The organism is Enterococcus sp. CSURQ0835, from assembly GCF_902706605.1.
Lineage (GTDB): Bacteria > Bacillota > Bacilli > Lactobacillales > Enterococcaceae > Enterococcus_A.
The window spans coordinates 1-51122 of sequence record NZ_CACSLH010000022.1 but is presented as its reverse complement, the minus strand read 5'-3'; the positions used below and the strand labels follow the sequence as shown (position 1 = coordinate 51122).

The following is a 51122-nucleotide window of genomic DNA, read 5'->3' as shown; positions in this document are numbered from 1 at the left end:
CTAATCTGATAGTGATGCGGTCGGTCAACCAGCATTATCTTATCATTTTGGGAGGATTTTTTGATACCACGCTAAAAGCTTTTTGGAACCACCCGCATAGCAGGTGGTTTTCAAATCATACAAAAAAAGCTATCAGCACCAACTAAATGGTGCCAATAGCTTTTTCTAACAATTATTTCGCATTCCAAGCTTTACCTTCGTAGTTCCAACCTTTGTTCATCAAGTTTTGCTTTTCAGCTTCACTCAATGTGTAATGATGGGCGCCTGATTTGGCATTTGGATTGTAAAGACGTTTTAATTCGTTGTCGCCACCAGAACTCCAGCATTTTCCTTCATAGTTCCAACCTTTGGCAACTAACATATCCCGTTCAGCTGGGTTCAATGTGTAATGGTGATCACCAGCATTTGGATTGTACATCCGATATACTTCTGCTCCACTCGTTGGTGCGTTCCAACCGATTCCTTCATAGTCCCAACCTTTGTCGGCTAACATCACGGCTTCAGCATGTTGTTGCGTATAAAAATGCTCTGAACTATTTGGGTTGTACATCCGATACATTGGCACTGTACCAGCTGGTGAAGAAGCAACTGGGATCTCAACGGTTTTCTTCGTAAAGTCTCCCGCATAGTCAGCAGAGATATCGACCCCACCATTAACACCAGGAATCCGTAAGTTTGGTGACCATTGCCATGAACCATATTCTGTATGGTAATTATTCGCTGTAACTGAGTAGTAGTACGCAGCAGCCCAAATATTTTTATAACCCAGTGCAGCAGGATTCAAGTTCCCATTACTTAACCAACCAGTGCTTGAATAGTGACGAACTTTATTGAAGCCAAGTTCATTCAAACGTTGGGCAAAGGCTTGGGAATCCGCTGTATGGTTAGCAACTCCAATGCCAGGTTCTTCCATGTCATTGACCATCACTGTATTGTTGTCTAAGCCAAAACGGCGTGCAGCGGCTGCAAAGTAATCTGCTTCGGCGCGAGCTTGTGCTGCCCCGTTGAACCAGCTGTAGTGATAAGCCGAAACTTTCATCCCAGCTGCTTTGGCGTTATTGATCTGCGTTTGGGCATAAGGATTGACATAACCCGTTGCTTCCGTCAACTTCACGACTACACCTTGGATGCCGTAGTTGCGCATCGTTTGGAAGTTTGCGACGGATAAAGCACCTTGGTGAGAGGAAACATCGACGAAACTTTTCGTCGGTGTATTGGCATTATCGATTGAAATCGCTGGGATCTCCGCTCGCGCTTCCGGTCGCTTTACTAAATCAGAACGGTTTTTTGGTAAATAGAAGCTTCCGTTTTGATCTTCTCCATAATAAGTCGTTTTTTCTTCTGGTTTATTCGAATTTTGATCTTCAGCTGCAGCAACATTTTGCGCAAAGCCCAACACCATCAATGACAATAAGCTGATGCTTAAGAATTTTTTTTTCATGATACAGACTCCTTGAACTTTTTTTGAAGTTTGTTGTGTTTCAACAAGAATATTGTAACCATTTTTTGAAGAAATTGGTACCCCATTTTGTTTTTTTAAACTATTTCAAAAACAGCTTCTTTTGAAACAAAACGTAACAGGATTGAAACTATCTGCTTATTTTTTTAACAAATTTCGTTTTTGGACTCGCCTTAATCCTGTAATTTACTCTCAAACTGAACTTTTTTTGACTCAAGTCGTCATTTTTTAGCTTTTTTGAACAAAAACAGACAAAACGGTACATTTCAAAACGTTTCAATTGTTATAAACTTGAAATAATCATGGAAAAACTTTAACAAAAATAATGTTCCAAAATGAAAATTCTAATTAAAAAAAGTATTATTTCACAAAAAAAGTCGCAACTAACTTCATTTTCTTATCTTATGACTGAGTTCAGTTAATCATAACTTTCAAACTTAATTTATAATTCCAGCAACAAATGTTACTCACATAAGTTATTCTTACGAAACATCAAATTCAAAATATATCGCTAGTCTCTCTAAGAAATAATGTTATTTAAATTAATAAAAAAGTCGCAAAATCATTCACATAAAATTTTCTCGACACCTTTGATAAGTTTTTTTGTCACCGCTTACATTCCTCCTCGGATTTGTAATTCTCTTTTACACCGTCATACACTTTGTTGAACATGACCCTCACTTCCCTTCATTGGTCTACCCTTTGTTACTAACTCTACAGTTCTACGCTATACCCATTTATAAAAAGGTGCAAGTAAAACTGCCCAAAAGTTTGCTATACCGTTTGGGCAGTTTTACTTGCTAATCAGATTAGAAAGTGACAAACACTTAAATAATGACATGATCTTTGAAGTGTTCACAACCTTATGATTTCCCTAAAGTAAAGTAATCAAAAAAAACCGAAGAGCCTAAGCCCTCCGGTTACAAGTCAAACTTATTTTTCAACGGCTGTGCCAGTTACAAGTTCGATCGCTTTTTTCATTTTGATATCATGTTCAAGCATATCTTCAGTTAAAACGCTCTTCACTTTATCTTCTGGCATTTGGTACATCTCAGCTAACTCTTTGATCTCTTTAGTGATATCTTCTTGGTCAGCTGTGATCTTTTCAGCTTTCACGATCGCTTCAACGACTAAGTTCGTTTTCACACGATTTTCTGCTTCGCCTTCGAATTGTTTGTGCAAGTCTTCTTCAGTTGAACCAGTCAATTGATAGTACATATCAGGATTGATTCCTTGACGTTGCATGTTGTTTAAAAATTCATCCATTGAACGGTGAACTTCATCGTGGACCATCACGTGAGGAAGATCAACGATTTCGGCATTTTCAACTGCTTTTTGGATCGCTGCTTCATCATGTGCTTCTTTCGCAGCTTCCGCTTTTTGTTCAGTCAATTCTTTCCGATATTTTTCTTTTAATTCTGCTAATGATTCAACTTCATCATCAACATCTTTCGCAAAGTCATCATCTAATTCAGGTAATTCTTTTGCTTTAACTTCGTGGATCGTTACTTTGAAAGTCGCTTCTTTACCAGCAAGATCTTCTGATTGATAATCTTCTGGGAATGTTACGACAACATCCAAGCTTTCGCCGGCTTTATGGCCAACTAATTGTTCTTCAAAACCTGGGATAAATGAACCTGAACCTAACTCAAGTGAGTAGTTTTCACCTTTTCCGCCTTCAAATGCTTCATCCCCGATGAAACCTTCAAAGTCGATGACAACTGTGTCGCCATTAGCTGCTGCTTCGTCTTCTTTGATCACAAGTTCAGCTTGCGCTTCTTGTTCCCGTTTCAAACGAGCATCGACATCTTCATCTGTTACTTCAGTATCTTGTTTTGGTACTTCTAATTCTTTGTAGTCACCTAATTTTACTTCTGGTTTAACGGTTACTTCAGCTTTGATGACCCAGTCTTTTCCCTTTTCCATGCTATCAACATCGATCTTAGGTTGTGAAACAGGATCGATCCCTGCTTCTTTGACAGCTGCTTCATACGCTTCAGGCAAGACAGCGTTTAACGCATCTTCATATAAGGCTTCTTCACCGTACATGCGGTTGAAGACCGTCCGAGAAACTTTCCCTTTACGGAAGCCAGGTACGCTTAGATTTTTTTTCACTTTATTGAACGCAGTCGTCAATCCTTTTTCGATTGCTGCGCGTTCGATTGAAAATGTTAATACACCGTCATTGGTGCCGGTTTTTTCAAAATTTGCAGTCAAATTTATTCCCTCCGAATACTATTATACTTTCATTTTGCATACTATTAAATCTTACACTACTAGGCAGAAATTGTAAATATAAAGCTTGCTATCCCAGCAAATTCTTGGGAAACAAAAAAACGAGACATACCATCTGTCTCGTTCCTATGATCAAAGATACAATCGTTTTACGACCAATTGTCGCAACGCCGCAACTTGTGGATCACTTGCTTCTGCTGTTATACCAAATTCAGCTAAATAGCTTGCGACCCAAGCAGCCGCTTCACCTGGGACAGGCATCGGATAAAGCGCCGCAAACTCGACTGCGACTTCATCTAATAATGCCGCTAACGTCACCGGGTCTTGATTTTCCAAACGGGTTTTTAACGTCTGTTCGATCGCGATCCGCAATGTTTGCTCCGCAGGTGTCCCCACTTTTTTCGGACTTAAAGACTGCAGTATGCCATCAATCGTCAAAACGTCCACTTCTTCTGACACTTCTAACTTAGCCAATTCTTCAAATAAGAAACTGCGGACCAACGGAAAAACTTCTGGTTCCACTAGTAACTTCTTAGCCACCGTCAGTAGTTCCGATTTTGGTAAGCGGCGAATTTGGCGACTCAATGTCACTTGTTCGGCCGGTTCATGTTTTTTCAGTGCTAAAAGCTCCGTTTTAATCTGCGTTACTTGCTGGCGTTTTTCCAATGCGTAAAAATCCGCTTGATTTTTGATCCGCTCGTGCCAAGTCGCTAACCAGTCCGGTGCGATCGTTTGATTTTTTTGCAGTTGCCAAAGTGTTTGTTCTGCTAGCGTAAATTCTTGATTGACAACGAGCGCTTGCAGCATGAATTCACGTTTGTGAGGGTCTTTAAAGTATTCCGGTAATTTTTCTTTCATATAAGTAACCGCTTTTTGGATTTCTCCCAATTCAAACGCAGTCGTAGCTAACAACCAATTGATCGGGATTTCTTGTTTGATTTGGTAAGCTGCTTCAAATAGTTCTAGCGCTTCTGGTAATTTTTTTTCAGCTAGTGCGGCTTGGCCTTGTTTTAAGTAAGTTTGATAATTTTTAGGAAATTCGATCGGTTCCATGTAGTTCCCCGCTTTCTTGTTGGGCTTTGATTAGATTTAAAGTCACGACACTCGTATCCGCAAAATAATCACCAAGATGTTGTTTGTTGGGAGTGAAGATCGTGATCAAATAGCCTAAAATAAAGGGTGGTGTCTTCAAAATAAAACGACACGCGACTTCGCGGACTAAGACCGTCGCCCAACTCAACTGTTCTTCTGTAAAACAAACAACTCGAATGCCAAAGATCATCTTGCCGATCGTTTGTCCGTGATTGTATTTTGTCAGCAGTGCAAAATACGCTAAATAGATGACTAGCGACAGCAGACCAAACAACGAAAACGTACCTGATCCGCGAGTCAGTCCAGCTAAATTAAAAATCGTACCTAATAAAATCGTCGTAATTGCTGAGATACACAATAGATCGATCACGTAGGCAAAAAGCCGAATCCAAAAACCGGCAAAGAAATAATCAGGATAATACTTCTGACTCGTTTCTGGTAAATCCCGCCAACTAGAGCGAACGGGGGAATTTCCTGGTTGAAAACTCCCAGTCGTTTCTGGACCGACTTGAGGTGTTTTTTGTTCCATCTTATTCACCTCCGTATAAATACATCGCTTTAGGTGCTTGTGGGGTGCCGACACTTTCGATCAATTGCTGCATCACTTTTTCTTGTGACGGTTTCAAACCTTGCAGTTCCGCTAAGTTACTCCCTAGCCAACTGTTGACAAACGCGGTATTGCCGTTGGTATATTCCACGACCCGAGCTCCCGTCAACCCTTGTTCTTTTTTCAAGGCTTTTAACGCTTGATCCGGATAGCCGATTTGATCCACTAAGCCGTTTTCTTTTGCTTGCGCGCCATCATAAATACGACCATCTGCTAATTTGCGCACTTGATCTTCTGACATGTGGCGTCCATTTGCGACTACTTTGACGAAACGTTTATAACTGCTGTCCACAAAAGCTTGTAGAACTTTTTTATCTTCTTCGGTCTGAGGTCGCATCGAAGAACCGATATCTTTTAACGCGCCACTTTTGATCGTCGCGTCACTGATCCCCAATTTTTCTAACAAGCCAGAGTAGTTGACATTTGACATGATGACCCCGATCGAGCCAGTCATCGTCTCGTCACTAGCGAAAATCTTGTCTGCACCAGCAGAGACATAATAGCCGCCACTTGCAGCTTGATTTTCCATTGCGACATAGATCGGTACGCCGCTTTTTTTGATCGCGTTTAACTGCCGCGTGATCTCTGCGGTCTCATAAACTGAACCGCCGGGTGAATTCACTTCTAATAAAACCCCTTTGACGGCTGGATCTTTTTTGATCGCGGCTAACTGTTTCATAAAAGCCGAGTGATTGTAGCTAGCGGTTGAAAAAACACTGCTGGTGCCGTCATCTGCGATCGTCCCATCGATTTGCAGTTTCACGATTTTTTTACCAGCGTTTCCTTTTTCTAGCACTTTTTCTTGCGGCGTGTCCGAACCGTACAGCAATTCATTCAACTGCCCCAGCTCGTTGGCTTTCTTTTCTTCTTTATTCGTTATCCCAGCTGTCACCAGTGAAAATAAAAATAAAGCACACGCTGCGACGACTGCGACCCATCTTCTTTTATTCATCTTTTTCCTCCTTAATCAACACGTGAACTTATTATGCTTACTGTCATTTTATCATACTCAGTTCATTTTGCTTTGACTTAAGCTACGCCGAAACGATTTTTGATTGTTTATCTTTTATTAATATTTTTTAATCATTATAATCAATTTACAATCTCAATTGTTTTCTGCTAAACTTTTAATAGAGGTTGCGAATCACGAGAACCGTTTCACTGGGTCCATCCGCTTTTGATTGAACGGCTTTTTCAGCTAAACGATAGCCGCCAAAGACTTCGCCAGACAGCGGATCAGTGATCTCAAACGGTCGCGCTTGTTCAATACTCAAGGCATCGGGTGCGATTTCTTGGATCGAATCCCAACCGGTATCAAGAAAAATCTTGGTCTCTGCAGTAACTTCTTTGACTGTTTCCAACTGGGCGAGAAAAGCTCTCAACTCTCCCACAGTCAAATTTTGAACATCATTCATTTTTTTCCTCCTTTAAGGTAATCATTTCCCTTACTCAGACTACCGTTTAGTGTAGCATACTTATAAAACGCATGGCTGTTTGAGCGGTATCCTATCTATTTTACCTTAAGTGAAAACGTTATGAAATGGTTCCAATCAAAAAAATTTTATTTTCTGACGAAGATGTTCGAACCCGCTACTATTTGGCTAGACCATTTAAAACCAAAAGACAAATAGTTGACGAAATATTGTTTTTATATTATATTAATCAGTGTTTCCGTTAGAAATACCAAAAAATCAAATTGGTTAGACCATTTTTGATAGCGCCAGGCCTCCTTGCGAGGTGACGAGGAAGAAACTCATCGAAAGATTCGGCGGATGGTTTCAGGGAAGCTGATCTCTACAGGTTATTTTAAAAACTTTTTGCAAAAAAAGAACAAAGAACTGACCCTTCAGCAACGGGAGCTAAACTGACAAATGAAAGTAGGATAATTTTATGTGTGGAATCGTTGGAGTTGTGGGGAATCCCCAAGCAACAGAAATTTTAACAAATGGTTTAGAAAAATTAGAATATCGTGGGTATGATTCAGCTGGGATCTTCGTGGCTGATGCTGATCATGATTACTTAGTCAAATCACAAGGCCGCATCAAAGATTTAGAAAGCAAGATCACACCAGAAGTACAAGGTACGATTGGGATCGGACATACACGTTGGGCGACTCACGGTGAACCAAGTGAAGAAAATGCTCATCCTCATACCTCTCAATCTGGCCGCTTCGTCTTAGTTCACAACGGCGTGATCGAAAATTATGATGACTTGAAACATGAATATTTAGCAAACGACACCTTTTATGGCGAGACGGATTCTGAGATCGCAGTTCATTTGATCGAATACTTTGCCAACCAAGGGCTAGATACGAAAGAAGCATTCCGTAAAGCTTTGACTAAGATCCGCGGCTCATACGCATTTGGCTTGATCGACAAAAATGACCGTGACACGATCTACGTTGCCAAAAACAAAAGTCCTTTATTGATCGGATTAGGCGACGGGTTCAACGTGATCTGCTCAGACGCACTTGCGATGTTACAACAAACGAATATTTTCGTTGAATTAAATGACGGCGAAATGGTGATCGTGACAAAAGATAATGTGGCGATCGAAAATGCTGCTGGCGATTCAATCAAGCGGGAACCTTATGAAGCAAAAATCGACGCTTCTGATATGGAAAAAGGTACCTACCCTTACTACATGCTAAAAGAAATCGATGAACAACCTGCTACGATGCGTCGGATCATCTCTGAATATACCGACGAAACAGGAGCCGTAGCAGTTGATCAAGCTTTATTAGACAGCTTACTAGCTAGTGATCGGATCTATATCGTAGCTTGTGGAACAAGTTACAATGCCGGACTTGCCAGCAAGCAGATCATTGAAGAACTAGCAAACATTCCAGTAGAAGTGCATCTTTCAAGTGAATTTGGGTATAACATGCCGCTCTTATCAGCAAAACCATTTTTCATTTATTTGACTCAAAGTGGTGAAACAGCTGACAGCCGTCAAGTCTTAGTCAAAACAAACGAACTAGGTCATCCAGCGTTGACTGTGACCAATGTTGCCGGTTCGACCTTATCCCGCGAAGCAACTTACACAATGTTGTTACATGCTGGTCCTGAGATCGCAGTCGCTTCAACTAAAGCATATACGGCTCAGATCGCTGCTTTGACAGTTTTATCAAAAGCTGTCGGTGATGCGAAAGACAATGCCGCTGCAAAAGACTTTGATCTAGTCAAAGAATTAGGAATCGCCGCTAACGCGATGGACGTCATGATCTCAGAAAAAGAGCTGTTGAAACAATTAGCTCATGATTATTTCGCAGGTGCGGAACATGCCTTTTACATCGGCCGCGGCACGGACTATTACGTTTCGTTAGAAGTCTCATTGAAATTAAAAGAGATCTCATACATTCACGCAGAAGGTTTTGCGGCTGGTGAATTGAAACACGGAACGATCGCGTTAGTTGAAGAAGGTACACCAGTCATCGGGATCATCAGTGATGATGTGACGGCTCCTCATACTCGGGGGAACTTACGAGAAGTTGAAAGCCGCGGTGCCCATACGATGGTGATCGCCTCAGAAGATTTGAGCAAGCCTGACGATCAAATCGTCGTGCCTGTCGTTCATCACTTCTTACGTCCGCTAGCTGCCGTGATCCCAGGACAATTGTTAGCTTATTACGCAACATTAGAACGCGGCTTAGATGTCGACAAACCACGGAACTTAGCTAAATCAGTAACCGTTGAATAAACTGTTTGAACCAAAATATCCTTTCGCGCTTAGACGCTTGAGGAACTTGCGGCGAGGCTCGCCTTGCCGCTGTTAAAAGGAGGCTGCGGCCTTCTTTTTTTATACCCATGACAACTGCTGAAATGTGGCGTCTCACCTGTTTGACTAACCGTGGCCAAGTTCGTTTCAAGCGTGCCAGCAAAACTTGCCACTCTTGAGCCGTAAAACAGTCCCGAAAATAGAAAAACCAGCGACGGACACTGCGACGTAATTTTGTCGTTTGAAAAATTTGACGGATCAAGTGACGCATCGGTTGCTGAATCTCTTCGGTCGTAATAGAACCACGGACTTGTAAGATGAGCACCATCCGCACAGCTAAATCCGCGTCTTGCGTCTTTTCATAGTGTTGTGTGATTCGTTTTTCAAGAGTCTTTACTTTCAAAGTAAAATATTTTTGGGCTGGCCAAGGCGAAACACTGCGCGTCATCTTCCTCACTCCTTAAAAAATTTGCTGTTACTCCTATTAACGAATTTTTTTTAGTTTCTCCAACCCAAGCGGAAGTCTTCTCAGCAAATTTTAAAAAAGCGGCTGACCAGTCTTAATGGGTCAGCTGCTTTTTTCGCTCTATCCAGTCATTTTTTGAATGAAGCACGCCCGACTAAGTTGCTGTTTTAGTAGCGAAAAATTATTTCTTAGTGGCGACTCGTGGCGATTCTCGTTTTTTAGGAAAGATCAAGCTAACGAAAATAAAGAGCCAAGTAAACGGCATCGCTTTTTGAAATGGCTGGATAAAAGCGGTTGATAATTTTTGGCTCTTCATCACCGTCATTTTTTGTTGAAAGCTCTTAATGTTTGGATTCAAAGTTTCCATTTTGGGCGGTGTCGTCGTTTCACTAGCCAGCGCGGCCTTGGTCTTACTTAAGATTTGTTTTTTCCCGGCGCTAGGCACTTGTAGCGCAGCAACTTCTTTTTGTGTCGTCTGCCACATTTCTTTTTTGGCTACCTCTAAGTTTGAAGACAGTGCACTAACAAAGATGGCAACAGCCAAAACAGTACCGATCTGCCGAAAGACACCAATCACACTTTGCGAAGCTGTCAACAATTCCCCTGAAAAATTTCCAGCACTCAAAACAGTTAAAGGCCCAATGACGATCCCATAGCCTGCCCCGATCAATACTAATGCACTCGCGATTTGCCAATAGCTCGCAAGATTTAAAAAAATGAACCCCGTATAGCCTAGCGCGATGAAAAAAATTCCCGAAGCCAACAAAACTCGAGCACCCGTTTTTTCAAGCAACAAGCCACTGATCGGCGAAAAGAAAAAGACCATCGCGGAAGCTGGCGTGATCATTAAGGCTGCCACAAGTTCAGAATTTTGCTGAACTTTGGTGAAAAAACTAGGCAAAATAACCATTAGTCCGACAAAAAAGATCCCTGCAAGAACCGTCAGCAAGACCGTTCCGCTAAATTGTCGATCCTTGAATAAAGCCAGCGGGATCATCGGTGCATCTGTAACTTTTTCCCGCCACAGAAATAAGCCCAGTGCTAAACCAAAACAACTCACTAAAAGGATTATTCTTAAACTAGTCCAGCCCCAAACACTTCCTTGTACCAAAGCCAAGACAAGTGAAAACAAAGTGACAGCACTTAAAAACATGCCTGGTAAATCCAATGATTTTTTGATCGTTGCTTCTTCTTTTAGCGGAAGTAAAAACAGATTAAACAAAAATGCGATCAAACCAAGGGGTAAATTGATCAAAAAAATCCCCCGCCAGCCAACGAATTGAGTCACGAAACCACCAATCGTTGGACCGAGAGCTGCCGCTAATCCTTGGGTGATCCCCAAGATCAAGATCGCGGTATTTCGTTGCTGCAACCCCACCGTGTTGATCCCGATCGTCATCCCAGCTGGAAAAATAATCGCTGCTCCCACCGCTTGAACCCCGCGACTTAAAATAAGCTGACTGACTGTCTCTGCACAACCAGAAGCGACCGATCCGACCAGAAAAAGTAGTAACCCGACTAGATAAACTTTATTCCGGCCGAAAACATCCGCTACTCGCCCCAAAGGAATCGTCAACGCTGCAAAGAGAATCGTATAAACATTTAAAGCCCATTGTAACGAGTCGAGCTGCGTGTGCAAACCAGTTTGAATGGCTGGTAAAGCGATATTCATGACAGTGGTATCTAACGCACATAAAAAGATTCCCACCGCCATCGTACTTAAAATAAATTTATGCTGTTTACTCAAAGTAATTCCCCCTTTAATGAAATCAGCATAGCGCATGTTATACTCAAGACACAGACTTAGGTTACACAAAGAGGGGAATTTGTAAACGATGGGACCACAAGAAGTCAAACTCCAAAAACTACGGCAGATCTATCAAGCCCTATTACGATTGTTGCAAAAAAAAGAACTGATCGAGATTACGGTCGCTGAGTTATGCCGAACAGCACAAGTTTCACGCACGTATTACTATCGCAATTTTCATTCATTACAAGAAGTGATCTTAAAATATAAAAGTTGGGAAATGAGTGCTTATTTACGCCGCGCACACCATGCGGAGGAAATGAGTTTCAACGAATTAATGACGGTCTATTTTCAATTACAAAAAAAAGAAGCCACTTCCGTTACGATGTTAGCCAATGCCGGCTTGACTGAAACGTTAGTCACGACTTTTGAGACCGTCTATGCTTATTTGATCGAGCAAGGAAAAATCGAAAAAATGCGACTGAAAAATAACTACACGACTATTTTTATGGCCGGTGCAGTCGTCGCAGTAGAATTACGTTGGATTCAAACAGGCATGAAGGAAACACCACAACAAATGGGCCATATTTTAGCTGCTTTATTTCACATCAACAACTGATCAGCGCACAAAAAAGCCCGACCGATTTTTTTGATCGGTCGGGCTTTTTTTGTTCAGATACTTTTTAATCTAACCCGATCTCTTGGCGAACGACTGCCGCGATTTTTTCCACGTAGTATTCGACTTTTTCATCGGTTGGTGCTTCAGCCATGACCCGCAACAAAGGTTCGGTTCCAGACGGGCGGACTAAGATGCGGCCTTCGCCATTCATTTCCGCTTCTGCCTCATCGATCACCGCTTTGATCGCTGGCACATCCATCGCGCCGTATTTATCACTGACCCGAATGTTGACTAATTTTTGTGGGTAGATCGTGACTTCTGCTGCTAGCTCGGATAATTTTTTACCGGTTTGCTTCATGATATTCAATAATTGAATCCCTGTCAGCATCCCGTCACCAGTGGTATTGTAATCTAAGAATAAAACGTGACCTGATTGTTCGCCACCAAGGTTGTAATCATTTTTCCGCATTTCTTCAACGACGTACCGGTCACCGACTTTTGTGATCACATCGTGTAAGCCGATCGCTTCTAGAGCCTTATGGAAGCCGAGATTACTCATGACCGTCGTAACGACCGTATCTTTTTTCAACCGTTTCTTCTCTGCTAAATATTTCGCGCAGATGTACATGATCTGATCGCCGTCCACGATGTTGCCCAACTCATCGACTGCAATCACGCGGTCGCCATCACCATCAAAAGCTAAACCAACTTGCGCGCCTTTTTCCACGACAAATTCAGCTAATTTTTGCGGATGCGTCGACCCAACACCATCATTGATATTTAACCCATTCGGTGAGGTCCCCATCGTATAAAAATCAGTTTCTAAATCGGCGAACAACCGATTGACCGTAGTAGAAGTCGCGCCATTTGCCGCATCGATACAAACAGTCAAACCAGAAAGATCACCAGGGATCGTTTGCGTCAAGAACTGCGCATATTTTAATAAGCCTTCATGGAATTCTTCCACAGTCCCCAACCCTTCAGCTGAAGGACGAGGCAATGTATCTTCGGCATCTAACAACGCTTCGATCTCTTCTTCTTGTTCGTCGACTAATTTGTAGCCGTCACCACCAAAAAATTTGATCCCGTTATCTTCTGCTGGATTATGAGAAGCTGAGATCATCACGCCAGCAGAAGCTTTTTGCAAACGAGTCAAATAAGCAACACCTGGCGTTGAGATCACACCTAACTGAAAGACTTCGATCCCGACTGATAGTAGACCTGCGATCAATGCTGATTCTAACAATTGGCCTGAGATCCGAGTATCACGCCCCACTAAAACTCGTGGACGCTTGTCTGAATTTTCTTCATGCTGACTTAAAACATAGCCGCCGCAACGACCTAACTTAAATGCTAATTCAGGGGTCAATTCTTTATTGGCGATTCCCCGGACGCCGTCTGTACCAAAATATTTTGCCATATCAAAAAATACTCCTTCTTAATTCGTCTGCATCGTCTCAGTCGTAGACATTTCAGTCGCTGAGGTCGATGAACTGTTTTTCGTGCTATGTGTCGGCTTTGATGCTGCCTGACTAGTTGAAGTAATCACCGAGTTAGGATTTTGGGCAGGACGCAGCCCGCTTGCTGACTGACTGGTAGCAGCGACTGTAGAAGCGTCAGCAGAATTACTTGCTGACTGACTACTGGCCGCTGCTCCCGACTTTTTTTCAACGGGATCGATCTGCGCATTCACACTAGCAGGTGTCACTTTATAATTTTTATTCGTTGGGATGGTCACCGTTTTTTTCACCGTCTCCGTGACTTGATGAACGTCGATCGGTACGCCGATACTAGCGATTCCATTCAACGTCTCTTTTGTGCCGCTGATCGTGACTTTGGTCGGATTCAAACTGATCTTATAACTTTCGACTCCTTCTGGTAATGCACCTTGTTGGATCGGATACAAATCAACTTGCTTCGTCGCTTTTTGCATCGCGAAATCCACCGTCACATTTTGCGGTGAGACTTGGACCGGTAATGATTCGCCATTTGCATTTAACGCTTGTACTTGAGATTGGATCGAATCTTCACTAGCTGATAAACGTGTCGGGTCGACTGCTGCGATCACACGATCAATCTGCTTCAACGTTTCTGAACCGGTGGTAACTTCCACGGTCTCAGGTTCAACTGACATCTCACCGATCTGACGATTTTTCTGGCCGGCAGTCGTGCTTAAAACCGGCGTGACTTCAAATTTTTTCGTTGCGCGTTTTTCGATCGTGACCGTTACGGTTTTCGGTTCGATCGTCGCGACGATCGAATTTTGTAGATTTTTAGTCTGGAGTTTCACTTCATGGGTCCCAGTCGATAAGCCGGCTAGATCCGCCACCACCGTAAAGCTGCGCGTATCTGGATCGACTTCTTTATTCAACTGGATGCGGTTGGCACTGGATAATTTTACCGCGACCGTGTTGGTGAAACCGTGGACGAAATACTTCTTTTGATCGTACTGGACCGTCACCGGTACGTTTTGAATCGCTTCTTCATAATTGGTGTCAGATGAGAAAAAATGACTGACCGTTTGGCTGTTGACATTAAAAAACAAGATCAAACTAAAGAGCAATGAGATCAGCAGTGAAGGGATGTTGGCTTTATTCAATCGTTTCATCTTACTTGCCTCCCCTTACGCCATCGATAAAGGCTTGCCATAAACTTTTGCGTCCTTTAACACTACGTTCATCTGGGATCAATTCGCGGCGCATGATCTTCAAATATTCTTCCCGCGTCAAATCGTGCAAGAAATCATTATTCAGTGTCAAACTCACACCGCCTGTTTCTTCTGAGACGACAAACGTCAATGCGTCAGAAACTTCACTGATCCCAACGGCCGCCCGGTGCCGGGTCCCAAACTCTTTTGGGATCAGCATGCTATCTGATAGCGGCAAATAAGCCGATGCGACCGCAAGCTTTCCATTTTTGACGATCACTGCGCCATCGTGTAGCGGCGTGTTGGGAATGAAAATATTGATCAACAGCTCCCCGGTAATATCAGCATCTAGATCGATCCCGGTCTCGATGTATTCATCTAAGCCGGTATGCCGCTGGATCGTGACCAGCGCTCCGATCTTCCGCTTCGACATATACTGGATCGCTTTGTCAAACGCTAAGATCATCTGCTCATCTTCCCGCTCTTCTTTTTTCGTCGGTTTGAAAAACGAACTGCGACCTAAATGTTCCAATCCGCGCCGCACTTCCGGTTGGAAGATCACGATTGCGGCGATCACCCCGTAGGTAATGATCTGATTCATCAGCCACGACAATGTGTGCAGCCCGATCAATTCCGCTAAGATTCGAATCCCGATAAAGACCGCGACTCCTTTGATCAATTGGACCGCTTTAGTACCGCGGACTAATTGGAACAGTTTATAGATCAAAAACCAGACTACGACGATATCTAACACATTGACGATAATATCCCAAGTCGAAAGGTTTTCCGAAAAAAAGCCTAGCCAATATTCTGGATTGAATATTTCACTAAGATGATTTGACATATCTAACCTCTCTTTCTATCCAAAATTCTCTTCAAGTATACCATAGCAAAAGCTGGCTTCACACTAGTAAGTGGCGGGAAAACGAAAAACAAGCGCTCCTTTGTTTGAGGATCGCTTGTTTGATCACTTAGTCTTTTTTACGTTTTGCGGCACGTTCTGCTCTTCTGGCAGCCCGTCTAGCTTCGGCTTCTGGGTCACGCGTTTTTTCTCTTGTGGGTTTAGCCGTCGTTTCAATCGGTGTCCCTTCGATCTTCGCGCGTAATTTTTCTTCTTGGCCAGCTAAACGTGCATAATTGAAAAAGCGCGTCTTCGCATCATTCACTGTTTTTTCGTAAAGTTGTTGCGCGTATTCAGGGTGCGCTGCTTCTAACGAAGAAAAGCGCACTTGATTTTTCATAAAGTCGATCATTTGACTAAAGTCTGGTCGTTTGAAATCAAGTGTCAAAGCTGTCTTGCCTTGCTCTTTCAAAGCCGGATTGAAACGATATAAAGACCAGTAACCGGAACTTACCGCGTCTTTGGCTTCTTGGATACTGCGCCCCATCCCACCGCGTAATCCGTGCGTGATACAAGGCGTATAGGCGATGATGATCGAAGGACCATTGAATTTCTCCGCTTCTTCAAACGCGCGGATCGTCTGCATTTGATTGGCACCAGATGCGATCTGAGCTACATAGACATGCCCATACGTCATCGCCATCATACCGAGATCCTTTTTCGCGACATTTTTCCCGCTAGCCGCAAATTTTGCAATCGCCGAAGCTGGGGTTGCTTTTGACATTTGGCCGCCAGTATTGGAGTAGACCTCGTTGTCCATCACTAAAATATTGACATCAGCACCAGATGCGATCACGTGATCGATTCCACCAAAGCCGATATCATACGCCCAGCCGTCACCGCCAAAGATCCATTGACTTGGTTTGACGAACAGATCGCGCGCTGCGTAAATCTCAGCTAAACGCGGATTAGTAGCTTGTTCAACTGCCAAAGCGGCGCTTAATTTTTCGGCGCGTTGCCGAGTACCATCTGATTCATGGAGATGATCGAGCCAATCGGTCATCAAGGCATTCAACTCTGGTGAAACAGAATTTAAGACTTGACTCATTTTCATCGCTAGTTCATTTCGCCGCGTTTGATTGGCTAACAACATCCCATAACCAAATTCAGCATTGTCTTCAAAAAGTGAATTCGACCAAGCTGGACCTTGCCCGGCTTCATTTGTCGTATAAGGTGAGACTGGCGCGGCCGCACCCCAAATGGAAGAACAACCGGTTGCGTTTGCGATCATCATCCGATCGCCAAACATTTGCGTCAAGACTTTGACATACGGGGTCTCGCCACAGCCGGCACAAGCACTAGAAAATTCCAACAGTGGTTTTTCAAATTGCGTTCCTAAGACTGTATTGGGTTTTTCTGGATTTGCTTTTTGTTTCAACGTCATCGCAAACGCCCAATTCATCGCTTGTTCTTTTTGCGTTTCCGCAGGTTTCATGACCAAGGCTTTTCCTTTGGCCGGGCAAACATCGACACACAACCCGCAGCCCGTACAATCTTCAATCGAGACTTGGATGCGATACTTCAAACCATCTGCTCCACGCATCTCCCGCACGATATAGCCTTCAGGTGCTTCTGCCATTTCTTCATCATCAGCCAAAAATGGCCGAATCGCAGCATGGGGACAAACAAACGCACACTCGTTACACATCGTACATCGATCACTGATCCACTCTGGTACTTCTAAGGCGACACTGCGTTTTTCATAAGCGGTCGTTCCCAGCGGTACCGTGCCGTCTGTCATACCATTGTCCACCAACGTTTTGACAGTTAAGTCGTTGCCTTCCATGGCATTGACTGGCTCGACGATCTCGTTGACATATTGCGAGGTGTGTCGCGATACTTTGGCCGGCACTTCCACTGTCGCCCAATCAGCAGGGATCGTGACATGATGCAACAGCTCCACCGTCCGATCGATCGCCGCGATATTTTTTTGCACGATCTCTAATGATTTGCGCCGATAACTCCTGTCTGCTTCGGCTTTTAAGATCGGTAAGACTTCCGTAAACGGAATGATCTCGGTCAATTTGAAAAAGGCCGTCTCCATCGCCGTATTGATCCGTTGGCCTAGCCCGACTTCCATCGCAAGCTTAGCTGCATTGATCGTGTAAAATTGGATCTTATTTTCTGCCAAGTAACGTTTCATCTTAGCGGGTAACAATTTAGCTAATTGCGCGTCATCCCACGTCGTATTCAGTAAAAAGATCCCGCCTGGCTTCAAGCCTTTCAAAAGATCGTAACTATGGATGTAAGCAGGTGTATGACACGCGATAAAGTCCGCTTGTTCAACTAAATACGTGGAGCGGATCGGCGTATCGCCAAAGCGCAAATGAGAAACCGTCAGCCCGCCAGATTTTTTTGAATCATAATAGAAGTACCCTTGCGCGTATTTATCGGTCTGGTCTCCGATGATCTTGATGGCCGATTTGTTCGCACCTACCGTTCCATCTGAACCAAAGCCCCAAAATTTTGCTTGGTACGTTTGTGGGTTTGTCAAATCCAAAACTTCCCCGCTATCTAATGAAAGATAAGTCACATCGTCAATGATCCCAATTGTAAAGCGTTTCTTCGCTGTCCCCCGCGGTTTTTGTAATTCGTTATACACCGCGACGATCTGATCAGGCGTTACATCTTTTGAACCAATCCCAAAACGACCACCGATGATCATCGGATGCAATTCAGAATCATACAATGCACCTTGCACATCTAATAGCAATGGCTCGCCATCTGCACCGGGTTCTTTCGTCCGATCCAAGACCGCGATACTTTTAACCGTTTGCGGTAATTTCGCCAACAAATTTTCAACTGGAAACGGCCGGTATAAATGAATATTCAAAAAGCCGACTTTCCGACCTTGCTGCCGCAAGTAATCGATCGTTTGCTCGATCGTTTGTGCAACCGAACCCATCGCAACGATCACTTCTTCAGCATCGGGATCACCATAATACGTGACTAGATCATAATCCGTTCCACGCAAATCATTAATGGCAAACATATATTTTTGCACGATTGCCGGCAATTTTTCATAGTAGCTATTGACGGTCTCCCGCTGTTGGAAATGAATATCGGGATTTTGATTGGTCCCACTGATCGTCGGATGATTCGGATTCATCCCGCGTTTGCGAAAAGCGGCTAATTTTTCATGATCCAATAAAGGGGCCAGCTCATCATACTCTAGCACTTCGATTTTTTGAATCTCATGACTCGTTCGAAACCCGTCAAAGAAATTTAAAAACGGTACGCTGGCTTCGACCGCAGCCAAATGCGCTACCGCCGAAAGGTCCATCACTTCTTGGACACTGCTTTCTTGCAACATCGCAAAGCCAGTTTGCCGAGTCGCCATCACATCGCCATGATCACCAAAAATATTCAACGCGTTAGTGGTCACAGCACGACTTGCCACATGGAAAACACCTGGCAACAGTTCGCCGGCGATTTTATACATGTTCGGGATCATTAAAAGTAAACCTTGTGAAGCCGTATAAGTCGTCGTCAACGCGCCCGTTTTCAACGCACCGTGAACGACACCGGCCGCACCGGCTTCTGATTGCATTTCTGTTATGTTAACGGGTTGTCCGAAGAGATTTTTTTTGCCTTGCGTTGCCCATTGATCGACTAATTCAGCCATGGGGGAACTTGGCGTGATCGGATAGATAGCGGCCAGCTCAGTAAATGCATACGAGATGTAAGCCGCAGCAGTGTTACCATCCATTGTTTTTGTTCTTCGCATATTCGCCCTTCTTTCGCTTATTCTGGTAAAGTACCGCCCTCATTATAAACCAATCGAATCTATTTTTAAACTGCTGTTTTTTTTAGCTGTCAACTGTTCAAAAAAACTTAACGGTTTGTTGAAATTTAAAAAATTTCTCATGACTGAAAGATGAGAGTTTCGTCACATCGCTAGGTTTTGTTATGATTTTTTTGTAAAATCAAAGAGAAGGGAGCTTGATTCAAATGGATATTAGTGTCATTAAACCGGAATTCGTCAATGACTTCAATGGTATCAAAGTCGGTTCCGATAAAGCAGACAAAAAAATCATCGAGTTTATCAATTTACGTTGTCCGTATTGCAAAAAATGGTTTGACGAATCATTCGAACTGTTGACAGCTGCGGTCGAAGCAGGAAAAGTTCAACGCATCATCAAATTATTGGACAAAGACAAAGTCAGTTTGCAGCGGGGCAATGTGATGCACGAATACATCGACGCTTCCGCTGATCCGATCCGTCAGATCCAACAAGTTTTTAAAACCCAAGAATCTTGGCAAGACTTAGAATTAGAAGCGGTGGCTAATTATGCGGAAAACACGTTGCAGCTCAAACAACAGCCAACCCAAAATCTGCAAATCGAGATCCGCAACGAAGCCGAACAAGCCAACATCAAATTCGTGCCGACGATTTTAGTCGATGAGCACATCTTTGACGAATCCGTCACAGAAGCCGAATTGAAAAATTATTTAGATTTATAAGACCAGATTTTTATTATGTAAACAAGATAACTCAACCAACGCCCAGCAATGATCTCACTGTTGGGCGTTGGTTTGTTTGGTTTGTTTAAATTTAGTTCCCGCTAATGCGCTGATTGCTGCAAGCTTCCTCGCTCCCGCAATTGTTCCGCAAATTCGTTGATCTTGCGGATGCGATGGTTGATCCCTGATTTTGAAATCGCACCTGACGGAATCATCTCCCCCAACTCTTTCAAACTGACCTCAGGATGTTGCAAACGCAACTCAGCGATCTCTTGTAATTTTTCCGGTAGAGATTGCAAGCCCACCGTCGCTTCAATAAATTGGATATTGCCGATTTGTTTTGACGCCGCATCAATCGTTTTGTTCATATTCGCCGTCTCGCAATTCACCAATCGATTGACCGAGTTTCGCATGTCCCGCACGATCCGCACATCTTCAAATTTCAACATGGAATTCGTCGCACCGATCAACGTCAAAAAGTCCGCGATCTTTTCAGCACCTTTCAAATACGTGATAAAACCATTTCGGCGCTCCAATGTCCGCGCGTTCAACTCAAATTGATTCAACAACGCGCACACATCTTGATTATGTTCTTCATAAATTGATGAGATTTCCAAATGATAGCGACTCGTCTCGGGGTTGTTCACCGAGCCAGATGCTAAAAAAGCACCTCGCAAATAAGCACGAGCCAATGAAGGATCGGCTTTGATAGATTCTGCGATATGACCTTTGAACATCAAGTCATCCATAATATCTAAATCCAACAAGATCGGCTTCGTATCTTGCTTCAAGCGCACGATGTAAACATTATTTTTCTTTAATTTCATCTTCCGCCGCACTAATAACTCACTACGCACCCCGTAATGATCTTTTAAAAGCGTAAAGATCCGCCGAGCGATCGCAGCGTTTTCCGTTTGGACATTTAAGACGAATTGATGGTTGTTCAAACTAAGTGAACCATTCATGCGAATCAGCGCAGCCAGTTCAGCTTGCGCTAATTCCTTTTCCACCGCTAAGCTAGTCAATTCTTTTTTTACTTCCGCAGCAAATGACATCGTAATCCCTCCTAGTCTTTTGCTCCAAACACGATCCGTAACAATTCCGCCACGACTTTATCTCCATCGTGGAAGACGCCGCCATCACGCAATTTCAAAAAGTCAGTCGAGACGACGCGGCAGCCTTCTTTACGCAAACCGTCAAAATCGTGGGTCACTTGGACGAGATACTCATCATAAACGTCGGGGTTCATGTAACCTGCTGGAACTTTTTCGGTATTGACTAAGACCGTGTCGACAAATTTTTCATGGAGATGCTGATGCAAGACTCGGACGTGATCAGCATCACTGAAATGTTCAGTCTCGCCTTTTTGAGTCATGATATTACAAATATAAACGACTTCTGCTTTGGTCGTCTTCACGGCATCCCCGATCTGTTGGATCACTAAATTCGGTAAAATGCTAGTAAAAAGTGAGCCCGGCCCTAATACGACTAGATCCGCATCCAAAATACTTTGAACGACTTTACGCGCTGGTGTGATGGTCAATTCACCGGTACTGCTCGTCACATAGACGCGCTGAATCGATTTCCGTTCTTTGGCGATTCGTGATTCCCCCACCATCGTCGTACCATCTTCAAAACGTGCGTGTAACGTCAGCGGTGTATCAGACGAAGGATAAATGTGACCTTCCACGTGCATCATATGCGATAATAATTGGATCGCTTCATATGTACTGCCCCGCATTTCTGATAGCGCAGCAATGATCAAATTCCCGATCGTATGGTTCGCTAAAAAACTATCTTCTTTTTTAAAACGATATTGAAACAGATCCGAATACAATTTAGGCATATCTGATAATGCAGACAAAACATTTCGCAAGTCTCCTGGTGGTGCCATGTCGATCGACTCGCGGATCTTACCGCTGCTGCCGCCATCATCGGCTACCGTCACGATCGCTGTGATATCCGCACTTTGATCTCGTAAACTACGTAAAATAACCGGCAGCCCTGTTCCGCCGCCGATCACTACGATTTTCGGTTTCCGAATTCGATAGGTCTTCATTTTCACGAGCGATTCACCGTCTCTTTCCGCTTGTCTTTATCACGATGTGTGATGTTGACTTTATAATTTTCTTCTTTCAACAGCTTACCCACTCGTTCAGTCAATGCCACCGAGCGATGCTGACCACCCGTACAACCGATCGCGATCGTAAGCGAGGTTTTACCTTCTTTGATGTAACCAGGCAAAATATTTTTGAGAAGTGCTGTGAAGGTCCGATAAAAATCTTCTGTCTCTTGAAAAGACATGACATAATCATAGACTGGTTTATCTAAACCGGTTTGCGGCCGCAGTTCTGGAATGTAATGCGGATTTGGTAAAAAGCGAACGTCCATGACGATATCCGCATCGATCGGCAAACCATATTTAAAACCAAATGACACCATTTCCACATGAAAGGATACATCGTCTTGTTGTTTGAATTCTTCAATGATTTTTTCCCGTAACTGCCGCGGCGTCAAGTTCGTCGTATCGATCACTAAACTCGCTTCAGCTCGCAAGTCTTCCAAGATCGCCCGCTCTTTTCTGATCCCTTCACTCACCATGCCATCCATCGCAAGCGGATGCGTCCGACGTGTTTCTTTGTAGCGTGAAACTAATTCTTCATCGGAACAATCTAAAAATAAAGTCGTCGTATCAATAAAACCGGTATTATCGATCTCGATCAACATATTACGGATCTCTTCAAAAAAACTCCGCGAACGCAAATCGACAACTAACGCGATTTTTGTTATTTTTCCTGATTCTCGGATCAATTCCCAAAACTTAGGAATCAGCCCTGGTGGCATATTATCCACACAAAAATATCCCATATCTTCAAAACTTTGAATCGCGACTGTCTTACCAGCCCCGCTCATTCCCGTGATGATGACTAAATGTAAACTTTCGACCATTCAGCTTCACTCCTTCCAACCTTTTTATTTTAACATGCCTGGCGTGTCTTTACTACTAAATTATCCTACTTAACAAATTTATAAGCACTTGCCTGACAGTCGATAACTTCAAGCAACAAAAAAAGAAACTGGGAGCTAGCGGGCAGACCAGTTTCTTTTTGTTAGATTCGTTTGATTCCTTAATACGCTCGCAGCGCATACCAAGCAACACCTTCAGCTTGCCACCCTTGTTTAATCAAGTAGTCTCGTTCGGCTTGACTCAACGTGTAATGGTGACTGCCCACTGTCGCATTCGGATTGTACAAGCGATACAGCGGCTTTGCTCCGCCTGAATACCACGAGATGCCTTCATCACGCCAGCCGACTTTTTTCAAATACTGCGCTTCTTCCCAACTAATCGTATAGACATGATCCGAAGTGTTGGGATTACATAACCGATAAACAGCTTTCCCTTTGCGAGGCGCTACCCAGCCAAGACCTTCGTATTGCCATTTTGACCGATCACGCAAACTTGTTGCTTCGTTGACATTTGCCGTATAAAAATGTTCCCCCTGCTTTGGATTATACAGGCGGAAAATATAACGTTCATTGAGGCCTTCACCTGTATTGGCCGGTTGTTGACTAGGATTTGGTCCTTCGTTTAATAGCCGGCGAGCAAAATCTGGTTGATAATACTTCAGTTCGATCACTTTCACCGACTCACCTGGTTGCGGCGCATGGATCATTTTTCCTTCCCCTACGTAGATCCCAACGTGATAACTCGCACCTCGCTCCCCGTAAAAGACAAGATCGCCCAACTGTAGCTCGGAAAGTGCCACTTCTTTTCCGTAAGCTTCTTGAGAAACAGTGTAGTGGGGTAACGGTTTACCTACCGCGCGCTCAAAGACATACGACACTAATCCGCTACAATCAAAGCCTTCAGGAGTCGCGCCACCCCAAACATAAGGAACCCCCAGATAGTTCAATGCTTCTAAAACTACTTTTTGCTGATCGTTGGCCGCGTCGAGACTGCCTAACTCAAACGCCGCCGCTGGAACTTCCGGCATCGTCATGATCTGCTCAAACTGACGGGTAGTGACCCCACTAGCCAACGCCGAGCGTTTTTCCAGTGTTAAAGCCTTTTCATTTGTTTGCGCTTTAACGGGTTCAGCGGCTAAAAAAACGATTGGACACACCAACAATGCTAACAAAATTCTTTTCATAAAATAACCTCCGCTTATTCGTTAATTCAATCATCTCAAAAAAACGACAGTTTGAAAAGTTTTAACTCTGAGTTGCGAAACTTTTTAGCCAACAAAAAAGCTTTCCCTTAAAAATAAGAGAAAGCTTTTTGCCTTAATGATTGCGTTGGGCTAACGCGCGCTCGATCGTCCGATCAGCTAAAATCGATTGCGCATCCGTCACTTCATAAGGTACTTCTTGAGTCAACTCATTGACTAACGAAAGCTCTGTACAGCCTAAGACGGCGTGTTGGCAGCCATATGTCGTAAACACATCATGTAAGATTTCTAAAAACAACTCACTATTGATAAAATCATTTTCTTTCACATCCGTATAGATCAAATGATTGACTTTACTTTGCAATTTTTCATCTGGGATTAGCACCTCGAAGCCTTCTGCCCGTAATTCTTTCGGATAAATATCGGCTTTGATACTACCTTCTGTTCCTAAAATCGCGACTTTCCCACCTTCTGGATGCCGCCGCTTCAAATCTTTGGCCGCTTCCTTTGGCATGTGCAAGATCGGGATCTTCGTTTCAGCTTGCATCGCGTCATAAAAGTAATGAGCTGTATTACAAGTCAACACGATAAAATTAGGCTGTAAAAGATTTTGTTTTTTCACATCATCTAATAAATACGGCCGCGGATCAGTTTGACTTGGATCTAAAATATAAGCTGTCCGATCAGGAACTGTCGCGTGATTGAACAAGATATAATTCAAATAATCTTGATCTTTATGTGCGGTGATCCGATGGTTGATCAACCGAACAAAACTTTCCGTTGCCATCGTCCCCATCCCACCTAAAACACTAAAAAAATTTTCCATCTCATCAGCCTTCCTTTTCTTTGAAAAATTCGGCAAACCGGCCTTTGTATTTCATGAAGGAATATTTAGTCAGCAACCACCGCATCGGCGACATATCGTTTTTGTAAAATACGGTCGTACCCCAGCGGCCTTTTTTGATCAATTCCAACGCTTTTTGTTTATCTTTGTTGTCACGAGCATATTTAATGAAGACACTTTTTGGTACACCCATCCAAAGCATCGCTGTCTCATCATCGGCCATTCCGTATTTGGTCCGTTTGAAAGGCTCTTCAAACACACGATCTTCCGTCACAAACTTCGCCAAATTCAAGCCGTTCAACGTCACGAAGAAACTGCTGCGGCCTTGCCGTAAATTGATCTCAAATAGTTTATATTGTTTATCTCGCGGATCGTATTTCATATCAAAGTTCGCAAAACCCGTGTACTCGATTCGTTCTAAAAATCGTTTGATTGTCTGATAGATCCGATCGTTGTATTCCGGCATGATCGCCACATAATTTCCCACGGCTTCTGGTGAAGGATCTTCTAGAAGCGGATGACCTAAACACATCATGCGCACATTGTGCTGCGCATCGACATAGGCATTCAAGACGCGCATATTACTATCGTCGCCCGGAATAAAATCTTGCGCGATCATTTCACTGGTATAACCGGCATGATAGATCCGTTCAATGATCGTATCAAACTCTGCTCGCGTATCGAGGATGAACGCTTTTTTCCGGCCTTCAAAATCAATCGACAGCCACTCCACACTATTAGCCGGTTTCAACGCGACTGGAAAATCAAATGGCAATGCCTCTTCAAAGCGGTCATTTTTTAACATATCTGGTGTGATGACCAATGTTTTAGGGTATGGCAGATCGTATTCTTCACACACATCATAGAAACTAACTTTACTGATCAAACGTTCCAATAACGAAAAATCAATGTACGGACAGATGAACCACTCCGATAGTTCCGCTTTGTGTTGTGAAACTAATTCGGCATAACCATCCCCACAGGCGATCAATAAATATTTTGTATTGGGATCATTGTAAGTCTCCTTACCCAACTTCCGCATCTCTTCAATAAAAACGGGATCTTTATCAAAGCCGGGAATCGTATGGACATTGACGATCTTACTATATTTTGTGGGCGCTAATTGCAAGCCAGCATAAGCCTCGCAGACGATTCCATACGCTTCGTGAAAAGAACGCGACATTCCATAGACATTGATGTCACTTCCTAATAAAATCGGTACAAAATTCTCTTGTTTAGTCATTTTTTTCTACACCTGCATCTCTCAAATATTCCTCGAATCCAAGAATAATGATACTATACTATCTAAAGTTAAGCAACGAATGTCCAACCGCCGCAAGACTTTGCACGACGATTTTTGAAAAAAACTTTCGGCAAACTAAACATTCGGTCAAAGGGTTGACTATGTAAAATCAACTTAGCTAAAAAAGACTGACACTTATTCGTATCAGCCTTTCAAATGCGTGCTTATTTTTCTAAGATCTTTTTCAAGTAGTAGCCGGTATAACTTGCTGGCACTGCTGCGATTTCTTCAGGTGTGCCCGTCGCTAAAATCGTGCCGCCACCTTCGCCACCTTCAGGACCAAGGTCGATCACGTGATCTGCTGACTTGATCACATCTAAATTGTGCTCGATGACTAAGACGGTATTTCCCGCATCGACTAAGCGCTCTAAGACTTGTAGCAACCGCGCGATATCATCGGAATGTAAGCCGGTCGTCGGTTCATCTAAAATATAGAAATTTTTCCCGTTAGCTTTTTTATGCAGCTCACTGGCTAATTTCATCCGTTGCGCTTCCCCACCGGATAGTGTCGTTGCCGGTTGGCCCATCGTCACATAGCCTAATCCCACGTCGACGATCGTTTGTAATTTGCGCTGGATCTTTGGAATATGTTTGAAAAATTCAACCGCATCTTCCACGGTCATCTCTAAAATATCGGCAATATTTTTTCCTTTGTAGTGTACTTCCAACGTTTCAGAATTATACCGTTTGCCATGACACACTTCACAAGGAACGTAGACATCAGGCAGAAAATGCATTTCGATCTTGATGATCCCATCGCCACGACACGCTTCACAGCGACCGCCTTTGACATTAAAACTAAAGCGGCCTTTTTTGTAACCGCGAATTTTCGCTTCATTCGTTTGCGCGAACAAATCGCGAATATCATCAAACACGCTCGTATAAGTCGCAGGATTACTTCGCGGCGTCCGACCAATCGGACTTTGATCGATGTCGATTATTTTTTCGATGTTTTGATAGCCGGTGATCCGTTTGAATTTCCCTGGCTTATTCGAATTACGATTCAATTTTTGTGCCAGTGCTTTTTTCAAGATTTGGTTGACTAAAGTTGATTTGCCCGAGCCAGAAACACCGGTCACCGCTACAAATTTACCCAGCGGAAACTCGACTTCGATATTTTTCAAATTATTCTCAGCCGCACCGGTGATCTTGATTTTTTTCCCGCTTCCTTTACGTCGTTCTTTCGGAATTGGGATACTCTTTTTGCCAGAAAGATATTGGCCAGTCAATGACTGTGGATTTTGTTCCACTTCTGCAGGAGTCCCCGCCGCCACGATCTGACCGCCTTGCTCACCTGCACCCGGTCCAACATCGATCAAATAATCTGCCGCCCGCATCGTGTCTTCATCGTGTTCCACTACGATCAACGTATTGCCTAGATCGCGCATCTTCTTTAATGAAGCAATCAACCGATCATTGTCGCGTTGATGAAGTCCGATGGAAGGTTCATCTAAAATGTACAATACCCCAGATAAGTTGGAACCGATCTGAGTCGCTAGCCGAATTCGCTGAGCTTCACCACCAGATAAAGTCCCCGCCGTCCGACTCAACGTCAAATAATCTAAACCGACATTACGCAAAAAGCTTAATCGATCTTTGATTTCTTTTAAGATCGGTTGTGCGATCATCGTTTCTTGTTCACTTAAAGTCAGCCCAGCAAAAAATTCTAGTGCTTGGTTGATGGCACGCTCACTAGCCTCCCCAATGTTGACCCCATTGACTTGGACGGATAACGCTTGAGGGTTCAAACGATAGCCATGACACGCTTGACAAGTCAATTCCGTCATATAAAGCCGCATTTGATCGCGAGTAAAATCACTATTAGTTTCTTGGTAACGCCGCGCGATATTCGGTAAGATCCCTTCAAATGGGACTTCCACATCTCGCACACCACCAAAATCATTTTCATAGTGGAAATGGAAATTTTCGCCATTCGAGCCATGCAAAATGATTGCTTGCTGTTCTTCTGGCAAGTTTTCAAATGGGGTATCCATCTCGATTCCAAAGCTCAAACACGCTTGTTCTAACATTTGCGGATAATATTGTGAACTGATCGGATTCCAAGGGATCAATGCCCCTTCCCGCAATGTTTTACTAGGATCGGGGATCACCAAATCTTGATCGACTTCCAACTTCACGCCTAGCCCATCACATTCTGGACAAGCTCCAAATGGCGCGTTAAATGAAAAGAGCCGCGGTTCTAATTCACCCACCGTAAACCCGCAATAAGGACAGGCATAGTGTTCACTAAATAGCATTTCCTCTTCACCGATCACATCGACTAATGCGTAACCATCGGCTAACCGCAAAGCCGCTTCAAACGAATCGAACAGCCGTGAACGAATCCCGTCTTTGACTACGATCCGATCGATAATAATGGCGATATCATGTTTTTTATTTTTTTCTAGCTCAGGAGCTTCTGACACATCATAGACTTCGCCATCTACTCGCATCCGGACGTAACCTTCCCGTTGGATCATTTCAAAGACTTTTTTGTGTTGGCCTTTTTTCTTGGCGACAACTGGAGCTAAGATTTGGATCTTTGTCCGCTCAGGTAACTCCAACACTTTATCAACCATCTGCTCGACAGATTGCGAGGTGATCTCAATATGATCATTGGGACAGATCGGGTGTCCTACGCGTGCATACAATAGTCGCAAGTAATCATTGATCTCCGTTACGGTACCGACTGTCGAGCGAGGATTTTTACTCGTCGTTTTTTGATCGATCGAAATCGCCGGACTCAACCCGTCGATACTATCGACATCCGGCTTATCCATTTGCCCTAAAAATTGTCGCGCATAAGCAGACAAACTTTCCACATAGCGACGTTGACCTTCTGCATACAATGTATCAAAGGCCAACGAACTTTTGCCCGAACCAGAAAGCCCCGTGACGACGACTAACTGATCGCGGGGAATCGTTACATCGATATTTTTTAAATTATGGGCGCGCGCGCCATGGATCACAATTTTATCATTTGCCATTCTCTAACTCCTATTCTGCTGCTTTTAATTCCAAGATCGTATCCCGCAAAGTCGCAGCGGTCTCGAAATCAAGCGTCTTGGCAGCTTCACGCATCTCATCTTCTAATTTAGCGATCAATTGCAACCGTTCCTCTTTGGAAAGTTCATCATATGAACTCAAATCATAGGTCGCTGTTTCTTCAGCTACTTTCGTGATCGCAATCAAGTCCCGAACTTCTTTAATGATCGTTTTCGGGGTGATCCCATGTTCTTTGTTGTATTGTTGCTGGATCTCACGCCGCCGTGCCGTCTCATCCATTGCTTTTTGCATCGAATCGGTAATCTTATCCGCGTACATGATCACTCGGCCTTCAGAGTTTCGTGCCGCTCGACCAATCGTTTGGACCAATGAACGCTCACTTCGTAAAAAGCCTTCTTTGTCAGCATCTAAAATGGCAACTAACGAAACTTCTGGCACATCTAACCCTTCCCGCAGCAAGTTGATCCCGACTAATACATCGAATTTACCAAGCCGCAAGTCACGAATGATCTCCGTTCGTTCTAAAGTTTTGATATCACTGTGCAAATATTTGACTTTGATCCCCAACTCTTTGAAATAATCAGTTAAATCTTCAGCCATTTTTTTCGTCAAAGTCGTCACAAAAGTCCGTTGATTTTTTTCGACTCGTTCGTTGATCTCACCGACTAGATCATCCATCTGCCCCATAATCGGCCGGACTTCAATGACTGGATCTAACAAGCCAGTCGGTCGAATGATCTGTTCTACGATCGTATCCGTTTGTTCTTGTTCATAAGGTCCCGGGGTCGCCGAAACATATGCGATCTGGTTGACCCGTTCTTCAAACTCTTCTAAACGTAATGGTCGGTTATCTAGCGCAGAAGGCAAACGGAAACCATAATCGACTAACATCTGTTTCCGGGCACGGTCGCCGTTATACATCCCACGAATCTGCGGCATCGTGACATGGGATTCATCCACGACTAGTAAAAAATCATCTGGGAAAAAGTCCAGCAACGTGTACGGCGGCTCGCCTTCTTTTCGTCCATCTAAATGACGGGAATAGTTTTCGATTCCCGACGTGTAGCCCATCTCACGCAACATCTCGATATCGTAATTCGTTCGTTGTTCCAAGCGTTGGGCTTCTAATAATTTATTTTCACTGTTCAAAACTTTGAGACGTGCTTCTAACTCCGTCTTGATGTTAGCGATCGCTTTTTCCAAATGATCTTCGTTGGTCAAAAAGTGCGTCGCCGGGAAAATCGCAACGTGTTCAGTTTCCCCCATCACTTCGCCAGTCAGTGCATCGACTTCGCGAATCCGATCGATCTCATCACCAAAAAATTCAATCCGCAACGCTCGCTCATCGCGAGAAGCTGGAAAAATTTCCACCACATCACCGCGAACTCGGAAACGTCCCCGCTGAAAATCGATGTCGTTACGCTCAAATTGGATATCGATCAAATTACGCAATAATTTATTGCGATCCATCTCCATTCCAACGCGCAACGAAACGACTTGTTCCATGTATTCTTTTGGTGAACCGAGCCCAAAGATACAAGAAACCGAAGCAACAACAATAACATCATTTCGTTCAAGCAAAGAGCTCGTAGCCGAATGACGTAATTTATCTATTTCATCATTAATACTAGAATCTTTTTCGATATACGTATCACTAGAAGGCACATACGCTTCGGGTTGATAGTAGTCATAGTAACTAACAAAATATTCGACCGCGTTATTGGGAAAAAATTCCTTGAACTCGCCATACAACTGGCCAGCTAACGTCTTATTGTGAGCAATGATCAAAGTTGGTTTGTTTACTTCCTTGATCACGTTAGAAATCGTATACGTTTTACCGGTACCGGTCGCTCCAAGTAAAATCTGAGCTTTTTTACCTGCCACTACGCCATCAACTAATTGGCGGATCGCTTCAGGCTGATCACCAGCCGGTTGGTATTGGGAATGGAGGTCAAACGTATTCCCTGTCTCTTTTTCAATCACCGATTCATCCTCCTATTAATATGTAGTTTTTCACCGCATTCGATTATAGCACAGCGAACATATTTTCGCTATTTTTAGACTTGCAATTTAGCGATTCCTTAAACAACTTATGTTAGCTTTTTTAACATCACATGTTACCTTTTTGATTTTTTTTCCGTGTAATTGTTTCCAATCACTTGTATTCAGAATCTTCTCTCCCTATAATAAACGAATGAAAGATTTTTAGGAGGTTTATTATGAAAAAGAGAAATCTAATCTTCTCTCTATTATTAATGGTGTTGAGTTTTGTGACCTTAAGCATTGGTCAAAAAGCTCACGCGGAAGAAAAGACGTACAAAATTGGAACGGACTTAACGTTTGCGCCATTTGAATTTCAAGACTCTGATGGCAAATACATCGGGATCGATGTTGATTTAATCAATCAAATCGCCAAAGATCAAGGCTTTAAAGTTGATTTGCGACCGTTAGGCTTTGATAGTTCGATCCAAGGTGTTCAATCGGATCAATTAGACGGCATGATCGCCGGCATGAGTATCACCGACGAACGCAAAAAGACATTTGATTTTTCAACACCGTATTTCGATAGCGGGATCCAAATGGCAGTCAAAAAAGACAACACTAAAATCAAAGGCTACACTGATTTAAAAGGTAAAACTGTCGCGGCCAAAATCGGGACCGAAAGTGCCACATTTCTCGCAAAGAACAAAGATAAATATGGCTATGAGGTCAAACAATACGAAGCAGCTGACGCAATGTACAACGCGTTGACTAACGACAATGTGCAAGCGATCTTTGATGATGCACCCGTCTTAGGTTATGCTGTGAAAAATGGTCAACCCTTCAAATTAGTCGGCGAACCTGAAAAAGGTAGCGCGTATGGCTTTGCGGTCAAAAAAGGTGAAAACGCCGCTTTATTGAAAAAATTCAATGCCGGGCTAAAAAAATTAAAAGCGAACGGTGAATACGATAAAATCGTCGCAAAATATATTTCAAAAGGTGACGATACCGCCGCTGCAACTGGTTCAATGAAAAAGATCGAACCAAAAAAAGCGACGTACACCATCGTCAGTGATTCCGCTTTTGCTCCCTTTGAATATAAAGACGCTGATGGAAAATACAAAGGGATCGACGTGGATCTCTTAAAAACGATTGCTAAAAAACAAGGCTTCAATTTAGATTTCAAATTCATCGGCTTCTCCCCTGCTATGCAAGCACTGGAATCTGGTCAAGGTGATGGTATGATCGCTGGGATGACCATGACCGATGAACGAAAAGAAAATTATGATTTCTCTGATCCTTATTTCCAAAGTGGGATCCAATTAGCCGTCGCTAAAGACAACAAAGATATCAAAGCCTATAAAGACTTAAAAGGCAAAACCGTGGGAGCTAAGGTCGGAACGGAAAGTGCAGACTTTTTAAAAGCGCACGAAAAAGAATACGGCTTTAAGATCAAATACTTCGATGCGGCTGATCAATTATACGACGCGCTAAAAGTTGGTTCCATCGATGCGATGATGGATGATTATCCGGTCATCGGCTACGCAGTCAAACAAGGCCAAGATTTAAAAACGCCAATCAAACGCGAGTCTGGCGGTGAATATGGCTTTGCCGTCAAAAAAGGCCAAAATCCTGAGTTGATCGAAATGTTCAATGAAGGCTTGAAAGAATTAAAACAAACCGGCGAATACGACACGATCGTCAATAAATACATTGGCTCAGAAAGTACCGCTGCAGCGAAAAAAGATAGCGTCGATGAATCAACGATCACTGGTTTATTGAAAAACAACTACCCAGCTTTATTGAACGGCTTATGGAAAACGATCGTTTTAGCGCTAGTTTCATTTGCTTTAGCTCTCGTTTTAGGTGTCATCTTTGGTCTGTTCCGGGTTGCCCCATCTGGCGCACTTCGAATGATCGCTGGGATCTACATTGACATCATTCGCGGAATCCCAATGATGGTACTCGCCTTCTTCATTTTCTTCGGGTTACCAGGGATCACAGGCATCAAGATTCCAGACTTTATGGCGGGGATCATCACCTTGACGTTAAACGCTTCAGCCTACATCGCTGAGATCGTCCGCGGCGGGATTCAAGCCGTGCCAGTCGGACAAATGGAAGCCTCCCGCAGTTTAGGACTTTCTTATAATAAAACGATGAAGAAGATCATCTTGCCACAAGCGGTGAAGATCATGATCCCATCGTTTATCAATCAATTCGTGATCAGTTTGAAAGATACGACGATCATTTCCGCAATCGGAGTCGTTGAACTCTTGCAAACCGGTAAGATCATCGTTGCCCGAACTACCCAAAGTTCTTACGTCTATTTGATCATCGCGATCATGTACTTGATTTTGATCACGATCTTGACTAAATTAGCAAATCGCTTAGATAAGAAGGTGAACTAAGATGAGTGAAAAAATCGTCGTCAATCATTTAGTAAAAAAATTCGGTGATAACACCGTCTTAAATGATCTCAACATTTCGATCCGCGAAGGTGAAGTCGTTTGTATCATCGGCCCTTCCGGTTCTGGTAAAAGTACGTTCTTACGGTGTTTGAATCGCTTGGAAGATCCGACTTCTGGCGAGATCATCATCGATGGAAAAGATTTGACCGACAAGCATACCGATATCAATCTCGTTCGACAACATATCGGAATGGTATTCCAACATTTCAATCTCTTCCCCCATTTGACAGTTTTAGAAAATATCGTCTTAGCTCCGATGGATTTAAAAGGTGAATCCCGAGCAAACGCTGAAAAACGCGGAGTTGAATTATTGGAACAAGTTGGTTTAGCCGAGAAAAAAGCAGTCTACCCTGACAGTTTATCCGGCGGTCAAAAGCAACGGGTGGCGATTGCTCGAGCTTTAGCGATGAATCCTGATATCATGTTGTTCGATGAACCAACTTCCGCACTAGATCCTGAAATGGTCGGTGACGTGTTGGGTGTTATGAAAGACTTAGCGACTCGTGGGATGACCATGGTGATCGTGACCCACGAAATGGGCTTTGCTAAAGAAGTAGCCGATCGCGTGATCTTTACCGATGGCGGTAAGATCTTAGAAGATGGAACGCCTGAACAAGTCTTCAACAATCCGCACAATCCACGAACGAAAGATTTCTTGAACAAAGTTTTGAATATTTAACACTAGAAAAAGCCGTGAACTTCAAAAAAAGTTCACGGCTTTTTTATTGATGGGCCTTCAATGCAGCCAGTAACTGTTCGGTCGTAATCACTAAATTACTTTTTTTCACGCCATCTTCTTTAGCAAATGCCAACTGACAAAGTTCGTTTAATTCCGCTTCGCTTTTTACCGGCAGTCCTAATTCACCTAGCGTCGTCGGCAGCCCTAATTCCTTAAAAAAAACAGCATAGCGGTGATATTCTTCTGGGGTCCGGTGCTCAGTCGCCAAGTGGATCAACGTCGTCACGGCAATAATTTGACCATGACTTGCATCGATCTCATCGCTCCACAAACTGAGCAAGGCATTGTGCAACGCGTGGGCGATACTTAAACCACCAGACTCAAACCCCAAGCCGCTTAACAATGTCGTGGCTTCCACCACCCGTTCAAACGCACTGTTGACATTGCCGTCACGATTTGCGGCCAGCGCTTCAGCTCCATCTGCAAATAAAACGTCGCGACATTTTTCAGCTAATGCAAGCGCGGCTAACGTCGGACGCCGGTTCAACGTATTGCGCCCTTCATTTTCAAAAACGGTTCGCGCTTCGATAAAAGTGGACAATCCATCGGCGATCCCTGAACTTAAAAAATGGACCGGACTTTGAATCAATAACGCAGTATCGACTAAAACCAAATCGGGACTTTTAGGATATACTTGGTAGTGACTAAATTTCCCATTCGTCTCATATTCTACCGAGATTCGCGACGTTGCTGCATCCGTCGAAGCCGCCGTCGGGATCACGATGCACGCGATTCCCTGATGTAACGCCAAGCTTTTCCCTTGATCAATCGCTTTTCCGCCACCGAATGCGATCACAAAATCCAGTGCTGTCAAATCCGGTTCGGTCGCTTGATCAGTCAAAAAAGGGGTCACCTTTAAACTTTTAGACTGCAATAATTCTTGCAGCCTTTTTCCGTATAATTCATACACATAGTGATCGGTCACCAATAATCCCGTTTGCCCAAAAGCAGTAAGATACTCCGTCTTAGCTAACAGACCGAAGCCTTGAACATAAGCGCCAGGCGCCACAAACATTTTTTCTTCCATCACGAAACTCCTTCATGTAAAGTAACAACCAAAAGTCTTCTTTTATCTAGAGTACCGGATTTTAGTCCAGAAAAAAAGAGCCTTACTTAAAAAAGTAAGACTCAAATCGCAACTTAAGCGTCGATCTTAGATACCATACCAGAACCAACTGTTCGGCCGCCTTCACGAATTGAGAAAGTCGTACCTTGTTCGATGGCAACTGGGTGGATCAAATCAACTGTGATGGTTACATTATCACCAGGCATAACCATTTCGGTTCCTTCTGGCAATTCGATGTTACCGGTCACGTCGGTTGTCCGGAAGTAGAATTGTGGACGATAGTTATTGAAGAATGGCGTATGACGTCCACCTTCTTCTTTCGTCAAGACATACACTTCTGCTTCGAATTTTGTATGCGGTGTGATTGAACCTGGTTTTGCGATTACTTGACCACGTTCGATTTCATCACGCGTGATTCCACGTAATAAGACCCCAACATTATCGCCGGCTTCACCATAATCCAATGTCTTACGGAACATTTCTAGTCCAGTAACGACAGCTTTTTGTGTTTCAGGTTTGATCCCAACGATTTCAACTTCATCGCCGACTTTCAATTGTCCACGATCGATCCGACCTGATGCAACTGTCCCACGACCAGTGATCGAGAAAACATCTTCGACTGGTAATAATAATGGTTTATCAGTATCCCGTTCAGGTGTTGGAATGTATTCATCGACTGTATCCATTAAGTCCATGATGACTTTTTCTTGTTCAGGATCACCTTCTAAGGCTTTTAAAGCAGAACCTTTTAGCACTGGAATATCGTCGCCTGGGAAACCATATTCAGTTAATAGTTCACGTACTTCCATCTCAACTAGATCGATCAATTCATCATCATCGACTAAGTCTGTTTTGTTCAAGAAGACAACTAAATATTTAACCCCAACTTGACGTGCTAACAAAATGTGTTCACGCGTTTGTGGCATCGGACCATCAGTTGCTGATACAACTAAGATCGCACCGTCCATTTGGGCTGCACCGGTGATCATGTTTTTAACATAGTCCGCGTGCCCTGGAGCATCGATGTGCGCATAGTGACGTTTTTCAGTTTCGTATTCAACGTGCGCAGTGTTGATAGTGATCCCACGTTCACGTTCTTCAGGTGCTGCATCGATACTAGCGTAGTCTTGTGGGTTTGCAAGGCCTTTTTTCGCTAATACAGCCGTGATTGCAGCCGTTAATGTTGTTTTACCATGGTCGACGTGGCCAATGGTCCCAATATTAACGTGTGGTTTACTTCTATCGTAATGTTCTTTTGCCATAATAATACAAACCTCCTAAATGATTTAAGCTTACGGATATCATTATAAATCTTTTTGTCCAAAATGGGAAAGATTTATACTTTTTCCCTTTTAAGGCTATCCAAGGACTATACTACATCAAAGATAGTCAAAGTCAAAATAATTTGCTTCCTTCATTTTTTTGTGGAAAAATAAGGGGTAAGAAATGAAAGAGGAGCGCATTTGAATGGATTTTAAAACGACCTATGAAAACTTACCGGCAGATATCCGAACTGCCTTTAGTCCTGGTTTTGTCTTTCTAGTTTTTCCCACTAAATATCAACATTTTCCAGCTCGCCAATGGACAGATGAACAGATCCAAGCTTATTTTAAAGAGCATTTCAAAAGCTCGAGTCAGCTGATCGACTATCCTGAACTTCGCTTGAAACAAGTCCGCGTCACAACACAGCCGGATTTGTTCGTTGCGGTCCCTTACTGAGCAACCGAACAACTCTCCCTCACTTGACTGTCATCTGCACAAGTGAGGCTTTTTTTATTGAGCAGACCCAAAAAGACCAGTTGGTGAGACTGGCCTTTTTGAGAGTCGATTTAGGGAAAATATGGAATTTATAGTCAAGTTTACCGTTTTTTATTCAAAAACAGCAAACTGGCTAACGTAAAAGTACTAAACAACGCAAAGCCGATTACAGAAGAACTTCCGCGTAATTCACCATCCGTTTGCGGATAGCTGTTCACAGGCTTTGTGCCACCCGTAGCAGGGTAATTCCCACTGCTACTTTCCGTTGGGACATTTGGCGTACTAGTCGTCGGTGTCCCCGGAGTTTTAGGGGAACTAGGCGTTGTCGGCGGTGTTGTTCCTGGTGGCGTACTCCCACTCGGCGGTGTACTACCGCTCGGTGGTGTATTACCGCTCGGTGGTGTATTACCGCTCGGTGGTGTATTATCACTCGGCGGCGTTTTACCGCCTGGAGGAGTTTTCCCACCAGGAGGGTTCCCGCCTTCAGGTGTTGCAACACTGCTTTTAGGATAGAGATAGACATCATTGACTTGTGAGCCGTCGACTTTATTTTCCATTGGAAGTTGAATGATCACTGGATCCATTGGAAGTGTCACTTCAGCATTAGTTAATTCTGTCACTAAATAAAAACCTTGCACCAGCTTTGGCTCAGTCGCAGAATCAATAACGGCTTCGCCATTTTCATCGGTTTGAACTGTCAAAGTGGAACCGATCACTTGATAAGAAGTCGGATCGGTTCCTTTCAAGTTCGCAACTTCTCCGGTGGGAACGACTTGTTGGACTTGGTAATGCACGTTTGCTAATGGTTTATACCCAGCATTTTCAAAAGCTGGATTCAGTTGTCCATCTTGCTGCTGTAATTGAGCCGCTTGCTTTTCATCCAATGCATATTTCACAATGTGCAATGAAAAGTGTTCCGCGGCCCAACTGTGGGTGGCGGCAAAGGAAGAAAAAGCAAAGATGAATAACAAACTGAACAGTAATTTAAATAATTTTGGATACCGTACAGATTTAGTCAACATCACGCTCTCCTCCTTTCTTCTTACTATAGTAGTAAAGTCCGCTAGCTAGTAAAGCAACCCCCGTCAAGACGGCTAACCACACTTGCCAAATCATTTGGCCACCGGTAAATGGCATATCGACCGTTGGTACATTCGTTACCTTCAAGTGAACTTCGGTATTTTTTTCGGAAATTTCAAATGGCACTTCGGTTTTTTTCAATTCTCGACCACTTGGTGCTTTGGTCTCCACTAAAATATATTTCCCGAACGGTAAATTGTTCACGACGATTTGTTGATAAAGATTGCCTTTACCCGTCGTCGTCAGTTGTCCAATTGCTTCCCCCGTTGCTGTCTGAGTGACTTTTGCTCCGAGTTTACCTGCGTTATCTTGATAAATTTCATACTCAGCACCCGTCAAATAATCATCTTTTGCTGGATGGTCAATGTCGGTCGTTTCAGCTTTCAGCTTATCGATCGTCAGTTTTGACTGCCAGTTGTTGACTTTCATTTGAGAAGCCGCAGGTGTTTGGCTATCTTTGGTGATTGTCGCTTTAAATTGTGCGGCTTGTGTATCAGTCAAATGATCGTAATCGACTGATTGCAATTGATAGCCGTCTGGTGCTTCTAGTTCGACAATATAATAATCTTTCGAACTTTGCCCTTCCAAATCGAGTTTATCAAACAAGACGCGCCCATTTTCATCAGCGATTCCCGTTGTGATATTGGTATAATCTTTCAACCAAGTAGCCTGATCTTTGCCATCGATTTGGCCGTTTTGATTTAATTTTTGCCACACAGCCGAAAAGTCAGCTGAGTTCAATTGATATTTCGTGCCGGTGAAATCTTTGACGACTTTTTGGGCAATAATTTCTTGTTGCGCTTTAATATCAGCGTTCAATTGATCGATCTTAGCTTGATCAGTTGCAGGATCACTCGCTTTGATCTGTGCTTGATCAGACTGGATCGCTTTGGCTGCTGCAGCCACTTGATTAGCCCAAGCAGGAACCGTCGTCAAAACAAATTTCGCACCAGGCAATGCTTTTTGGGTACTGCCATCAACTTTATTGAACGTTAACTTACCACTTGGGTTATCTGGTGTAACGACAGTATTTTCAATCGTCGTCGTACCAAAATATTTATCAGCCGTTGGTTTGATCGTGATCTTGAAGTCATCAGATTGACTAGCTTCTTTAGTTGGCAAGGCGTAACCTGCTGGAGCTTTGACTTCCACTGCATAAAGTGTACGCGTATCTTTGCCTTCTAAGTCGATCTTTTTGAGATCAGCGACACCATTTTCATCAGTCACGGCCCGCGAAACTAATGAGTAGTCATTGGCCCAACTGTTTTTGTCGGTATCATCGACTTTGCCATCACCGTTGCGGTCATTAACTAAATTACCCGAAGCATCGCGATCGCCTTTGATCGTATCCCAAACTGAACTCCAGTTGGTGGAATTGAGGCCAAATGAAGTTTTCGTGTAATCGCGTAAAGTCATTTGCGCGATTTCACCTTCTAATTGACTGATTTGAGCCGTATCATTTTTTTGTTTCGCTTCATCGAGCGCAATACTCTTTTCACGGATCGTTTCAGCGGTATCTTTACTCCACGTAAAGACAAACTCGGCGCCAGCCAAATTTTTCTTACTTTGACTATCGACTTTTTTGATTTGTAGTTCGCCATTTGGTGGATCAGTGACTTGGAATTTAGCCGGTGTTGGCGATTGATCCTTGTCCCCTAAAAAGAATCGAAATTGCGTATCACTTGGCAATTGATTGTAGTCCGTTGGGTTTTTAAGATCATAGCCAGTCGGTGGCGTTAATTCCACAATGTAATACGTTTTGTTCGTTGCTAGATTCCCAAAAGTAACGTTCCCGTTATAAGCAGAAGTCGCTTTATAGATCAAATCGTAATCATCAAGCCACAACTCTTTATCTTGATCATCCACTTTGCCATCATTGTTCAAATCATAGCGGTATTTCGTGTAGATGACTTCATGAGTTACTGGATCTTTTTGTTGCGATAAGATCTCGTCTTTGATCGAATTCCAAACAGCACCATAATCATCCGTATTTGTTTGATACGTCGTGTTTTGGTACGTCCGAACGACTCGCCGAGAAATTTGTTTCCATAAATCATTGATCTTTGCTTGATCCGAGTTCGCTTTATTTTTTTCAATCAAGATCTGTTGATTCAAATCTCGCACTTCATTAGCCCAAGCTGGTAAACTTGTGACCACAAATTGCGCACCTTTCAAAGTCTGATCGGTATTTTGTTGATCGACTTTCTTGAATGAATAAGGCGCATCACCACCATCATAAACATAATAGTAGTTCGCTTCAGTTCCGGTTGGTCCTTCAGGATACTTCAACGTATCGGCGACCGGATCTTTCAATGGGGTTTCCGTGTGGATCAAATGCCGCCCTTTTACCCCATAGATCGGGTCTAAATACCCATCTGCATCATCTTTGTTATACAAATTCAACGATTTGCCATTGTACTGAGCTGTCAAAGATGCCGTCACATCAAATGGTGGGTCTGGTTGCGCAACTTTGACATTGGCTGGAAAGCCGGTGTACCGTTTGCTTGGTAAGACTTGCTTTCCATCTTTCGTAACATAATACACATTGACGATCGTTTGACCATCTTGTAACCCATTGGAAGGCCGATTTGTCGCATAAGCTATGTTGATCTTATTTCCCTTAGCATCCTGATCAAGGGCCGGCATCGTGCCATAACCGGAATATAAACTTTGATGATCCTTTTCACCAAAACCACCATCAAAAGCACCATCAATACCAAAAGCATCCCCAGTTTTATTCAATTCATAAGTCACATTTTCTCCTGCTTTAGTACTACCATAGACAAATGCGCCCATCACTGATTTTACTTTTGCGTACTGGTTATCGTTTAAAACGACTTTGGTGTTGACATAGTTATCAAATAGTTGACCATCATAGATCAAAGGTTTGCTGTCTGGATAGCCATAACCATCTTTGATATTTAATGGCATTGACGAACCTTTTTTTATCAAGTTATCAATCTGTTTGTCCACTGCTGCCGTACGATTGACTTCTTGGACTGCATCAGACTTGGTACCGAGTTGATTGTTAAAGTAGGTCGATGTATCAAAACCGGTCCGTTTCATAAAGTTCCCATAGTTAAACGCTACAACATAGCTGCCATCCGTTTGTTTTGATTTAGCCCATTGATTCCCGTTATCTCGATCAGTATCTTTACCTTGAAACTGATCATTCATCCATTTGGCTAAGCCAGCTGCATCCAGATTGTCTGGGACATTTGGTATTTCAGTTGGAGTTATTCCGGATTCGATCCCTTTACTGATGTCAGGATTATTTTCTTTTGTTAACATGTACAGTTTCGGATCCGTCGTTGCAGTTCCATCATTGATCCGCCAAGTATGCGTCCCTTGATCCCCCATCACAATGTCTTTGATCGTCGTATCAGCAACCTTTTTATCTGCGATCGAGATCGTTTGAGTTACGATCAGATTCGTTTGTGGAACAACTGATCGAATATCTTTATAACCAGTAACAGAAGCATCAAACATCTTTAAATCTTTATAGCTTCCTTGATCCACTTGATAGTCTTTTCGATTATTCGGTTTAAAAAGACCACCGCCCGCATCTTTCGCTTTGTTCACGGCGTCTAGTAACAGATTTTGAAACGGCGTGTTATACGTGTTGGAACCTAAATACACATAACCTTGGTTTCCATCTACACCATATTGTCCAACACCGATCTGATCACGAGCTTCTGGAGTGACTAAATTCCGTGGTTGCAGGTTGACTGTGTATTTGAACTGATTGTTAAAAGTGATATCGAATGGCTTTTGAGAACTTAAGGCATTGATATTCCCAGCACCACTAGTTGAGACATCAAAAGCGGCCAGTCCAGTCAATGGTTTGTCTAAATCAATAATAAACATCCCGGTATACTCGCCGGTCGTTGGTTTGTCCCAATCACCGGTTTGTTTGATCTGACCGATCTTTTCACCCGTTACACTGTTGTAGACATCACCAGCTCCAGTCAACGGACCAAATGAACCGATCGAATCTTTCCCGACATTGGTGATATGGATGGGCATCGTATATTGAGTGGTCTTCCCATCACCTTGAAATTCGCCTTTGATTCGAGTCGTATTCGGATACATCGCTGCACCAGTGATCTGGATGGAACCATCCGGTACTAATTTTTGTCCGTTGATGGTGATCTCCACCGTATCGATCTTTAAACTAGGTGTTGTGGCGACTGCTGCTTTTGCCAACGCTCTTTTTTGAAGTTTCGTTTGCGTTTTAGCAATGTCAGAACTTAAAGAAGTTGAAGAACTTGAGCTAGTTGCTTTTGCCTGTTCAGCTGATTGTGGTTTAGAAGTTGTGGTTGCTGACTCAGTACTTTTAGCCGGCTCAGACTTTTCCGTGCTTTGAGTGGCACTAATTGTTGCTGTGGTACTCGTCTTAGCCGCAGAACTAGTACTACTGCTAGTTGATTCAGCTTTAGTTTTAGCTGCTTCACTGCTTTTAGCTGCCGCTTCACTAGCTTGTTGTTCCTGTTGTTTCTTTAGTTCATCCATCGAAATAAACGTAAAAGCAGTCTGTTTATCGTTCGTCTTTGGATCTTTCAAATAAGAATCAAAGTTATACAAATCAAATCGTTGCTCTTGATCAGCTAACCGAATGAATTGTAGTTTCAATCGTTCATCTTTTTTGATTGAGAAAATATAATACTTGTTTTCAACATTCAGTGCTTCAGTCATAAAAGGCGTTGCACTTGAAGTAGTCGTTGCTTGTGTCTTATCAACCGCCGATGAAATTGTTTGATCATCACTTTTAGCAGGTAATGCCTGTTGCTTTTTCTGCTCGTTATAACTGTTCAAATATTGTTTTTCGTCTACTGTTGGTAAGCTGCTTTTTTTCTGTTCGTCATTTTGATCAACTTGGTTAACGGCAAAATCCTTTGAAGCAGGTAAATACACCGTCGTATCTTCTTTTGCCGTCAAAGAGATCGTATAGTCATTGCCAGCGACTTTTTTATCCCCTTTTGAAATATCACCATCTTCTGCGTTTTCTACTTTGAGAAAAGGCTCTTTTTCCGCAGCATAGGCCATCGCACCGACGACAGTTGAAGCATACGTTCCTGCCATCAAAACAATTAATGAAAAAAGATTGGCAAAGAGGATGAATAGTTGATTTTTTTTCGTCATTGATATCATCCTTTTCTAAAATTGAAAAATGGGCAAATAATTAGTATTCACCCATTTCCCTCCGACCTTTCTTTCCTATGCTTCTTTTTTCTTGTTACTGATATAGATCCCAGTAACCCCAGCAACACCTAATGCACTTGCGATGATGATGATAAGTAGTAGACCTTGACCCCCAGTAAATGGTAAGTCAGTCTTAGGTTTATCGGTTACAGTTGCTTCAGTCGCATCTTTAGTGAAAGTCCCTTTGACCGCGGTGATCTTACCTTGGTCATCATAAGTTGCTGTCGTTGAGATCGTCACTTTTTGTGGAGTTTTCAACAATTCATAACCACTTGGAGCTTTTGTTTCGACGATCCAGTAGTCTTTAGTAAAGGTCCGTGTTGTATCTTTTGGTGCGTTATCGCCTTTCATGTTATCTGGAATGTTCAATTCCAAACCATCAAATGAAGCGACCCCGTCAGCACCTGAAGTAGCAGATAAGTCTTTACCAGCTTTGTTTTGAACAAACGTGCCAGCTTTAGCATTATCTTCAGATGTTGCGATCTTGAATTCAGCACCACTCAATTTTTCTAAATTGCCGTCTTTATCTTTTTTATCTTCGGCATTTTTCAAAATATCAAATCCACCAGTTGGGTATTCTGGAATAGATGGGATATTTTCTGGTGGTGTTGGTGGCAAACCTGGTGTGTGATATCTTGGCGTGATCGTATTTTGGATGACCCCGCTGAAGTTATCATCTTTAGCTGTCGTATTGTAAACGACCCGCACGTTTTTCGCTTTTTGATCAACTAAATTTTTCAAACCAGTATTTGTGAAATCAACGCTGACTTTTTGACCGTTTTGGGTGATCAAATAATCGCCAGTTGAGTTTTCTTTGGTTTCACCTTGAGCACCAGCTTTTAGATCCGTCCAAGTTTTACCATCTGTTGTGTATTGAACTTTTAAGCTATTGAATTGTAATTGATCGGATAATTGATCATCGATCCCAAATTCAGTTGCGTAAACGTCCATGTCGTTAGCAGCCACTTGTTTTTGATCATTGACATCATAATAAGTTTCGCCTTTTTTAACTTGGTAATACAAACCATCCGGTACATCGATTGTCCCATACCAGTTGAATGGTACGCCTGCTTTATTTGAGAAGCCAGCTTGGCCTTCAACGGTCTTCTTAGGATTCAATTTTGTGCTCATGATGTTCTTAGGATAAACATTCACATCATATAATAAGCTGTCGGTCGTGCCCCGTTTTGTTTGTGGAACATAAACGAAAAATGGATCAGCCGGTTTTGTAATCGCATGTGTGCCAGTTGCATCTTCATACGTTTTACCTGTTTCAGTTACGATGTATAAACCATCGTTTGCAGCACCTTTACCAAGATCAAAGGTTGCAGTCCCATCATCACCAGTGGAAACTTTTTTAGCTGTTCCATCCACTAGTTCATAATCAGTACCTTCTTTTTGTTTTGTTGGGTCAGTTAATGAAGCCCCATTTTTAGGAGTCACTTTTTGGATCGTGAATTCTACTCCTTTTAATGGAGCTAGATTTTTCACTTTATCAGGATTAAGTTCCCCAGTGTCACGATCGGTCACATTTTTCAATTCATCTGCACTATCGATTTTGTACTTGTGAACAGTAATTGAACGTTGGCTCGTATTATCTGCGATCGCTGCCGGTGCTTGCGTCGTCGTGCCAGTCCCGCCATCTGCTGCTAACGCATTAACGGTTCCTACTGCACTTGTTCCTAAAACTAATGTTGTTGCAAACAAATAACCAAATTTTCTCCAAGCTTTTCTCTTCATACTACTTCTTCCTCCTAAAAAATTTTAGTAACAATGATTACATTTGTTATAATACTTGCTTTTGGGTTCTAATTGTGTTTAAAATGTGAAGATTTTTTTTGAAATTTAGTCTTAGAAAAAAATATGGAATAAAAAATAATTTTTTTCAGTTTTTATGAACGGAAAAGCGTTTTCTCCTATTAACGTCGTAAAAATAGACTTTTGATGTCCTGAACTTTAACTATTCTGTCACTTATTTGGATCAGAAAAATAAGTTAGGCTAAAATTGCAGTAGGTTTCTCATTAAGTTTTACACAAAAAAAGCCAACCTCCTCATTTGAAACCATGAGTAAGGTTGACTTTTGACGTTATTCTTTACCTTTTCTATTCAAAATAAATAAGAATAAGGCGACGATAACAATTAAAAAACCACTAAAAAATTGCCAGACATGCGTTAAAAAGAAGCGAACATTGGAAATAGCTACTTGTTTCGTACTATTCCAACCAGTGACTTTTTGCTGCAATGATTGGTGTGTAGTAAAGGTCACTCCGATCTTTTTCTGTTTAGTTTGGCTCAATGCCTTTAACGGAGTTGTTTTAGTCAATTCGCCTTGGACGACTCGCCGATAAATCGTGCCCATCGGTCCTTCACAGCGAAAAATCGTCAATCGTGGTCGCTGTTGATCCGTTGGTGAATTCAAAAAGTCAACTTGGTGCATCTCAACGACTTCATTAGCGGTCGTTTGATACTCGTACAAGTTTACGCCATCGGTTAAAAACATGGGATCATTACGTTTCAACTGACGAATCCGATACAACAAGGTATCTGTGTTCAAGATTTGGTGCGCCATCAAAATATAATTGCCTTGTCCCATCACTTGCTCCCGACTAAACATCGTTGCGCCGTTCAATAAATTGGTATCATTGATCCCCGCTAAAACCGGCAAATTGATTTGAGCTTCTGGAATGACCAGTTTTCCTACACTATTGTCAGTAATCGCCGAAGCGGCAGCCATCCGTGCTTGGGCATAAGTTTGGGTATCTGCTGAGACGATCTTGTGCGCATTAAACGTCGCACTCGCAATCGTCCGTTGATTTTTTTGCTCGACTTTTTCCGCTTGCGGTGAAACTTTTAAAGGTGCTAACGGATTATCCCGTTGTAATAAATCGTAACCATAATAAGTGAAGCCCGCATACAAAAAGATCATTAACAGTCCCAGCCATAACCCTTTATTTAGCTTAGACCTCACGTTTTTTCTTCCTCCTTATAACTAACCAGTAAATCATCAACAATAGTAGCAACAGACACGTACCATAGATGACCAAATGCTGATAATCCCACCAATCGCGCGGCTGAACTTTTTTCTTTTCTGCTTGTTTTAACGGAATGTGTTTGCCGGTCACAAGTAATCGATATGTGTTGATTCCTGGTGGGTCACACGTTAACAGCGTCACTAAATCTTTACCTGGTTTGATTTTGATAGAATCGACCGCTGATGGATAGACACGGCGAATATCATTAACTTCATAGGCTAATTTTCGATTCAAAATATGTAAATAAAAAACATCGCCTTTTTTCATTCGATTGACATTTGAAAACAACACTTGATTGCGAACTCCAGAGTGACCGGTAATGACTGAACGCGTATTTTTACCGCCGATTGGGATCGACGTGATATTCATATGCCCTAAGCCCTCATCTAAAGTCAACGGATCAGAGCCATGAAAAATCGGCATCCGTTTGATATGAATTGCTGGAACGTCTAGCGTCGCCATCACGCCCCCGATATTCATGATCTTTTTATACGGTTGGTGCTCATCAACTGACAAGCCTTCTTGTTTATCAAATAAATAATGATTGTATTGCTCCGCCCATTCAAATTGTTGTTGGATCTGTTTTTTGTCCATCTTTTTGTAATGCTGATCATAATGCGACAATGCTGTACTCCGCGCTTGATTGGCGATCAGATTCGCAATGATCGGATAGAAAAATAATGCGATCGCTCCCACGATCAGTAAAACCGAAATGATCTGCAAACCTTGATAACGTTTTTTCACTTTTAGTTCCCCCTGAGATTTTTTTTGCGCTTCACTAGATAGCCAGCTAAAAGCAAGAACAATAATATCAGGATGAGCAACATTACCAGATGTTCATAATTCCAGAAATTTCGTTTCGTTACTTTTTCTTTTGAGGCTTCGACAAACGGTTTTTCCCGATAACCGGTGACTAATAATCGCTCGGTATTGATCCCCGGCGGCGTACAAGTCAACAGCGTCACTTTATCTTTGCCCGGCTCGATCCGTAGTTTATCTGTTTCGCTCGGTTTGACCTTTTGAATTTTTTTAATGCGATACATCAATTTTTTATGCAAGATCGTAATATAAAAGACATCTCCATGACGCAACTTATTAATATCAGAAAATAATTTCTGATTGCTGACACCAGAATGCCCCGTGATCACAGCATGAGTATTTTTACCACCGATCGGTAAACTCGTATTGCGAATATGACCTAAACCTTGCTCTAAGACCGTTTGATCCGAGCCGTGAAAAAAAGGCATATGCCGAATATCGATTGCTGGAATATCCAATGTGCCTAAAACAGGCGAACGACCCAACAACTGATCGTAATTCACCGCTCGAAGCGGATGGGCTACTCCGACTTGACGTTCGTATAACCACTTGTTGTATCGACGTGCTTCTTCAAGCTCCCGTTTGATCTCAGTACGTGACAGCTGGCTGACTGTCTGGTCATAATGTGAAACGGCCTGACTTCGCTTTTGATCTGCAAAGTGATTCGCAATAATCGGATAAAGCAAAAGCAAGATCGCCAAGATGATAAAACTAATTGAAATACGTTGGATCAAAAAGATCCGCTCGATTTTATGATTTGACTTCACAGTAACCGTCCTTCTTTAGCTTTATTTTCGATATTCACCCAAATGCGCATACCGATGGGTCGAATAATGTGCGCCAACTTCTTTTCGTAACTTGATATCAGCATGGAGTTTGTGCCCTTCCTCATCCACGAATCGAACTGTAACTGTTCCTTCACGCGTTTTTTTTGCTCGTTTCGGTCGTTTGGGCTTGGCCGGATTTTTTTTAGCAGCTGAAGCCTGGGTGTTAGGGAAATGCCCGCTAGAAGCAACGTTACTTTTCGGATACAAATACACATCATTGATCTGCGAACCATCGACCGCACTTTTTTCAGGCACTTGCACGATCACCGGGTCCATCGGCGTTTTGACCGTTTGATCAGCTAGCTCCGTCACTAAATAAAAACCCGCTCCAAATTGCGGCGTACTCGTTGAATCCACACTTGCTTCTCCGCTATCGTTCGTTTGGATCAGTAAATCAAATCCGGTTGTGTGATAGGTGCGGCTATCCGTTCCTTTGAGTTTTTTCGTATCACCAGTCGGGATGACTTGCTGGATACGGTAGCGCACATTTGCCAGTGGCCGATAGCCCGCCATGGCATTCAGTTCATTTTGTTTTTGATCCGACTGATTCGGATCTAATGCATATTTTAAAATATGGATCGAAAGCGTCGGTTTTTCAGCCGCTTGTCCGACTTCGCTTCCAATTCCGATCTCAAAATCGGCCAGTACCGGTCTTCCTACGATCACCAATTGCTGAATGAACAAAAAAAGGTGCCGATCACAAGCAGTTGTCTGATCATTTTCTCACTTCCTCTAAATTAACCTAACGGATCATCGTCCACTTTTTTTAGTCCATAAATCAAATTACCCGAGATGTTACTCAAAATTGCGCCTAATTCAGAATGTTCTGCCTCCACTTTAGGATGCGTCTCTTTTTCTAATTTAACTAATAGTTGCTGAAGCTCACTGAAGGTCTGGTGATCATGGCGGTCTTTCCGATAAACATAGGTGACCGTTTGATTTTCCGTTTCAACTTCTCCCGTCTCAGACCCTTCCACTCGTTCTAGCCGGTAAAGTCCAAAATGATCTAACGAATCAGAAATAAAATAATGATTAAATGTCGGGATCCCGGTACTACTGACTAAAAATAAGACGGCAACTAAATGACTAAGGGTTGCTGGTCCCTTCATTTTTTCTCCTCCTTAGCTGAACGATCACATCACCAAAGTACTGCCAATCGGTGCTATCAGGTGGATTTTTCCAGATAATCTGTTCTTTCGGAAATTTAGGGTATTCATAATCCGAGACATAAAGCTCCGTTTTATTACTGATCCGAGGCTCAATTTCCAAGTTAATATCTTTAAAACGGCGGATTTCTTCCATTATATAGTGGGTATAAGAGTCGCCATGAGAAAAATCAACACAAATATGGATGGGTTCTTCTAATATTTTGATTGGGAAATATTTGATCAAAATAAACATATAGTCATAATACAGCTTGATTCGCTCACTTTCAGAAGGCAAAAGTTGAAGCAACGTTTCATTTTGCTGGATGTGATTCAAAATTGCCACATGGTAAGAACAATAGATTTCTTCAAAAAATCTGAACTGCTCATCTGAAATAAACGTACTAGAAGCCACTTGAAATAAAACGAGCCGCGTGTGGATCTGCTGGATCTCATTTAGTGCTCGTTCGATGTTTTGGAACCGCTGGGAATCGATATGTAATTCAGTCGTCATCATCGTACCAAACTCTTCCGTCAATTGTTGGATCAGGTTCGCAGAATGAGCCGACTGCAAGTTCAACTCTAAGATAAAATTATTCGCATACAAAAAGGCCAATAAATAATTGATCTCTTGGTGATAAAGCGCATCAGACAACAACAGATGGTGCTTCAATAAAGTCGCCAACGATTCATCTAATGGCGTATAGGTCAACTCTAGCGTAAAAGCTAATGCATTGCCTTTCATATTACGAATCGAATTAACTGCTACAAAAAGTCGAAGTTTCCGCAGCTGACTAGGGCTTAACTGCAACGAGTAATTGGTAATAATGACATTAACGATCGAATTGACTCGCGATGCTAAGTCTTTTGCTAACACTAATTCGCCACCGTTCAACGCTGTATGATAAAATTCCAAGCTCAAATTTCGAATCGTATGTTCATCCCCCACAAGACGATCCTTTTTGATTTGAACACCATATGGTTCGATCAAGTACGCAACGTTTTTTCGTACATCATAAATCTTTGACTGACTGAGATAATGTTCTTCCGCAAAGCTTGCGATACTGAATTCATCATACAGCAAAGCTTCTAGCATTTTAAAGCCAAAAGATTGGGTGATCATGTAGCGTTTGAATCGATTTAGATCTCGACTCTTGATCGTTTTAACAGCTACTATTTTACGATTACTAACTTCAATCAACTCTTCTTTGAACAATTCTTGCCACGTCGCATTCAAATTGTCCAAATACTTGTTCAAAGTAAAATCAGTGAGCCCCGCCATACTTTTCAAATTATTATAGTTAAACGCGTACGTTCCTTTTAATGAGATCAATTGTGCTAAGACATATTCATAATGTTCTTCTTTACCTAACAAATCTGCAATATTCATGGTCCTTCGTCTACCTCTTACTTTCTGGACGTTGGTTAGCCATTTCTTGAAACAACTCTATCGCTACTATTATACCGACTCTCAACTTGCTCGCTGATCAAATAATCACAGGTTTTATTTAATTTTTGATAGCTGCGTCAAAAAATGGAAAAATAAATCCAAAAACAGCTAGAAAAAAGACAAAAAAAGTCAAGCGAACAATGTCGCTTGACTCAGACTGTAGACAAAAGATTCATAGAAGGTGTAGAAATCCAATTTCTACGCCTTTTTTGTACGCTCTACTATATGTAAGTTCAAAAAAAGCAAAAAAAATAAAGGCCTACTGCCTTTTGTATAACC

The 51122-nt window shown here is 42.7% G+C and carries 37 protein-coding genes; 6 read left to right on the top strand and 31 right to left on the bottom strand.

The genetic code is table 11. The annotated features are described in order from the left end of the window. Window positions 1-172: 172 nt before the first annotated feature. The 6 genes from GVJ38_RS09665 to GVJ38_RS09640 all read right to left on the bottom strand — a co-directional run bounded on the left by GVJ38_RS09665 (window position 173) and on the right by GVJ38_RS09640 (window position 6808). Window positions 173-1441, bottom strand: a complete 1269-nt coding sequence (locus tag GVJ38_RS09665; RefSeq protein WP_159722952.1) for a GH25 family lysozyme — start codon at window positions 1439-1441, stop codon at window positions 173-175. Window positions 1442-2392: 951 nt separating this feature from the next. Beyond that, complete coding sequence (tig, locus tag GVJ38_RS09660; protein WP_159722951.1) at window positions 2393-3676, bottom strand: trigger factor; 1284 nt, start codon at window positions 3674-3676, stop codon at window positions 2393-2395. Between the two features lie 150 nt (window positions 3677-3826). Further along, window positions 3827-4747 carry a hypothetical protein gene (locus GVJ38_RS09655; protein ID WP_159722950.1) on the bottom strand — a complete coding sequence of 307 codons (921 nt, stop codon included), beginning with the start codon at window positions 4745-4747 and terminating at the stop codon, window positions 3827-3829. Then, the gene (locus GVJ38_RS09650; RefSeq protein WP_159722949.1) at window positions 4725-5315 is read right to left on the bottom strand and encodes an RDD family protein; all 591 of its coding nucleotides are present in this window, start codon (window positions 5313-5315) and stop codon (window positions 4725-4727) included. Before GVJ38_RS09650 ends, GVJ38_RS09655 begins: the two co-directional genes overlap by 23 nt. A gap of 1 nt (window position 5316) precedes the next feature. Further along, window positions 5317-6345 (bottom strand): signal peptide peptidase SppA, encoded by a 1029-nt coding sequence (sppA, locus tag GVJ38_RS09645; RefSeq protein ID WP_159722948.1) that lies wholly within the window; start codon window positions 6343-6345, stop codon window positions 5317-5319. Between the two features lie 175 nt (window positions 6346-6520). After that, window positions 6521-6808, bottom strand: a complete 288-nt coding sequence (locus GVJ38_RS09640) for a hypothetical protein (protein WP_159722947.1) — start codon at window positions 6806-6808, stop codon at window positions 6521-6523. Between the two features lie 475 nt (window positions 6809-7283). Here GVJ38_RS09640 and glmS point away from each other — a divergent pair, with 475 nt between their 5' ends. Further along, window positions 7284-9092, top strand: coding sequence for a glutamine--fructose-6-phosphate transaminase (isomerizing) (glmS, locus tag GVJ38_RS09635; RefSeq protein WP_159722946.1), 1809 nt, complete (start codon window positions 7284-7286; stop codon window positions 9090-9092). On the opposite strand, the gene GVJ38_RS09630 is transcribed toward glmS, so the two are convergent. Together GVJ38_RS09630 and GVJ38_RS09625 are read right to left on the bottom strand one after the other, a co-directional pair. After that, a complete protein-coding gene (locus GVJ38_RS09630; RefSeq protein ID WP_159722945.1) occupies window positions 9070-9558 on the bottom strand; it encodes a hypothetical protein in 489 nt (162 codons plus the stop codon). The genes glmS and GVJ38_RS09630 overlap by 23 nt on opposite strands. A 199-nt stretch (window positions 9559-9757) precedes the next feature. Beyond that, the gene (locus tag GVJ38_RS09625) at window positions 9758-11323 is read right to left on the bottom strand and encodes an MFS transporter (protein ID WP_442896045.1); all 1566 of its coding nucleotides are present in this window, start codon (window positions 11321-11323) and stop codon (window positions 9758-9760) included. Between the two features lie 88 nt (window positions 11324-11411). Between GVJ38_RS09625 and GVJ38_RS09620 the strand changes: the two genes are divergently transcribed. Then, the gene (locus GVJ38_RS09620; protein WP_159722943.1) at window positions 11412-11942 is read left to right on the top strand and encodes a TetR-like C-terminal domain-containing protein; all 531 of its coding nucleotides are present in this window, start codon (window positions 11412-11414) and stop codon (window positions 11940-11942) included. 64 nt (window positions 11943-12006) lie between these two features. On the opposite strand, the gene glmM is transcribed toward GVJ38_RS09620, so the two are convergent. The 4 genes from glmM to nifJ form a co-directional block, all read right to left on the bottom strand. Then, window positions 12007-13362 carry a phosphoglucosamine mutase gene (glmM, locus tag GVJ38_RS09615; protein ID WP_159722942.1) on the bottom strand — a complete coding sequence of 452 codons (1356 nt, stop codon included), beginning with the start codon at window positions 13360-13362 and terminating at the stop codon, window positions 12007-12009. 18 nt (window positions 13363-13380) lie between these two features. Beyond that, window positions 13381-14550 carry a CdaR family protein gene (locus GVJ38_RS09610; RefSeq protein ID WP_159722941.1) on the bottom strand — a complete coding sequence of 390 codons (1170 nt, stop codon included), beginning with the start codon at window positions 14548-14550 and terminating at the stop codon, window positions 13381-13383. A 1-nt stretch (window position 14551) separates the two neighbouring features. Beyond that, window positions 14552-15433: a diadenylate cyclase CdaA gene (cdaA, locus tag GVJ38_RS09605; protein WP_159722940.1), complete on the bottom strand. Its 882-nt coding sequence runs from the start codon at window positions 15431-15433 to the stop codon at window positions 14552-14554. A gap of 127 nt (window positions 15434-15560) precedes the next feature. Continuing rightward, window positions 15561-19217 (bottom strand): pyruvate:ferredoxin (flavodoxin) oxidoreductase, encoded by a 3657-nt coding sequence (gene nifJ / locus GVJ38_RS09600; RefSeq protein ID WP_159722939.1) that lies wholly within the window; start codon window positions 19215-19217, stop codon window positions 15561-15563. A 224-nt stretch (window positions 19218-19441) separates the two neighbouring features. Here nifJ and GVJ38_RS09595 point away from each other — a divergent pair, with 224 nt between their 5' ends. Then, window positions 19442-19954: a thioredoxin domain-containing protein gene (locus tag GVJ38_RS09595; protein ID WP_159722938.1), complete on the top strand. Its 513-nt coding sequence runs from the start codon at window positions 19442-19444 to the stop codon at window positions 19952-19954. A 101-nt stretch (window positions 19955-20055) separates the two neighbouring features. Here GVJ38_RS09595 and whiA read toward each other — a convergent pair whose 3' ends face one another. From whiA to uvrB, 8 genes are all read right to left on the bottom strand, one after another. Continuing rightward, a complete protein-coding gene (gene whiA, locus GVJ38_RS09590) occupies window positions 20056-21009 on the bottom strand; it encodes a DNA-binding protein WhiA (protein ID WP_159722937.1) in 954 nt (317 codons plus the stop codon). A gap of 11 nt (window positions 21010-21020) precedes the next feature. Beyond that, window positions 21021-22019, bottom strand: a complete 999-nt coding sequence (locus GVJ38_RS09585) for a gluconeogenesis factor YvcK family protein (RefSeq protein ID WP_159722936.1) — start codon at window positions 22017-22019, stop codon at window positions 21021-21023. Then, entirely contained in the window at window positions 22016-22903 is an 888-nt protein-coding gene (gene rapZ, locus GVJ38_RS09580) for an RNase adapter RapZ (protein WP_159722935.1), read from the bottom strand. The genes GVJ38_RS09585 and rapZ overlap by 4 nt, the downstream gene beginning before the upstream one ends. 179 nt (window positions 22904-23082) lie before the next feature. Continuing rightward, window positions 23083-24105, bottom strand: a complete 1023-nt coding sequence (locus GVJ38_RS09575) for an NlpC/P60 family protein (RefSeq protein WP_159722934.1) — start codon at window positions 24103-24105, stop codon at window positions 23083-23085. A 133-nt stretch (window positions 24106-24238) separates the two neighbouring features. Beyond that, a complete protein-coding gene (locus GVJ38_RS09570; protein ID WP_159722933.1) occupies window positions 24239-24949 on the bottom strand; it encodes an amino acid racemase in 711 nt (236 codons plus the stop codon). Window positions 24950-24953: 4 nt separating this feature from the next. Beyond that, a complete protein-coding gene (locus GVJ38_RS09565) occupies window positions 24954-26210 on the bottom strand; it encodes a carboxylate--amine ligase (RefSeq protein ID WP_159722932.1) in 1257 nt (418 codons plus the stop codon). A gap of 224 nt (window positions 26211-26434) precedes the next feature. Next, a complete protein-coding gene (gene uvrA / locus GVJ38_RS09560; RefSeq protein ID WP_159722931.1) occupies window positions 26435-29257 on the bottom strand; it encodes an excinuclease ABC subunit UvrA in 2823 nt (940 codons plus the stop codon). Window positions 29258-29267: 10 nt separating this feature from the next. Continuing rightward, window positions 29268-31259: an excinuclease ABC subunit UvrB gene (gene uvrB, locus GVJ38_RS09555; RefSeq protein WP_159722930.1), complete on the bottom strand. Its 1992-nt coding sequence runs from the start codon at window positions 31257-31259 to the stop codon at window positions 29268-29270. A gap of 236 nt (window positions 31260-31495) precedes the next feature. Here uvrB and GVJ38_RS09550 point away from each other — a divergent pair, with 236 nt between their 5' ends. Next, a complete protein-coding gene (locus GVJ38_RS09550; protein ID WP_159722929.1) occupies window positions 31496-33664 on the top strand; it encodes an amino acid ABC transporter substrate-binding protein/permease in 2169 nt (722 codons plus the stop codon). Between the two features lies 1 nt (window position 33665). Beyond that, a complete protein-coding gene (locus tag GVJ38_RS09545; protein ID WP_159722928.1) occupies window positions 33666-34403 on the top strand; it encodes an amino acid ABC transporter ATP-binding protein in 738 nt (245 codons plus the stop codon). Window positions 34404-34446: 43 nt separating this feature from the next. Here GVJ38_RS09545 and GVJ38_RS09540 read toward each other — a convergent pair whose 3' ends face one another. Together GVJ38_RS09540 and tuf are read right to left on the bottom strand one after the other, a co-directional pair. Then, window positions 34447-35490 (bottom strand): glycerol dehydrogenase, encoded by a 1044-nt coding sequence (locus GVJ38_RS09540; protein ID WP_159722927.1) that lies wholly within the window; start codon window positions 35488-35490, stop codon window positions 34447-34449. 113 nt (window positions 35491-35603) lie between these two features. Continuing rightward, window positions 35604-36791, bottom strand: coding sequence for an elongation factor Tu (gene tuf, locus GVJ38_RS09535; RefSeq protein ID WP_159722926.1), 1188 nt, complete (start codon window positions 36789-36791; stop codon window positions 35604-35606). A gap of 205 nt (window positions 36792-36996) precedes the next feature. Between tuf and GVJ38_RS09530 the strand changes: the two genes are divergently transcribed. After that, window positions 36997-37248, top strand: a complete 252-nt coding sequence (locus tag GVJ38_RS09530) for a hypothetical protein (RefSeq protein ID WP_159722925.1) — start codon at window positions 36997-36999, stop codon at window positions 37246-37248. Between the two features lie 140 nt (window positions 37249-37388). Here GVJ38_RS09530 and GVJ38_RS09525 read toward each other — a convergent pair whose 3' ends face one another. The 9 genes from GVJ38_RS09525 to GVJ38_RS09485 all read right to left on the bottom strand — a co-directional run bounded on the left by GVJ38_RS09525 (window position 37389) and on the right by GVJ38_RS09485 (window position 50783). After that, entirely contained in the window at window positions 37389-38309 is a 921-nt protein-coding gene (locus GVJ38_RS09525) for a pilin N-terminal domain-containing protein (RefSeq protein ID WP_159722924.1), read from the bottom strand. Continuing rightward, the gene (locus GVJ38_RS09520; RefSeq protein WP_159722923.1) at window positions 38299-43509 is read right to left on the bottom strand and encodes a prealbumin-like fold domain-containing protein; all 5211 of its coding nucleotides are present in this window, start codon (window positions 43507-43509) and stop codon (window positions 38299-38301) included. Before GVJ38_RS09520 ends, GVJ38_RS09525 begins: the two co-directional genes overlap by 11 nt. A gap of 75 nt (window positions 43510-43584) precedes the next feature. Continuing rightward, window positions 43585-45309: a SpaH/EbpB family LPXTG-anchored major pilin gene (locus GVJ38_RS09515; RefSeq protein ID WP_159722922.1), complete on the bottom strand. Its 1725-nt coding sequence runs from the start codon at window positions 45307-45309 to the stop codon at window positions 43585-43587. Between the two features lie 347 nt (window positions 45310-45656). Continuing rightward, on the bottom strand, window positions 45657-46538 hold the full coding sequence (locus GVJ38_RS09510) for a class A sortase (protein WP_159722921.1): 882 nt from the start codon (window positions 46536-46538) through the stop codon (window positions 45657-45659). Then, window positions 46528-47346 carry a class C sortase gene (locus GVJ38_RS09505; protein ID WP_159722920.1) on the bottom strand — a complete coding sequence of 273 codons (819 nt, stop codon included), beginning with the start codon at window positions 47344-47346 and terminating at the stop codon, window positions 46528-46530. Before GVJ38_RS09505 ends, GVJ38_RS09510 begins: the two co-directional genes overlap by 11 nt. A gap of 2 nt (window positions 47347-47348) precedes the next feature. Continuing rightward, window positions 47349-48188 (bottom strand): class C sortase, encoded by an 840-nt coding sequence (locus tag GVJ38_RS09500; RefSeq protein ID WP_159722919.1) that lies wholly within the window; start codon window positions 48186-48188, stop codon window positions 47349-47351. A gap of 21 nt (window positions 48189-48209) precedes the next feature. Further along, window positions 48210-48914, bottom strand: coding sequence for a MucBP domain-containing protein (locus GVJ38_RS09495; RefSeq protein WP_159722918.1), 705 nt, complete (start codon window positions 48912-48914; stop codon window positions 48210-48212). Window positions 48915-48985: 71 nt separating this feature from the next. After that, window positions 48986-49357: a MucBP domain-containing protein gene (locus tag GVJ38_RS09490; RefSeq protein WP_159722917.1), complete on the bottom strand. Its 372-nt coding sequence runs from the start codon at window positions 49355-49357 to the stop codon at window positions 48986-48988. After that, entirely contained in the window at window positions 49335-50783 is a 1449-nt protein-coding gene (locus GVJ38_RS09485; protein ID WP_159722916.1) for a helix-turn-helix domain-containing protein, read from the bottom strand. Before GVJ38_RS09485 ends, GVJ38_RS09490 begins: the two co-directional genes overlap by 23 nt. Window positions 50784-51122: the final 339 nt, after the last annotated feature.

Coding starts and splice junctions, on each gene's coding strand:
- glmM (WP_159722942.1), bottom strand. CDS start 13,362: ATGGCAAAATATTTTGGTACAGACGGCGTCCGGGGAATCGCCAATAAA.
- GVJ38_RS09665 (WP_159722952.1), bottom strand. CDS start 1,441: ATGAAAAAAAAATTCTTAAGCATCAGCTTATTGTCATTGATGGTGTTG.
- GVJ38_RS09540 (WP_159722927.1), bottom strand. CDS start 35,490: ATGGAAGAAAAAATGTTTGTGGCGCCTGGCGCTTATGTTCAAGGCTTC.
- GVJ38_RS09530 (WP_159722925.1), top strand. CDS start 36,997: ATGGATTTTAAAACGACCTATGAAAACTTACCGGCAGATATCCGAACT.
- GVJ38_RS09595 (WP_159722938.1), top strand. CDS start 19,442: ATGGATATTAGTGTCATTAAACCGGAATTCGTCAATGACTTCAATGGT.
- GVJ38_RS09485 (WP_159722916.1), bottom strand. CDS start 50,783: ATGAATATTGCAGATTTGTTAGGTAAAGAAGAACATTATGAATATGTC.
- GVJ38_RS09525 (WP_159722924.1), bottom strand. CDS start 38,309: ATGTTGACTAAATCTGTACGGTATCCAAAATTATTTAAATTACTGTTC.
- GVJ38_RS09655 (WP_159722950.1), bottom strand. CDS start 4,747: ATGGAACCGATCGAATTTCCTAAAAATTATCAAACTTACTTAAAACAA.
- rapZ (WP_159722935.1), bottom strand. CDS start 22,903: ATGGTCGAAAGTTTACATTTAGTCATCATCACGGGAATGAGCGGGGCT.
- uvrA (WP_159722931.1), bottom strand. CDS start 29,257: ATGGCAAATGATAAAATTGTGATCCATGGCGCGCGCGCCCATAATTTA.
- sppA (WP_159722948.1), bottom strand. CDS start 6,345: ATGAATAAAAGAAGATGGGTCGCAGTCGTCGCAGCGTGTGCTTTATTT.
- GVJ38_RS09550 (WP_159722929.1), top strand. CDS start 31,496: ATGAAAAAGAGAAATCTAATCTTCTCTCTATTATTAATGGTGTTGAGT.
- GVJ38_RS09620 (WP_159722943.1), top strand. CDS start 11,412: ATGGGACCACAAGAAGTCAAACTCCAAAAACTACGGCAGATCTATCAA.
- GVJ38_RS09515 (WP_159722922.1), bottom strand. CDS start 45,309: ATGAAGAGAAAAGCTTGGAGAAAATTTGGTTATTTGTTTGCAACAACA.
- GVJ38_RS09630 (WP_159722945.1), bottom strand. CDS start 9,558: ATGACGCGCAGTGTTTCGCCTTGGCCAGCCCAAAAATATTTTACTTTG.
- glmS (WP_159722946.1), top strand. CDS start 7,284: ATGTGTGGAATCGTTGGAGTTGTGGGGAATCCCCAAGCAACAGAAATT.
- GVJ38_RS09640 (WP_159722947.1), bottom strand. CDS start 6,808: ATGAATGATGTTCAAAATTTGACTGTGGGAGAGTTGAGAGCTTTTCTC.
- nifJ (WP_159722939.1), bottom strand. CDS start 19,217: ATGCGAAGAACAAAAACAATGGATGGTAACACTGCTGCGGCTTACATC.
- GVJ38_RS09575 (WP_159722934.1), bottom strand. CDS start 24,105: ATGAAAAGAATTTTGTTAGCATTGTTGGTGTGTCCAATCGTTTTTTTA.
- GVJ38_RS09545 (WP_159722928.1), top strand. CDS start 33,666: ATGAGTGAAAAAATCGTCGTCAATCATTTAGTAAAAAAATTCGGTGAT.
- GVJ38_RS09570 (WP_159722933.1), bottom strand. CDS start 24,949: ATGGAAAATTTTTTTAGTGTTTTAGGTGGGATGGGGACGATGGCAACG.
- cdaA (WP_159722940.1), bottom strand. CDS start 15,433: ATGTCAAATCATCTTAGTGAAATATTCAATCCAGAATATTGGCTAGGC.
- GVJ38_RS09520 (WP_159722923.1), bottom strand. CDS start 43,509: ATGACGAAAAAAAATCAACTATTCATCCTCTTTGCCAATCTTTTTTCA.
- GVJ38_RS09650 (WP_159722949.1), bottom strand. CDS start 5,315: ATGGAACAAAAAACACCTCAAGTCGGTCCAGAAACGACTGGGAGTTTT.
- GVJ38_RS09490 (WP_159722917.1), bottom strand. CDS start 49,357: ATGAAGGGACCAGCAACCCTTAGTCATTTAGTTGCCGTCTTATTTTTA.
- GVJ38_RS09610 (WP_159722941.1), bottom strand. CDS start 14,550: ATGAAACGATTGAATAAAGCCAACATCCCTTCACTGCTGATCTCATTG.
- whiA (WP_159722937.1), bottom strand. CDS start 21,009: ATGTCATTTGCTGCGGAAGTAAAAAAAGAATTGACTAGCTTAGCGGTG.
- GVJ38_RS09565 (WP_159722932.1), bottom strand. CDS start 26,210: ATGACTAAACAAGAGAATTTTGTACCGATTTTATTAGGAAGTGACATC.
- tuf (WP_159722926.1), bottom strand. CDS start 36,791: ATGGCAAAAGAACATTACGATAGAAGTAAACCACACGTTAATATTGGG.